Annotated in this window: 54 protein-coding genes (1 of these 54 running past the window's edge); 29 read left to right on the top strand and 25 right to left on the bottom strand. The window is 58.7% G+C overall.

Going from position 1 to position 57209, the window contains the following annotated elements; all coding sequences use genetic code 11:
- The 8 genes from M5G26_RS27630 to M5G26_RS27595 form a co-directional block, all read right to left on the bottom strand.
- Positions 1–1510 carry the 5' portion of a flagellar hook-associated protein 3 gene (locus M5G26_RS27630; RefSeq protein WP_038363782.1) on the bottom strand. Its footprint begins 59 nt before the window's first position, so only the first 1510 of its 1569 coding nucleotides appear in the window; it begins with the start codon at positions 1508–1510; its stop codon lies beyond the left edge, outside the window.
- 13 nt (positions 1511–1523) lie between these two features.
- Positions 1524–3569, bottom strand: coding sequence for a flagellar hook-associated protein FlgK (gene flgK / locus M5G26_RS27625; RefSeq protein ID WP_038363780.1), 2046 nt, complete (start codon positions 3567–3569; stop codon positions 1524–1526).
- Between the two features lie 24 nt (positions 3570–3593).
- Positions 3594–4886, bottom strand: a complete 1293-nt coding sequence (gene flgJ, locus M5G26_RS27620; RefSeq protein ID WP_134178360.1) for a flagellar assembly peptidoglycan hydrolase FlgJ — start codon at positions 4884–4886, stop codon at positions 3594–3596.
- 11 nt (positions 4887–4897) lie between these two features.
- Positions 4898–5986 (bottom strand): flagellar basal body P-ring protein FlgI, encoded by a 1089-nt coding sequence (locus tag M5G26_RS27615; RefSeq protein WP_163013628.1) that lies wholly within the window; start codon positions 5984–5986, stop codon positions 4898–4900.
- Between the two features lie 27 nt (positions 5987–6013).
- Positions 6014–6709 (bottom strand): flagellar basal body L-ring protein FlgH, encoded by a 696-nt coding sequence (gene flgH, locus M5G26_RS27610; RefSeq protein ID WP_038363773.1) that lies wholly within the window; start codon positions 6707–6709, stop codon positions 6014–6016.
- Positions 6710–6761: 52 nt separating this feature from the next.
- Positions 6762–7547, bottom strand: a complete 786-nt coding sequence (gene flgG, locus M5G26_RS27605) for a flagellar basal-body rod protein FlgG (protein ID WP_007920118.1) — start codon at positions 7545–7547, stop codon at positions 6762–6764.
- 45 nt (positions 7548–7592) lie between these two features.
- The gene (locus M5G26_RS27600) at positions 7593–8333 is read right to left on the bottom strand and encodes a flagellar basal body rod protein FlgF (protein WP_038363771.1); all 741 of its coding nucleotides are present in this window, start codon (positions 8331–8333) and stop codon (positions 7593–7595) included.
- Positions 8334–8632: 299 nt separating this feature from the next.
- On the bottom strand, positions 8633–10198 hold the full coding sequence (locus tag M5G26_RS27595; RefSeq protein ID WP_095050155.1) for a sigma-54-dependent transcriptional regulator: 1566 nt from the start codon (positions 10196–10198) through the stop codon (positions 8633–8635).
- Between the two features lie 374 nt (positions 10199–10572).
- Here M5G26_RS27595 and phhA point away from each other — a divergent pair, with 374 nt between their 5' ends.
- The 6 genes from phhA (at position 10573) to M5G26_RS27565 (ending at position 14983) form a co-directional block, all read left to right on the top strand.
- Positions 10573–11364 carry a phenylalanine 4-monooxygenase gene (gene phhA, locus M5G26_RS27590; protein WP_150692169.1) on the top strand — a complete coding sequence of 264 codons (792 nt, stop codon included), beginning with the start codon at positions 10573–10575 and terminating at the stop codon, positions 11362–11364.
- 117 nt (positions 11365–11481) lie between these two features.
- On the top strand, positions 11482–11838 hold the full coding sequence (locus M5G26_RS27585; RefSeq protein ID WP_003222798.1) for a 4a-hydroxytetrahydrobiopterin dehydratase: 357 nt from the start codon (positions 11482–11484) through the stop codon (positions 11836–11838).
- A complete protein-coding gene (locus M5G26_RS27580) occupies positions 11838–13031 on the top strand; it encodes an amino acid aminotransferase (protein ID WP_273917012.1) in 1194 nt (397 codons plus the stop codon). The genes M5G26_RS27585 and M5G26_RS27580 overlap by 1 nt, the downstream gene beginning before the upstream one ends.
- A 265-nt stretch (positions 13032–13296) precedes the next feature.
- A complete protein-coding gene (locus M5G26_RS27575; RefSeq protein ID WP_016987951.1) occupies positions 13297–13428 on the top strand; it encodes a hypothetical protein in 132 nt (43 codons plus the stop codon).
- Positions 13429–13462: 34 nt separating this feature from the next.
- Entirely contained in the window at positions 13463–13681 is a 219-nt protein-coding gene (locus M5G26_RS27570; RefSeq protein ID WP_273917011.1) for a hypothetical protein, read from the top strand.
- A 114-nt stretch (positions 13682–13795) separates the two neighbouring features.
- Positions 13796–14983, top strand: coding sequence for an MFS transporter (locus M5G26_RS27565; RefSeq protein WP_273917035.1), 1188 nt, complete (start codon positions 13796–13798; stop codon positions 14981–14983).
- Here M5G26_RS27565 and arfB read toward each other — a convergent pair.
- Positions 14980–15393 (bottom strand): alternative ribosome rescue aminoacyl-tRNA hydrolase ArfB, encoded by a 414-nt coding sequence (gene arfB / locus M5G26_RS27560; protein WP_007920134.1) that lies wholly within the window; start codon positions 15391–15393, stop codon positions 14980–14982. The genes M5G26_RS27565 and arfB overlap by 4 nt on opposite strands.
- A gap of 456 nt (positions 15394–15849) precedes the next feature.
- Here arfB and M5G26_RS27555 point away from each other — a divergent pair, with 456 nt between their 5' ends.
- From M5G26_RS27555 to queC, 6 genes are all read left to right on the top strand, one after another.
- Positions 15850–16113 (top strand): PAAR domain-containing protein, encoded by a 264-nt coding sequence (locus M5G26_RS27555; RefSeq protein WP_150730758.1) that lies wholly within the window; start codon positions 15850–15852, stop codon positions 16111–16113.
- Between the two features lie 116 nt (positions 16114–16229).
- The gene (locus M5G26_RS27550) at positions 16230–20882 is read left to right on the top strand and encodes an RHS repeat-associated core domain-containing protein (RefSeq protein ID WP_273917010.1); all 4653 of its coding nucleotides are present in this window, start codon (positions 16230–16232) and stop codon (positions 20880–20882) included.
- A 1-nt stretch (position 20883) separates the two neighbouring features.
- The gene (locus M5G26_RS27545; protein ID WP_273917009.1) at positions 20884–21510 is read left to right on the top strand and encodes a hypothetical protein; all 627 of its coding nucleotides are present in this window, start codon (positions 20884–20886) and stop codon (positions 21508–21510) included.
- 226 nt (positions 21511–21736) lie between these two features.
- Positions 21737–22468 (top strand): hypothetical protein, encoded by a 732-nt coding sequence (locus M5G26_RS27540; protein ID WP_273917008.1) that lies wholly within the window; start codon positions 21737–21739, stop codon positions 22466–22468.
- 259 nt (positions 22469–22727) lie between these two features.
- A complete protein-coding gene (locus M5G26_RS27535; RefSeq protein WP_273917007.1) occupies positions 22728–23114 on the top strand; it encodes a hypothetical protein in 387 nt (128 codons plus the stop codon).
- A gap of 297 nt (positions 23115–23411) precedes the next feature.
- A complete protein-coding gene (gene queC, locus M5G26_RS27530; protein WP_007919656.1) occupies positions 23412–24110 on the top strand; it encodes a 7-cyano-7-deazaguanine synthase QueC in 699 nt (232 codons plus the stop codon).
- Between the two features lie 53 nt (positions 24111–24163).
- On the opposite strand, the gene M5G26_RS27525 is transcribed toward queC, so the two are convergent.
- Both M5G26_RS27525 and M5G26_RS27520 read right to left on the bottom strand, forming a co-directional pair.
- The gene (locus M5G26_RS27525; protein WP_007919658.1) at positions 24164–25042 is read right to left on the bottom strand and encodes a queuosine precursor transporter; all 879 of its coding nucleotides are present in this window, start codon (positions 25040–25042) and stop codon (positions 24164–24166) included.
- The gene (locus tag M5G26_RS27520) at positions 25026–25631 is read right to left on the bottom strand and encodes a helix-turn-helix transcriptional regulator (protein ID WP_134177749.1); all 606 of its coding nucleotides are present in this window, start codon (positions 25629–25631) and stop codon (positions 25026–25028) included. The genes M5G26_RS27525 and M5G26_RS27520 overlap by 17 nt, the downstream gene beginning before the upstream one ends.
- Before the next feature lie 532 nt (positions 25632–26163).
- On the opposite strand from M5G26_RS27520, the gene glyA reads away from it, so the two are divergent.
- Positions 26164–27513, top strand: coding sequence for a serine hydroxymethyltransferase (gene glyA, locus M5G26_RS27515; protein ID WP_273917006.1), 1350 nt, complete (start codon positions 26164–26166; stop codon positions 27511–27513).
- Positions 27514–27581: 68 nt separating this feature from the next.
- Here the strand turns inward: glyA and M5G26_RS27510 are convergent, their stop codons facing one another.
- Positions 27582–29000: an amino acid permease gene (locus M5G26_RS27510; protein ID WP_273917005.1), complete on the bottom strand. Its 1419-nt coding sequence runs from the start codon at positions 28998–29000 to the stop codon at positions 27582–27584.
- Positions 29001–29893: 893 nt separating this feature from the next.
- On the opposite strand from M5G26_RS27510, the gene M5G26_RS27505 reads away from it, so the two are divergent.
- Positions 29894–30031 carry a hypothetical protein gene (locus tag M5G26_RS27505; protein ID WP_003222780.1) on the top strand — a complete coding sequence of 46 codons (138 nt, stop codon included), beginning with the start codon at positions 29894–29896 and terminating at the stop codon, positions 30029–30031.
- A 71-nt stretch (positions 30032–30102) separates the two neighbouring features.
- Positions 30103–31068, top strand: a complete 966-nt coding sequence (locus M5G26_RS27500; RefSeq protein ID WP_273917004.1) for a leucyl aminopeptidase — start codon at positions 30103–30105, stop codon at positions 31066–31068.
- Positions 31069–31265: 197 nt separating this feature from the next.
- Here M5G26_RS27500 and rluB read toward each other — a convergent pair whose 3' ends face one another.
- The 6 genes from rluB to M5G26_RS27470 all read right to left on the bottom strand — a co-directional run bounded on the left by rluB (position 31266) and on the right by M5G26_RS27470 (position 36272).
- Positions 31266–32486: a 23S rRNA pseudouridine(2605) synthase RluB gene (rluB, locus tag M5G26_RS27495; RefSeq protein WP_273917003.1), complete on the bottom strand. Its 1221-nt coding sequence runs from the start codon at positions 32484–32486 to the stop codon at positions 31266–31268.
- 154 nt (positions 32487–32640) lie between these two features.
- A complete protein-coding gene (locus M5G26_RS27490) occupies positions 32641–32832 on the bottom strand; it encodes a DUF1289 domain-containing protein (protein WP_150795330.1) in 192 nt (63 codons plus the stop codon).
- 104 nt (positions 32833–32936) lie between these two features.
- Positions 32937–33932, bottom strand: a complete 996-nt coding sequence (gene scpB / locus M5G26_RS27485) for an SMC-Scp complex subunit ScpB (RefSeq protein ID WP_273917002.1) — start codon at positions 33930–33932, stop codon at positions 32937–32939.
- A gap of 11 nt (positions 33933–33943) precedes the next feature.
- Entirely contained in the window at positions 33944–34642 is a 699-nt protein-coding gene (locus tag M5G26_RS27480; protein ID WP_172828192.1) for a segregation and condensation protein A, read from the bottom strand.
- A 123-nt stretch (positions 34643–34765) separates the two neighbouring features.
- Positions 34766–35395, bottom strand: a complete 630-nt coding sequence (locus tag M5G26_RS27475) for an L-threonylcarbamoyladenylate synthase (RefSeq protein ID WP_038363745.1) — start codon at positions 35393–35395, stop codon at positions 34766–34768.
- 13 nt (positions 35396–35408) lie between these two features.
- Positions 35409–36272, bottom strand: a complete 864-nt coding sequence (locus tag M5G26_RS27470; RefSeq protein ID WP_134177735.1) for a PHP domain-containing protein — start codon at positions 36270–36272, stop codon at positions 35409–35411.
- An 87-nt stretch (positions 36273–36359) separates the two neighbouring features.
- On the opposite strand from M5G26_RS27470, the gene M5G26_RS27465 reads away from it, so the two are divergent.
- The 6 genes from M5G26_RS27465 (at position 36360) to M5G26_RS27440 (ending at position 40657) form a co-directional block, all read left to right on the top strand.
- Entirely contained in the window at positions 36360–36959 is a 600-nt protein-coding gene (locus tag M5G26_RS27465) for a septation protein A (RefSeq protein ID WP_007919675.1), read from the top strand.
- Position 36960: 1 nt separating this feature from the next.
- A complete protein-coding gene (locus tag M5G26_RS27460) occupies positions 36961–37260 on the top strand; it encodes a YciI family protein (RefSeq protein ID WP_008021382.1) in 300 nt (99 codons plus the stop codon).
- Positions 37261–37370: 110 nt separating this feature from the next.
- Complete coding sequence (locus M5G26_RS27455) at positions 37371–37781, top strand: translation initiation factor 2 (protein ID WP_038363742.1); 411 nt, start codon at positions 37371–37373, stop codon at positions 37779–37781.
- 7 nt (positions 37782–37788) lie between these two features.
- Positions 37789–38466 carry a response regulator transcription factor gene (locus M5G26_RS27450; RefSeq protein ID WP_016987937.1) on the top strand — a complete coding sequence of 226 codons (678 nt, stop codon included), beginning with the start codon at positions 37789–37791 and terminating at the stop codon, positions 38464–38466.
- A gap of 231 nt (positions 38467–38697) precedes the next feature.
- On the top strand, positions 38698–39147 hold the full coding sequence (locus tag M5G26_RS27445) for a Spy/CpxP family protein refolding chaperone (RefSeq protein WP_007919681.1): 450 nt from the start codon (positions 38698–38700) through the stop codon (positions 39145–39147).
- A 169-nt stretch (positions 39148–39316) separates the two neighbouring features.
- Positions 39317–40657, top strand: a complete 1341-nt coding sequence (locus M5G26_RS27440; protein WP_134177734.1) for a sensor histidine kinase — start codon at positions 39317–39319, stop codon at positions 40655–40657.
- Positions 40658–41009: 352 nt separating this feature from the next.
- Here M5G26_RS27440 and M5G26_RS27435 read toward each other — a convergent pair whose 3' ends face one another.
- Positions 41010–41576: a nitroreductase family protein gene (locus M5G26_RS27435; protein ID WP_150692156.1), complete on the bottom strand. Its 567-nt coding sequence runs from the start codon at positions 41574–41576 to the stop codon at positions 41010–41012.
- A 121-nt stretch (positions 41577–41697) separates the two neighbouring features.
- Here M5G26_RS27435 and M5G26_RS27430 point away from each other — a divergent pair, with 121 nt between their 5' ends.
- The gene (locus M5G26_RS27430; RefSeq protein WP_038363735.1) at positions 41698–43152 is read left to right on the top strand and encodes a TrkH family potassium uptake protein; all 1455 of its coding nucleotides are present in this window, start codon (positions 41698–41700) and stop codon (positions 43150–43152) included.
- Here the strand turns inward: M5G26_RS27430 and M5G26_RS27425 are convergent.
- Positions 43109–44170, bottom strand: coding sequence for an AraC family transcriptional regulator (locus M5G26_RS27425; protein WP_208867537.1), 1062 nt, complete (start codon positions 44168–44170; stop codon positions 43109–43111). The genes M5G26_RS27430 and M5G26_RS27425 overlap by 44 nt on opposite strands.
- A 164-nt stretch (positions 44171–44334) precedes the next feature.
- Between M5G26_RS27425 and M5G26_RS27420 the strand changes: the two genes are divergently transcribed.
- Both M5G26_RS27420 and M5G26_RS27415 read left to right on the top strand, forming a co-directional pair.
- The gene (locus tag M5G26_RS27420) at positions 44335–44646 is read left to right on the top strand and encodes a DUF962 domain-containing protein (RefSeq protein ID WP_273917001.1); all 312 of its coding nucleotides are present in this window, start codon (positions 44335–44337) and stop codon (positions 44644–44646) included.
- 14 nt (positions 44647–44660) lie between these two features.
- Positions 44661–45251 carry an HD domain-containing protein gene (locus M5G26_RS27415; protein WP_150692154.1) on the top strand — a complete coding sequence of 197 codons (591 nt, stop codon included), beginning with the start codon at positions 44661–44663 and terminating at the stop codon, positions 45249–45251.
- 77 nt (positions 45252–45328) lie between these two features.
- Here M5G26_RS27415 and M5G26_RS27410 read toward each other — a convergent pair whose 3' ends face one another.
- Complete coding sequence (locus M5G26_RS27410) at positions 45329–46144, bottom strand: UDP-2,3-diacylglucosamine diphosphatase (protein ID WP_007919701.1); 816 nt, start codon at positions 46142–46144, stop codon at positions 45329–45331.
- Positions 46145–46279: 135 nt separating this feature from the next.
- Here M5G26_RS27410 and M5G26_RS27405 point away from each other — a divergent pair, with 135 nt between their 5' ends.
- Positions 46280–47044: an AraC family transcriptional regulator gene (locus M5G26_RS27405; protein WP_273917000.1), complete on the top strand. Its 765-nt coding sequence runs from the start codon at positions 46280–46282 to the stop codon at positions 47042–47044.
- Positions 47045–47226: 182 nt separating this feature from the next.
- Positions 47227–48120, top strand: coding sequence for a DMT family transporter (locus M5G26_RS27400; RefSeq protein ID WP_064119598.1), 894 nt, complete (start codon positions 47227–47229; stop codon positions 48118–48120).
- Here M5G26_RS27400 and M5G26_RS27395 read toward each other — a convergent pair.
- Positions 48114–48401 (bottom strand): SelT/SelW/SelH family protein, encoded by a 288-nt coding sequence (locus M5G26_RS27395; RefSeq protein WP_038363724.1) that lies wholly within the window; start codon positions 48399–48401, stop codon positions 48114–48116. The genes M5G26_RS27400 and M5G26_RS27395 overlap by 7 nt on opposite strands.
- 71 nt (positions 48402–48472) lie before the next feature.
- Here M5G26_RS27395 and M5G26_RS27390 point away from each other — a divergent pair, with 71 nt between their 5' ends.
- On the top strand, positions 48473–50662 hold the full coding sequence (locus M5G26_RS27390; protein ID WP_150692151.1) for a patatin-like phospholipase family protein: 2190 nt from the start codon (positions 48473–48475) through the stop codon (positions 50660–50662).
- Positions 50663–50786: 124 nt separating this feature from the next.
- On the opposite strand, the gene M5G26_RS27385 is transcribed toward M5G26_RS27390, so the two are convergent.
- The 3 genes from M5G26_RS27385 to recQ form a co-directional block, all read right to left on the bottom strand.
- Entirely contained in the window at positions 50787–52541 is a 1755-nt protein-coding gene (locus M5G26_RS27385; protein WP_273916999.1) for a FimV/HubP family polar landmark protein, read from the bottom strand.
- Positions 52542–52668: 127 nt separating this feature from the next.
- Entirely contained in the window at positions 52669–53103 is a 435-nt protein-coding gene (locus tag M5G26_RS27380) for a MarR family transcriptional regulator (RefSeq protein WP_134177725.1), read from the bottom strand.
- 528 nt (positions 53104–53631) lie between these two features.
- A complete protein-coding gene (gene recQ / locus M5G26_RS27375) occupies positions 53632–55761 on the bottom strand; it encodes a DNA helicase RecQ (protein WP_273916998.1) in 2130 nt (709 codons plus the stop codon).
- A 376-nt stretch (positions 55762–56137) separates the two neighbouring features.
- On the opposite strand from recQ, the gene M5G26_RS27370 reads away from it, so the two are divergent.
- Positions 56138–56725 carry a UPF0149 family protein gene (locus M5G26_RS27370; protein WP_016984205.1) on the top strand — a complete coding sequence of 196 codons (588 nt, stop codon included), beginning with the start codon at positions 56138–56140 and terminating at the stop codon, positions 56723–56725.
- 10 nt (positions 56726–56735) lie between these two features.
- A complete protein-coding gene (locus tag M5G26_RS27365) occupies positions 56736–57131 on the top strand; it encodes a YbaN family protein (protein ID WP_262194040.1) in 396 nt (131 codons plus the stop codon).
- The last annotated feature ends 78 nt before the right edge of the window (positions 57132–57209 follow it).

The raw sequence follows: 57209 nt of genomic DNA, 5'->3' as shown, positions 1-57209 counted from the left end.
GCAACATAGTCTGCTGCAGGGTCAGGCGGGTCATGACTTCGGCGGGATCCGAATCACGGATCGAGCCCTGGGTCGTGGTGTTCGCCGTGCTCAGGCTCAGGTTCGTCGCGGTTTGCATCTCCAGCGCCTGGCCACGGGCACCAATGGTGGTGACAGAAGCGCCAATCTGGTTGGTGGCGGCGTCGATGTTGCCGAGACCCGACTCCATGACACCCTGAAACTTCTGCTTGGCAACATCATCACCGTCGATCGGCATATTCAATGCCGTAATCATCTGGCCCAGCGTGTCGAGCACGTTCTGGGTCTGGTGATTGTTCGGCTGGATCGAGAACTGATCGCCAGCGGCCGGCGTGTTGCCCAGCGCGAAAGTCACGCCCGCAGCGGTCGCGTTGCCGCCAGCCACGGTGCCGGACGACACGGGTTTGCTGTCCGCAGTGACTGGCGCCGCATACAGATCGAACGCCGTGGCGCTGGTGAACTTGAGCACCGCGCCGCCTTGCGGGAAGGCGTTTGTATAGGCCGACTGGTCGGTGATGGTCGAACCGGTAATCACCGCAGTAGACGGGTTGCCCGGGCTGCGCGCGGTGGTGAACGAGTCAGGCTGGGTCGACAACTGGAAGCTGTGCCCGGCAATGACCGCGTCCGGGTTGGTGTCACCCGTTTTCAGGTTGATGTTCAGCTTCAGGTCGACGCCACGGAAACTGACCGTCTGGTTGGTGCCGGTGGTGTTGACGATCGCCCCGTTCTGGCTGGCTTCGGCCGTCACGTCGTTACCCAGCGCATCGGTGATTTGCAGTTGGGTGCTGCTGACGAAACTGACGGTGTACGGCTGACCACCGGAGAACTTGGAGTTGTAGGTGGCCACATTGCCGACGGTACCGCTGGACAGCACGACACGGCCGTCATCCACTGCCGGAGCCGTCATGTTGGTGCTGGTGCGGCCGGTGTTGATGGTCTGCTGAAAGGCATCCCAACCGGTGGTGTTGGTGCCGACCGTCATACCGTCGCCGATGCCCAGGTTGATCGTGGTCTGGTCACCGTTGTAGGTGTAAGTGCCGTCGGCATTCTGCGAGTACGGCGCGGTATCGGTCTTCGAACCGGAGAACATGTAGTTGCCGTTGGCATCCTTGGAGTTCATCAGGCCCAGCACTTGTTGCTGGATCTGACTCAGTTCCGAAGCGTAAGCCTGGCGATCCTTGTCGGTGCGCGTGCCGGTGTTGGCGGCCAGGGCGAGTTCCTTGGCACGCGCCAGTGCGGTGGTGATGGAATCCAGCGTGGACTCCTGCACATTCAACGAATTTGTGGTGGTGTCGACGTTGGTCTTGTACTGATCCAGCATCGCGGCCTGCTGGCCCAGTTGCAGCAACCGACCGGCGCCGATCGGATCATCGGAGGCGTTGGTGATGCGCTGCAGGCTGCTCGCCTCGCTGGCGGTAGCGACAGCCTTGTTGAAGTTACGCTGATAGTCCGAAGCTTGCGTTCCGTAATACTGGGCGGTGGAAATGCGCATGAATTACGACTCCTTAAAGGCTGTTGATCAGCGTGGCGAAAGTTTCCTGCGCAGCTTTGATGATCTGCGAAGACGCTGTGTAGTACTGCTGGTATTTGACCAGGTTGCCGGTTTCTTCATCCAGGTTGACCCCGGACAGAGAGTCGCGCGCGTCTTTGGCGTTATCCAGAATCGCCGTGGTCGCGGTGATATCGGACTTGCCCTGAGCGGTCTTGGTACCGACGTTGGTCACCAGCTTGTTGTAGGCGTCGGTCAGGCTGATGCCTTTGCTCGCCGAGCCGGTATCGACCGTCTGCTTGGTCTGCAGGCCAACCAGCGCTTGCGCGTTACGGTTGTCCGACGACGCCGCACCGGTCAGGTTCATGGTGAAGGTTTCGCCAGGCTTCGGCGTGCCGCCAACGGTGGTCTGCACCGAGAAGGTTTTCTGCACGTTCGGCGTGACGCTGGTGTCCAGTACCGGGTTGCCGCTGGCATCGACGATGCCGACTTTCAGGTCCAGCGTGTTCGATTGACCGGGCACGATGGTGCCGCTGCTGATGAGGCCGCCCTTTGCATCGACAAAGGTGTAAGACTGGCTGCCACCGGTGACGTCACCGAACACCAGTTTGACCGGCGTCGAGTTCTTCAGCGCCGCCTGCATGTCAGCCTGGGCAGTCGGGTTGTAGATATCGATTTTGGAGCTGAGCGTCGGCTGGGTGTAATTGCCCAGACCGTTGGCGCTGGCCACACCGGTCAACGGACCGGCCGCAGCAATTTTCTTCGGATCGGTGAGCACCGTCTGGATGCTCGCGGCCGCATTGCGGGTCGGCGTCACTTTGAAGCTGTCACCGGCGCTCAACGCACCACCCTTCAGCGCGAGGGTGAAACCATCGATCACTGGCGGTGGATTGGTGGTGGTGCTGAAGGTGCCCAGATCGGTGCCGTCGGAACGTTTGACCGAGTAGTCGGTAGCGCTGGTGAACGTGACCTGATAATCGCTGGTGGTCAGCTTGCCGCTGTCCTTGATGGTCACATCGAGGTTGCCCGAACCTGCGCTGTTGCCGTCCTTCGCGATGCTGCGCTGGCTGATCAGCGCGGCACTGTTGATGTTGTTGAACAGCGCTGCGCCGAAGTCACCGTTTTTGTCGATGCCCTGGGCTTGCTGGCTGTTGACCTGATCAGCGATCACCAGCGCCACTCGGCCCAGCTCATTGAGCGATGGATCGAGAACCTCTTTGCGATAAGTCAGCAGACCACCGATTTCGCCACCGCTGATCACCGAGGTGATGTCGATGGTGCTCGAACCGCGATCCATCTGGATGCCCATGCGCGATGGGTCATCCTTGAGCGGCACGGTGCTCAGGGAGTTGGCGGAGTTGCCAATGACCAGGGGCTGGCCGCTACCGACGTAGATGTCGAAGCTGGTGCCGCGCTCAACGACCTGCGCGCCGGTCAGCTCGGACAACTGGCGTACGGCTTCATTACGGCTGTCGAGCAGATCGTTCGGCGCACCACCGCTGGTGGAGATCTCGCCGATTTTCTGGTTCAGGTTGGCAATCGAGGTGGCCAGTTTGTTCACCTGGGCCGCCATGTCGCCGAGGCTGCCGTTGATGGTGGTGTTCTGGTCGTTGAGCTGTTTGGCGATGGAGTTGAAGCGGCTGGTCAGCGCCTGCGCACCGGTCAGCACCGATTGGCGCGAGGTGTCATCGGTCGCAGACGTCGATACGCCCTGCATCGTCGTGAAGAACTTTTGCAGCACACCGGTCAGGCCGGTGTTGGTGTCGGACAACGTGGAATCCAGCGGCGTGGCCTGCGCCAGGTACGACGCCGCTTCGCTGTTGAGCGAGGTCGCCGTGTGCAGTTGGGATTCCAGGTAGGAGTTGTAGACCCGGCGTACGTCAGCCAGGGTCGTGCCCGTGCCGATGAAAACGCTGCCGTACTGCTGCGAGGATTTGGTGCCCTGCACGGTTTGCTGGCGTGAATAACCGGCGGTGTCGACGTTGGCAATGTTGTTGCCTGTCGTAGCCAAAGAGGACTGGCTGGCCGACAGTCCCGACATCCCGATATTGAGCAAACTCATGGTTCAGACCTTATACCTTGTGCCTTATAAAGGCGTGGTGGATACACCCGCCGCAGCGTAGTTTTGGAAACTGTTCATCTGCTTGGCAATCTGCGAAATCTTGCTTGCGTAGTTCGGGTCGGTGGCGTAACCGGCCTTTTGCAACTCGCGTACAAACTGTTCTGGGTTATCGGCAGACTTCACGACATCTTGATAGCGATTATTGGACTGCAGCAAAGTCACCAGATCGTGGAAGCTGTCCTTGTACGAGGCATAGGAACGGAACTCAGCCGTCTCCTTGACCATCTCGCCATTGCGGAACTCGCTGGTGATCGCCCGGGCCGAATCGCCCTTCCAGTTGCTGCTCGCCTTGATGCCGAACAGGTTGTGGCTGCTGCTGCCATCCTGAGCGCGCATGACCGACTTGCCCCAACCGGTTTCCAGGGCCGCTTGTGCCACCAGATAACGCGGATCGACGCCGATGCGGTCGGCCGCTTCCTTGGCCATCGGCAGCATGGTGTTGACGAATTCGTCGGCGGAACTGAAGGCCTTTTTCGCCGGCGCCAGCGGAATCTGCGCCATGGCGCGACCGTAGACCTGCATCTGTGCGCCAGAGGCTTTTTCGCCCTCGGCGCGCGCCAGCCAGTCGCCGTTGTACAGCGGCCCGGCCCCGGTCGTGGCAGCGGTCGCGGCGCGTTGCGGCAACTGGGTCGCTGCCGTCGGTGTGGCCGACGGCACCAGCCCGGCGAGCAAACGATCGGCCAGTTTCGGCGGCAAGGCCAGACGACGCTGGTTGATCATTTCCATGTCATTGCGATGGGCGAGTTGCGTGTTCGGCGCATTCACCGAACGCGACGCCCACAACGGACGCTCGCCATTGAGGCGCGACAACGGGCCGTTGGTGGCAACGGTGCCAGCGGCAACCGGTGTGACCACGGCCGCGGCTTTTGCCTTGGCTTCTTCCTGCTTGGCGGCGGACGCAGCAGCGGCTTCGCCCGGTGCCAGCGGTTTGTTCTTCGACATCTGCCGCATCAGCACGTCGGCCAGACCAATGCCACCGCCCTCGCGGGACATGGAAACGGCCAGTTGCTGGTCGTACATTTCCTGATACTGCTTGGCCGCCGGCGTGTTGAGCGGGTTGTCTTCACCCAGGGCGTTGGTCGCCGAGCGCATCGACTTGAGCATTTCGCCGAGGAACAGCGACTCGAATTCCTGCGCGACTTTGCGCAGGTTCGCATCGCTGTTCTTGTCGCCGACCTTGAGTTGGTTCAGACGATTGAGGTCCGAGTAGGAACCCGAATCGCTGCTGCTGACCAGACCGCTTTTGCGCATATCCATAACGGTCGGCCTCAGATCACGATCAGGTCGGCTTGCAACGCGCCGGCCTGCTTCAAGGCTTCGAGGATCGCCATCAAGTCACCCGGTGCCGCGCCGACCTGGTTCACCGCCCGCACGATCTCGTCGAGGGTAGTACCCGGGCCGAACTTGAACATCGGTTTGGCTTCCTGCTCGGCATTCACCCGCGAGCGCGGCACGACAGCGGTCTGGCCATTGGACAGAGGGCCCGGCTGGCTGACGATCGGGTCTTCGGTGATGGTCACGGTCAGGCTGCCGTGGGTCACGGCGGCTGGCGACACTTTCACGTTCTGGCCGATGACGATGGTACCGGTACGCGAGTTGATGATGACTTTCGCCACCGCCTGACCCGGATCGACTTCGAGGTTTTCCAGAATCGACAAGTAGTCGACGCGTTGGCTTGGATCGAGCGGCGCAGTGACGCGGATCGATCCACCGTCGATGGCTTGCGCAACGCCAGGGCCGAGCATGTCGTTGATCTTGTCGACGATACGTTTGGCGGTGGTGAAGTCGGAACGGTTGAGGTTCAGCGTCAGGCTGTTGCCCTGGTTGAAACCGCTCGGCACCGAACGCTCCACCGAGGCACCGCCGGGAATGCGACCGGCCGACGGAACGTTGACGGTGATCTTCGAACCGTCACGCCCTTCGGCATCGAAACCGCCGACCACCAGGTTGCCCTGAGCGACCGCGTAGACGTTGCCGTCGATACCCTTGAGCGGGGTCAGCAACAGCGTGCCGCCACGCAGGCTCTTGGAGTTACCGATCGAGGACACCGTAATGTCGACCTGCTGACCTGGCTTGGCGAACGCCGGCAAGTCGGCACTGATCGACACTGCCGCGACGTTCTTCAACTGCACGTTGCCCGATCCCGGCGGCACTTTGATGCCGAACTGCGAGAGCATGTTGTTGAAGGTCTGCAGGGTGAACGGGGTTTGCGTCGTCTGGTCGCCGGTGCCATTAAGCCCGACCACCAGGCCGTAACCGATCAACTGGTTGGAACGCACGCCGGAAATGCTGGCGATATCTTTCAGCCGCTCAGCGTGGGCAGCAAAAGCGGCGGACATCAGGGTCGCCGCCAGCATGAAGCTTTTCAGATTCAACGTAGCCACCTAGAAAGGGAACAGCGGGCTGAGGAAGAAACGGTCGAACCAGCCTGGCTGACTCGTATCGGCAAATGCGCCGGTACCCGAGTAGGTGATGCGTGCATCGGCGACCCGAGTCGACGACACGGTGTTGTCCGTGGCGATGTCATCGGCGCGTACCAGGCCGGCGATGCGCACCAGTTCGTCACCAGTGTTCAGCGTCAGCCACTTCTCGCCACGCACGGCGATGATGCCGTTGGGCAGCACGTCAGCGACGGTCACGGTGATCGAACCGGTCAGGCTGTTGCTCTGCCCGGACTTGGCGTCGCCCTTGGTCGAGCGGTCGGCGCTGTAGCCGGCGTTCAGACTCAGGTCGTTGCCGCCGATCGGGTTGTTGGTGGTCAGGCTGGAGCCGAACAACGAGGTCAGACCGACCTTGTTGTCGCTGTTCTTGTCCATCTGCGAGTTGGCATTCTTGCTCGCCTGCGTGCGCTCGTTCAGGGTGATGGTGATGATGTCACCGACCCGGAAAGCCTTGCGGTCGCTGTACAGGTTCTGCTCGAAGCCAGCCTGATAAATCGAGCCGTTGTTGGCCGCAGCCGGCAACGGCGTGCGCGGCAACACCGGGGCGTAGTAAGGGTCATTGGGCTTGGGCGTCGGAGCGACGCAGCCCGCGAGCGAGACGACCCCACTCAATGCCAGAACAGATACAAAGCGATTCATGACCCTACCTCACGGTGTTGCAGGCGACCTCATGGCCGCCTCATAGACTTGATTACAGATTCTGCGTTACGAACGAGAGCATCTGGTCAGCGGTGGAGATCACCTTGGAGTTCATCTCGTAAGCGCGCTGAGTAGTGATCATGTTGACCATCTCTTCAACCGTGCTGACGTTGGAGGTTTCCAGGGTGTTCTGCAGGGTGGTACCGAAACCGGCCAGACCCGGGGTGCCGACTTGCGGCGCGCCGGAAGCGGCAGTTTCCAGGAACAGGTTGTTGCCCACGGCTTGCAGACCGGCCGGGTTGATGAAGTCGGCGGTTTGCAGGTTGCCGATCACCTGCGACGCAGCGTTGCCAGCAACCGTGATGGACACGGTGCCGTCACGGCCGACGGTGAAGGTCTGGGCATCGTTCGGAATGACGATGGCCGGTTCCAGTGCGAAACCGCTGGCGTTAACGATCTGGCCATTGGAATCGAGGTGGAACGTACCGTCGCGGGTGTAGGACGTGGTGCCGTCCGGCTGCAGAATCTGGAAGAAACCGCGACCGTCGATGGCCATGTCCAGCGGCTGTTCGGTGGTTTGCAGGCTACCGGCGGTGAAGTTTTTCTGGGTGCCGACGATGCGCACACCGGTACCCAGTTGCAGACCCGACGGCAGTTCACTGTCCTGAGTCGACTGGGCGCCTGGCTGACGCTTGATCTGATAGAGCAAGTCCTGGAACTCGGCGCGATCACGTTTGAAACCCGTGGTCGACACGTTTGCCAGGTTGTTGGAAATGGTGGTCAGGTTGGTGTCCTGGGCGGACAGACCGGTTTTGGCAACCCATAGAGCCGGAAGCATTCGATTCTCCTCGTGCGCCTGTTTTACGGCGCGACGTTCTGATAATTAGCTGATCTGCAAGACCCGAGCCATGGCCTGGTCGTCGTCTTTGGCGGTGTTCATCATCTTGACGTGCAACTCGAACTGCTTGGCCAGGGCCAGCACCGAGGTCATCTCTTCGACGGCGTTGACGTTGCTCGACTCAAGGAAACCCGACACCAGTTTGACGTTGGCATCGGCCTGCGCCGGCTGGCCGTCCTTGGTGTAGATCGAGCCGTCGAGGCCCTTGTTCATGTTCTTGATGTCCGGGTTGACCAGTTTGATCCGGTCGACTTCCGCCATGACGCGCGGGCCTTCGCCCATCGCACGAATACTGATGGTGCCGTCTTCACCGACTTCGATCTGCTGCTCGGGCGGCACGGCGATCGGACCGCCGTTGCCGATCACCGGCATGCCGTTGCCGGCGCGCAGAACACCGAGGGCGTCGACGTTGAGGCTGCCGGTGCGCACGTAGCTTTCGCCGCCGTTAGGGTTCTGCACGGCAATGAAACCGTTGCCGGTCACCGCGACGTCGAGGTCACGACCGGTCTGCACCAGCGAGCCCGGGGTGAAATCGGTGGCGGGCCGTTCGCTCATGGCAAACGCACGCGCCGGAAAGCTGTCACCGAACACCGGCATCGAACGCGCCTGTTCCAGGTCGCGCTGAAAACCGTTGGTGGAGATGTTCGCCAGGTTGTTGGCATGCGCCTTTTGCGCCAGCGCATTCTGGCTGGCGCCGGTCATTGCCACATAAAGGTACTTGTCCACACTCTTTCCTCTGCATGCCGGACGTTTGCCGCCCACCGCTGTACTGCTGAGCCATAAGCAATTTGCAGACCAACTTTTTTCTGGCGCACAAAGGCCCGGTAAACAAAGGACTTGGGGGATGATGAGGGGAAATTTGAAATGTATCGAAGTCGAAAAACCGGCGGTGTTATGCCGCTTGGCGGCAATCCCTCGAATGATCGTTCCCACGCTCCGCGTGGGAATACCTCAATGGACGCTCTGCGTCCGCTTTGGGACGCGGAGCGTCCCGGGCTGCATTCCCACGCAGAGCGTGGGAACGATCACGTGCTGCCCGACTCTTTGCCGACTTCATACTCACGCAGTTTGTTGGCAATGGTGGTGTGCGAAACCCCCAGCCGCTTACCCAACTGCCGACTGCTCGGATGCTCGGAATACAACCGCTCCAGCACCGCTTTCTCGAAGCGCCCGACAATCTCGTCCAGCCCACCCTCCAGCGAGAAATCGCCAAGCGGCTGACGCACGCCGTAATCCGGCAGACGAATATGCTCGGCCTTCACCGTGCCGCCGTCGCACAGCGAAACCGCCTGGAACAGCACGTTCTCCAGTTGCCGCACGTTGCCCGGCCAGTGGTAATGACTGAGCCGATCCATCGCCGCCGGCGCCAGTTTCGGCAGCGAGCAACCGATCTGCCGACTGGCCTGGTCGAGAAAGTGTTCGACCAGCGGCGTCAGTCCGTCGAGGCATTCACGCAGCGGCGGGATGTGTAACGAGAGCACGTTCAAGCGGTGGTACAAATCCTGGCGAAACTCGCCGCGCGCGCACAGCTCCGACAAGTCCACCTGGGTGGCGCAGATCACCCGCACATCCAGATAAACCTCTTCATCACTGCCGACCCGTCGGAAGCAACCGTCCTGTAGAAAGCGCAGCAACTTCACCTGCAAGCGCGGGCTCATTTCACCGACGCCGTCGAGAAACAATGTGCCGCCCGCGGTCAACTCCAGCAGGCCGAGTTTGCCTTCAGCCCGCGCCCCTTCAAAAGCGCCAGGGCCGTAGCCGAACAGTTCGGTCTCGGCCATCGACTCGGGCAGGCCGGCGCAGTTGAGCGCCATCAGAGGCGACTGCCCGCGCGGACTGGCGAGGTGGCAGGCACGCGCCAGTAACTCCTTACCGGTGCCGGTTTCGCCCTCAATCAACAGCGGCGCATCCAGCGGGGCCATACGCCGCGCTTCACGCACCACGGCGGCCATCACTTTCGAACTCTGGAAGATGCTGTCGAAGCCACGTAGTTCCTGCTTGCGCACGTTATAGATGCGCTCGCCCACTCTGTCGGCGCGATGCAAGGTCAACACTGCGCCGGCCATGGCTTCACTGTCGTCGTGTTCCGATTGCAGCGGCGCGATGTCGGCAAGAAAGATGTCGCCCTTGACCTTGACCCGCATGCCGTTGATTCGCGATTTGTTGGCGCGCACCAGCTCTGGCAAGTCGAAATCTTCGGCATAACGCGACAGCGGAATCCCCGGCACTTCATCGACCCGCACACCGAGCAACTGCGCCGCCGCACGGTTGGCCGCCACGATCGAGCCACCCATGTCGATCGACAGCACCGGAAACTCCAGCGCGCCGAGCAGCGCATTCAACTCCATGTGCCGACGCTCGCTGGGCATCAGCCCTACCCGTTTGACGCCGAACACCCCGGCAATCGCCTCGAACTTCGGCCGCAGCGCCTGGAACTGGATATTGATCAGGTTCGGGCAGTGCAGATAGATCGCATTGCCATGCTCGCCACCGACCTCACCGCGCGCGACGTTGATCCCGTACGCCACCAGCAGGTTGAGGATGTCGCGCAGGATGCCGATGCGGTTCTGGCAGTGGACTTTGATGCGCATATAAATCGCCCGAATAAACGATGAGAAACCTGTAGGAGTGAGCCTGCTCGCGATGGCTTTGGGTCAGTTGATATTGATGCTGACTGAAACACCGCTATCGCGAGCAGGCTCACTCCTACAGGGGGACCGCGCCAGACTTTTCTGTGGTGGCACGCAGATAGTTGTCAAGATTATGTGACAGCCAAGCGCCTTTTCAAACCCGCCAATCACCACAAACGCGAGATATCCGCCAAACCGTAACGATAACTTTACGAATTAAAGAGAAATTTCCCACGCGCAGGCCATTCAACCTGCTGCACATCAACCCGCTCTCAGGTAATTCTGAGTCCATCGCTGGACATAACAAGAACGAATTCCCCTAGCAGGAGAGCAGTATGAAGCAGACGCAATACGTGGCCCGCGAGCCCGATGCGCAAGGTTTTATCGACTACCCCGCCGAAGAACACGCGGTGTGGAACACGCTGATCACTCGCCAGTTGAAAGTGATCGAAGGGCGTGCCTGCCAGGAGTATCTGGACGGTATCGAAAAACTCGGTCTGCCCCACGACCGCATCCCGCAACTCGGCGAGATCAACAAGGTGCTCGGCGCGACCACCGGTTGGCAGGTCGCCCGTGTTCCGGCGCTGATTCCCTTCCAGACCTTCTTTGAATTGCTCGCCAGCAAGCAGTTTCCCGTCGCGACATTTATCCGTACCCGCGAAGAGCTGGATTACCTGCAAGAGCCGGATATTTTCCACGAGATCTTTGGTCACTGCCCGCTGCTGACCAACCCGTACTTCGCCGAATTCACCCACACCTACGGCAAGCTCGGCCTGCAAGCGACCAAAGAAGAACGCGTGTACCTGGCGCGCCTGTACTGGATGACCATCGAGTTCGGCCTGGTCGACACCCCGCAAGGCAAGCGCATCTACGGCGGCGGCATTCTGTCCTCACCGAAAGAAACCGTTTACTCGCTGTCGGACGAGCCTGAGCATCAAGCCTTCGATCCGCTCGAAGCCATGCGCACGCCGTATCGCATCGACATCCTGCAACCGCTGTACTTTGTCCTGCCGAACCTCAAGCGTCTGTTCGACGTGGCCCATGAAGACATCATGGCCATGGTTCGCCAAGGCATGCAGTTGGGTCTGCACGCACCGAAGTTTCCGCCGAAACCGAAAGCCGCGTGACCCGCGACTTTTGCTGACAATTGAGCCTGTCAGTCGCCGCCACTTTGGTTTAGCGTGACGGCATTGACGGCTCCAACGCTTTAATAAAAAAAACACACTCGATTTCAGGAATACGCCATGTCCACTTTGAACCAAGCCCACTGCGAAGCCTGCCGCGCCGATGCGCCACAAGTCAGCGACGAAGAACTGCCGATCCTGATCAAGCAGATCCCTGACTGGAACATCGAAGTACGCGACAGCATCATGCAGCTGGAGAAAGTCTTCCTGTTCAAGAACTTCAAACACGCGCTGGCCTTCACCAATGCGGTCGGCGAGATCTCCGAGGCCGAAGGTCATCATCCGGGCCTGCTGACCGAGTGGGGCAAAGTCACCGTGACCTGGTGGAGCCACTCGATCAAAGGCCTGCATCGCAACGACTTCATCATGGCCGCGCGCACTGACGAAGTGGCCAAGACTGCAGAAGGACGCAAGTAATGCACTTCGACGCCATTGGCCGGGTACCCGGCGACCCGATCCTCGGCTTGATGGAGGCGTATGCGCAGGACGCCAACCCGCGCAAATTCGACTTGGGCGTTGGCGTCTACAAGGATGCCCAAGGCCTGACGCCGATCCCGGAAGCGGTGAAAATCGCCGAAGCGCGACTGGTCGAAAGCCAGGACACCAAGACCTACATCGGTGGCCACGGCAACCCGCTGTTCGGCAAAGTCATCAACGAGCTGGTGCTCGGCGCCGACTCCAAGCTGATCGCCGAGCAGCGTGCCGGCGCCACCCAGACCCCGGGCGGCACCGGTGCCCTGCGTCTGGCCGCTGACTTCATCGCCCAGTGCCTGCCGGGCAAAGGCGTGTGGCTGAGCAACCCGACCTGGCCGATCCACGAAACCATTTTCGCCACGGCCGGGGTCAAGGTCAGTCACTACCCATACGTGGGCAGTGACAACCGCCTCGACGTCGAAGCCATGCTCGCTGTGCTCAACGAAGTGCCGAAAGGTGATGTGGTGCTGCTGCACGCGTGCTGCCACAACCCGACCGGTTTCGATTTGAATCATGACGACTGGCAGCGTGTACTGGACGTGGTGCGCAGCCGTAATCTGCTGCCGCTGATCGACTTTGCCTACCAGGGCTTTGGCGATGGCTTGGAGCAGGATGCATGGTCGACCCGGCTGTTCGCGGCTGAAGTGCCCGAGTTGCTGATCACCAGTTCCTGCTCGAAGAACTTCGGTTTGTACCGCGACCGTACCGGTGCGCTGATCGTCTGCGCGAAAACCGCCGACAAGCTCATCGACATCCGCAGCCAACTGGCCAACATCGCTCGCAACCTGTGGTCGACGCCGCCGGATCACGGCGCGGCAGTGGTCGCGACCATCCTCGCCGATCCAGAACTGAAAGCCCGCTGGGCCGATGAAGTGGAAGCCATGCGCCTGCGGATTGCGCAACTGCGCAGCGGCCTGGTCGAAGCGCTGGAGCCACACGGCTTGCGCGAGCGCTTTGCGCACATTGGCGTGCAACGCGGCATGTTCTCTTACACCGGCCTGTCACCGGAGCAAGTGAAACAACTGCGTGAGCATCACAGCGTGTACATGGTCAGCTCGGGCCGGGCGAACGTCGCCGGTATCGACGCAACGCGCCTCGCGCTGCTGGCCGAAGCCATCGCTAACGTCTGCAAATAGTCAAAGCACCGCAGTACCCCTGTAGGAGCTGCCGAAGGCTGCGATCTTTTGATCTTGTTTCTAAAGCAGGATCAAAAGATCGCAGCCTTCGGCAGCTCCCACATTTGTTTGTGGTGACCTTTGGGTTTTGCCCTCCCCTGCGGCCATCTGTCGCATTAATTTGAATTAAAAGTCTGATTGTCATTTTTCCTGCTGTATCCTGCGCAGGCTTTCAAGAAGCGCGGATCTACCAGATCTATCAACAGACTTAGCGAGGAGCGCAACCATGCACGAGATTCCTAATCTCCCCTTCCCAAGCCTGCACGTACCTGAGCAGACGACCACGCAACAAGCCGGCGCGGGGCAACCCGAGCCGAAAGAAGCCGTTGAGAGCCGCCCGGCCGACAACGAAGAGTAAGACCCGTCGTACAGACCGTGTGGAAAGCGCTAACATGCGCTTTCCACACTGCCTGAACCCCGAGCCCGCCATGACCGACGAATTCTCCGAAAGCCAAGCTGCCGTACTGATCGGCGCCACCGAGAAAATGATCGAGATCTGGAATCGTCTCTCGCCCGAGAAACAAGCCGCCCTGCTCGCCCGTTTCGGCAGCGAAGAAAATGCCCTGGCGGCGCTGGTCACCACACAACTGGTTACCCCGGCCAAGTCCTGAAGCGCCCACCCGGCAAATAGTTTTACTTTTCCCGCCCCAGATCCGTCCACGTCGGTATCATAAGCAGCCTATCTAATCTGCCGCTCCCGTGGATCGTTACCCATGTCGTCCTCTATGCCAGAACCCCAGCGCCCCCTGGCGGTCACGCTGCAAGTCGTTTCCATCGTCCTCTTCACCTTTATCGGTTACCTGAACATCGGCATTCCGCTCGCGGTGTTGCCGGGTTATGTCCACAGTGACCTGGGCTTTGGCGCGGTGATTGCCGGTCTGGTGATCAGCGTGCAATACCTCGCCACCCTGCTCAGCCGCCCGTACGCCGGCAAGATCATCGACAACCAGGGCAGCAAACGCGCGGTGATGATTGGCCTCGCCGGGTGCGGCTTGAGCGGTGTGTTCATGCTGATTTCGGCATGGACACCGAGCATGCCGATGTTCAGTTTGATCAGTCTGTTAATTGGCCGTCTGGTGCTGGGCAGCGCCGAAAGCCTCGTCGGTTCCGGCTCGATTGGCTGGGGCATCGGCCGCGTTGGCGCGGCGAACACGGCCAAAGTGATTTCCTGGAATGGCATCGCCAGTTACGGCGCACTGGCGATCGGCGCACCGTTCGGCGTGTGGCTGGTCGGCCAGTTGGGTTTGTGGAGCATGGGCGTCAGCATCATCCTGCTCGCCGCGCTGGGCCTGTTGCTGGCCTGGCCGAAAACGCCGGCACCGATTGTCGCCGGCGAGCGTCTGCCGTTCATGCATGTGCTCGGCAAAGTGTTTCCCCACGGTTGCGGTCTGGCACTGGGCTCGATCGGCTTCGGCACCATCGCCACCTTCATCACCCTGTATTACGCGACCCAGCATTGGGACAACGCGGTGTTGTGCCTGAGCCTGTTCGGCGCCAGCTTCATCGGTGCGCGGCTGCTGTTCGGCAACCTGATCAACCGCCTCGGCGGCTTTCGCGTGGCGATTGCCTGTCTGTCGGTGGAAACCCTCGGCTTGTTGCTGTTGTGGCTGGCGCCGGACGCACATTGGGCGTTGGCCGGTGCGGCGTTGAGCGGGTTTGGTTTCTCGCTGGTGTTCCCGGCGTTGGGTGTGGAAGCGGTGAATCTGGTGCCGGCCTCCAGTCGCGGCGCAGCCGTTGGCGCTTACTCGCTGTTCATCGACTTGTCGCTGGGGATCACCGGGCCATTGGCCGGGGCGATTGCGGCAGGATTCGGTTTTGCCTCGATCTTCCTGTTTGCTGCCCTCGCCTCGCTAAGCGGCTTGGCACTGAGCGTGTATCTGTACAAGCACACCGCCAAGTATCGCGTAGACTAGAAGTCCACTTTGCCGCGCCCGGCCTTGATGCTGCCACGCTTGGTTTTCGATTCGAGCCGACGCTTCTTTGAGCCGAGGGTCGGCTTGGTCGGACGGCGTTTCTTTTCGACTTTGGTCGCGCTGAGGATCAGCTCGACCAGACGCTCCAGCGCATCGGCGCGGTTGGCTTCCTGCGTGCGGTATTGCTGCGCCTTGATGATCAACACGCCGTCGCTGGTGATGCGACTGTCACGCAGCGCCAGCAGCCGCTCCTTGTAGAACTCGGGCAACGACGAGGCCGGTATGTCGAAGCGCAAGTGCATGGCGCTGGAGACCTTGTTGACGTTCTGCCCACCGGCGCCTTGCGCGCGGATGGCGGTCAGTTCGATCTCGGCATCCGGCAGATGCACGTTGTTGGAAATCACCAGCATGGAAAAGCGTCCGTAATCAGAACGCGCAGGATACCGCGAAACAGACCTCGAACCTGCTGAAGATCCACTGCCGGCCTTCGCCTGTTCACGCTGAGATCAGTGCAATCGCCCTCGATTTGTCAGAAATCGATCAGCCGCCCAACTGCGCAACTTCTTGCGCACCGGCCTTCGAAAAAACGCCCGCCAATCTCCTGCAGCCCATGTCACACGGGCCCTGTAGCCGAGTGCGCAAGAAGTTGCACAGCACTGCGCAACTTCTTGCGCACTTTGAGACGGTTTCCCACAACAAAAATCGATTTATCTCTAAGGCACACGACGCAAACCCTTGCTGCGTAATGGCCATATAGTGGCTGGCACGGATTTTGATATCAAATCGGCACTAACGCGTGCTGAATGCAGGCAGGAAAGACAGGGTTGCTCGCCGAGCCAGCAACTCTCGGTCAAAGGAATGACGCAATGAAAGACGCAATTCGCTTGGGCGACTCCACCACTCACGGTGGCAAAGTCCTCGAAGCCTTCTCCCAGACCGACCTCAACGGCAAGCCGATTGCCGGGGTCGGGCACAAGGTCAGCTGCCCGCTGTGCAAAGGGGTTTTCCCGATTGCCGAGGGCAGCAGCACCTACACCGTCGATGGCACCCCCATCGCACTGAACGGCATGAAAACCGCTTGCGGCGCCGCACTGATCGCCAGTGGCCCGAAAGGCGCTGTCGTCAGCTAATCCCGTTTTTTCACTTTGATGCGTACCTCTGAGAGGCGGCTTGTTGTCGCCCGCTCGTTGAGGTCTTCAACTTTTGCCCGCAAAGCCCGGCCCTTGTTGGCGGGTGAGATGCCGTGATGACCACTGAAACTGCTGTCGCAAAACGTGAGCCCCAAGCTGCCATCGTTCCACTCAATGCCATCGACGTTCAGGACGTCGCCAGCAGTGCGGCGGCTTTCGATGCCTGGCTGCAATCCGCCACTGATGGTGTGGTTACGCTTGACCGGATCAAGAACTACGCCGGTTTCTTGCCGGTGGTCGGCAACATCATGGCGCTGGTCGATGCGCTGAGTGACATCGTCACCCTGTCGGACGCCAAGCAACGCGACTTGCTCACGTGGGCCAGCCTCGGCATCAACCTGATCGGCGTCTTGCCGTTGCCGCCGTCGATGGCGGCGGCGCGCATGACCCTGCGGCCGACGCTGTTTCTGGTGCGACAGGAGATGAGGGCCAGCAGCAAGTTGTTGCTCAGCACCTCGGTGATCGAGGTGCTGGTCGGTCACCTGAACGCCTCGATCATCGGCACACTCGATGACTTTGTTGAGCAAGCCAAAGGCAAGTTACCGGGGATTCTGGCGGACGCTGGCAAGCTCGGCGAAGAAATCATCAACGAGATTGCCACCGGTATCGAAACAACGGCCCTTGGCCGGTTTGATGCCAAGGGTGATCTGGAGGAAGCCAGCGCAAGAGCCAGCGTCGGGCGCGGCCAACTCCTCAACGACCCCCTCGCGACGGCCGACAACTTTTTAGCGGCCGCCAACAGCGCCTTGAAAGCGGCAGGCAAGGGCCTGGCCAACAGCGTCGCGCAGAATCTGGTGTCGACCAAGCTCCAGACACAGATCACCACCGAGACCGGCAAACTGCGCGCGATGGGCCCGGAGCTGCGCACGCAGTTGAGCAAGCTCGACGATAAAAACGTGCAGAACTCCATCGGCTGGCTGTTGCAGATCCTTTCCAGCGCTGTGACCCTGTGGCGCAAGCGCAATGCCCATGGCCAGAACGCCGCGGTCCATACCGAGAAGACCGGTAAGGCCACCCACACGGCTGCGGAGGGCGAATTGGGCGCTAACAACAAGCAAGTCCCAGCGAAAAGCGCGCCCAATCCAGAGAAAGGTCCCTGTAAATGCGCCACTGAATTCAGCATCAACTTTGCCTTGGGTTCGGAAAGCCTCAGCCATACCGATTTCAGCCTGCCCGGCCCCTTCCCGATCGAATGGACGCGCACCTACAACTCACGCCTCGACGCTTACGATCAGAGCGACCTCGGCGCTCGCTGGATCAGTGAATTCACCACACGCTTTGACTGCGTGGACGATGGCCTGACGTTCTACGGCGCTGATGGCCGCGACCATAGCTATCCACTGCCAAAGGTCGGCCTGTTCCACTACGACGCCATCGAAAACATCACCCTGGTCCGCAACAGCGAAGATCAGTTGCTGCTGTGCCGTGGTTTCGAACGCAAGGAAACCTACGTCCGCCGTGGCCAGCGCTTTGTGCTGAGCAATATCTCGCTGCGCAACGGCGCCGGGATCATGCTGCATTACGAACATCGTCACGGCGAACACTCGCTGCTCTCGGATCTGATCACCTATCAGGAAAACGACTTCACCAAAGTGCACCTGCACCTCGGCACGATGATCGACGATCACGGCCGGCTGATCGGCCTCTGGCAAATCGTTGACGGCGAACCGCTGCGCCAGCTCTGCGCCTACCAGTACGACGCCTATGGCGACCTGATTCAGGCGCAGGACGAGAACGGTGCCGTCTGGTCGTATCAGTTCGAGCATCACCTGATTACCCGCTATACCGACCGCACCGGGCGCGGCATGAACCTGCAATGGGACGGTTCAAGCGCCAAGGCCAAAGCCGTGCGCGAGTGGGCCGACGACGGCAGCTTCGACACGCGTCTGGAATGGGACGAAAACATTCGTCTGACCTATGTCACCGATGCCCTCGGCAACGAGACCTGGCACTACTACGACATCCTTGGCTACACCTATCGCATTCGCTACGCGGACGAGCGTTCGGAGTGGTTCTTCCGCGACGAGGCCAAAAACATCGTGCGCCGCGTCAATGCTGACGGCAGCACCGATCGCTACAGCTACGATGAACGCAGCAACCTGCTCGAACACATCCGCGCCGATCACACCGTGATGCATTACGCCTACGATGATCAGGATCTGCTGATTAAGATCAGCGATGCCGAGGGCGGGCAATGGCAACGCGCCTATGACGACCAAGGCAACTTGGTCGAAGCGCTGGATCCACTGGGCAACAAAACCGAATACGCCTACAACAAATCCGGCCAGCCCACCGCGATCAAGGACGCCAACGGCAACGAAAAAAACCTCGACTACAACGACGCCGGGCAACTGGTCGAGTACGTCGATTGCTCGGGCAAAACCAGCGCGTGGGAATACAACGAACTGGGGCAGATGATCTGCTTCACCGACGCTGCCGGACACACCACCGAGTACGAATACAAGGCCGGCCAACTGGTGCTGATCAAGCACCCGGACAAGACCGAAGAGCGTTTCGAGCGAGACGCCGAAGGTCGGCTGTTGGCGCATGTCGACGCTCTCGATCGTTGCACCACCTGGAGCTACAGCGCTGCCGGTTTGATCGCCGAACGCATCGACGCTGCCGAGCAAACCCTGCGCTACCGCTGGGACCGTCTCGGACGGTTAACAGCGCTGGAAAACGAAAGCGAACAACGCGCGCACTTCCACTACGACCCGGTCGGACGCCTACTCGAAGAGCGCGGTTTCGATGGGCGCAGCACGCGTTATCAGTACGACCCGCTCACCGGTCGCCTCGCGCAATCGATCAATGGCCAACGCGTCATCTCGTTGAGCTTCGACCCGATGGGCCGCTTGACCGAGCGTCGCGCCACTCTGGGCGATCAGTCGCAAAGCGAAACCTTTGCCTATGACGGCAACGGCAACCTGGTGCTGGCCGACAACGCCGACAGCCGCCTGCAATGGTTCCATGACCCGGCCGGTAATCTGCTGCGCGAACACCAACATTACCTCGGTCTGGAAAAACCCACCGTCGCGATCTGGCAGCACGAGTACGACGTGCTCAACCAACGAGTCGCCAGCGTGCGCCCCGACGGCCACCGCGTCAGCTGGCTGACGTACGGCAGCGGTCACCTGCTCGGCCTGCGCCTCGATGAGCACGAACTGATCGGCTACGAACGCGACGACCTGCACCGCGAAGTCGCCCGCCATCAAGGCAACCACCTGCTGCAAACCCAAAGCTGGGACCCGGCCGGCCGTTTGCAAGAGCAACTGCTGGGACGCAGCGACGACAAATCCACCCTGCTCAAACGCGAATACAGCTACGACGCCGCCGGCCAACTGACCGACATCAACGACAGCCGTCGCGGCCCGCTCGCCTATCGCTACGATCCGGTCGGCCGACTGCTCAGCGCCACCACACGTCAAGGCGTGGAAACCTTCGCCTTCGACCCGGCCGGCAACCTGCTCGACGACAAAGCGACAGAAATTCGCCGCCCACTGGACCTGACCCCACCACGCAGCAAACTGGTCGACAACCTGCTGCGCGAATACGCCGGCACCCACTACGAATACGACGAACGCGGCAACCAGATTCAGCGCTGGCACAACGGCCAACGCAGCGACCTGCGCTGGGATCTGTTTGATCGGCTGGTGCATTTTGAAGACCCGCGCCTGAGCGTGGATTTCGCCTACGACGCACTGGGACGCCGCCTGCACAAAAAATCCCGCGCGCACTACAAACAGCGTCCCGAAGCCGGCTCTCTCTGGAACAGAAACGAACACGCCCGCAAACAGCGCGAACTCGGCTGCGGTTTCACCTTGTACGGTTGGGATGGTGACAACCTCGCCTGGGAAAGCAGTCCGGCACAAAGCGATGGCGAGCCCGGCCGCACGGTGCACTACGTCTTCGAACCGGGCACTTTTGTCCCTGTGGCACAGGCTGTACGGCACGCGCCAATCGATCTGATTGGGCTGCCGGATTACAGCGGTGAATACAGCCTTGATGAAGATCCAGTGTGGAATCACAAGGCGACGGCATTACCGTTTGATGCGTTGGCCTGGTATCAGTGTGATCACCTCGGCACGCCGCAGGAATTGACGGACTCGCAAGGCAACATGGCGTGGACCGCGCAGTACAAGGCGTGGGGACAGGTGACGGAACAGCGCTCGGAGTGGGCGCGGCAGCATGGCGTTGTGAACCCGATACGGTTCCAGGGGCAGTATCACGATCATGAGACGGGGCTGCATTACAACCGGTATCGGTACTATGATCCGGGGGTTGGGCGGTTTATCTCGCAGGATCCGATACGTTATGAAGGTGGACTTAACCTTTACCGGTATGCACCTAACCCAATGGAGTGGATTGACCCATTGGGATTGGAGACTGTTGTTGCTACCAAAAGTCGCGCAAGCGCAATGAGGAAGGCACAACAACACGCTCAAGTTCCAAGGGTAGGAAGAGGCGGACAGGATATTTCTACTCAAGAACTGAACGGTGACAGTGACGGACGATTCTGTGCTTGCTTGAAAAAGCGTGGAGTTAAAACGCTGGGACGCCGTGGTTACGACAACTCTGAAGTTTTCGATCACCCAGATGGTCATCCTCACATGGTCGGAGAAGGACACCCCGATCACCACAGCACTCCACATGTTCACGCAAAGAACAAAAAAGGGGAGTCAAAAATATTCACTTATCCGGGGGGAATGTAGTGTGAAAAACTACAAAATTATTTGTTATCGGGCGAGATTCGATGATTTCAAAAAAACCTCTAGCAGTCGCATTAGGAGTATCCCTGCGGAAATTAATGATGATTTCGCACTGCTAGCCTCTGTTGATCAAAACGGCTTAATCGGTTTCGATAGATCTAAGGAGGGCGCTGCTGCGATTAAATCCCTAGTTGACAATTGCTACTACATCGATATCAATGGAAAACTTCAGCCACCATCAAGCAAGAAACTTCACTACATGCCATTTTTTTTGTTTAGAGATAAAGATGGGGAGTTCGAGCGCGCAGTGAGCGAACATAGGCGATACGAAATAGACTTCAAAAAGTATGAAATACTTTCAAGGCATCGAAGGGTGGAAAAACCTACTCCTCCCACCCTAACTATTTTTTTGCAGAGCGATGACTTTTCTATAAGCCAAGAGGCATACAATCTTCTCAAAAATGCCTGCCGATATGTCGCGATCACGAAGATTTCTGGCGAATATGGGCATGGCGCATTTGACGTTTTTTCCAGCGACTTAAATTGCTTTTTTGACGAATTTTACAGTGTTGCAGGGGAGTCCGCGGAGTGGATCATGATTGATAATCCATCTCAACTCCCAATACACTAGCTTACAAAAAGCCTTGGCCTACATATGATTTCAACTGATTTTCATAAGCTGATTGAGTTGATTATAGATGGCGTGGTTAATCTCCACGCAGTCTGGCCTGGCTTATTGAATTTCTTGAATATAGTCCACCCTTGAAAAAATTAAGATAATCTCACCCCTCCTTTTCTAACGGTTTAAATGAAGAACATTAGTCATATGAGAACCAAGAATTAAAAGGGTAGCCACAATGAAAACCATCGTTGATATTGCGTCTGTTCTTGCTACCAAATCTGGTGGATTTCGCTTTGATACCTCATGCGACTCATTATGGTATCTGGCTACAGGCTACGATTACGGGTCGATTTTTGACTATTTGGGACCCATTTTCTTTCGATATAACATATATACTGTGCTTGCTGCCGAACTCGATTCAAGTAGCAGTATTGCGAAGAAACTAGACTTACATAAAAGAGCATTTGGAAAGATCGGTTTAGACGCGACAAACAAAAGAAGACACCTCGAATTAAACTTAGACATTGAGGGGAGGCATAATTTCTGCGACCTCTCAACTGCCTCCAGTAGCGAAGAAATAAAAATACTTTTGACAGCCATATACAAAGGATGGAATGCATTAATATTTTTGTCAGAGATGGAATTGGATGAAAGTGATAAAAAAGAGATCCTCAGTGTAATTAGTGAAATTTATAGAGCTTCAGGCACAGACTACTCTCAAGCCTCCTCATTAAAGTTATTTCATAAAGTGATAGCAGTACTATGTTCGAAAAAATGCATTGTCGTCATGCTAGGTGAAGATCACTCTGACACTCGAGCAATATTAATCTCTGGCCCTCCCGAACAGATAGTAGAATTTTCAGAGCTTGCGAATAACTTGGTTGAAGCCGACTCCGACCCTACTCCAACACCGTTTACTCGTGAATTTATACTTAAAACTCCTTTCGTAAGACGGCGTATGCTTTAGATATAAAGAAAATCCTAAAGCTGCATTACTCTCTTCGCGCTCCAATGGTTAATTTGTTTCGTGCACAAGCACAAAGAATCTCTCGTAAAAAGACCAAGCTATTGAAGATCAAACAAACGAAGTCTGTCCCTGGTAGAATCGACAACTTCTCATCTAGTCATGATCCGGGGTGCCGTCAACCTCAAACCAAGTACGGCCCATCAGAGATGAGGAGTAACCCAATCAGGTATGCAATCCTCACCACCTATAGGTAGTGTCTATGGAACAAGTAAGCAAGGTTTCGGAGGCCTTTCATCGTTTTGAAGATGGGTTAATTCTTTCTTTCGATTTTTTTTACCTTCCCAACGAACCCCTTGCCGCGCAAGTAATATTCCATGCCAGAGATCATAGAGTTAAAGGCAACGTATGGAAGAAAGTAAAGGTGATAGTTGGGGCGGTCGAGGAATTAAGTGCAAAAGTTAAAGGCAATCAGTTTAACTCGATATGCTCTGGGGTTAGGATCTTGAAATTTGACGACGTCTGGTGCGTGGAAATTGATGGAAATTACGACATGGATGCCGATCCCACTTCACTAGCCCAGATACGCGAGGATGGAGAGCTTTACATAATTGGTCGACAGATAACAATCCTCGAGATTGCAGACTGATTTTTATAGACTTGACTTTCAATCATATCATTGGACCAGCGAGCAGCCCGTCTGCTCGTGATTACTTTTCATTATGAAACTCTTTGCGGACAAATCATGTCCTTGAGAATTAATAAAGTATAGCTTTCCTCTAACAACCACCTACTGCCCGAAAGAGGGCAGCAAAAAAAAGGCTCTAAAGTGGATCAGGCCGCTCGCGGACTCACGCGCGCATCTGGACTCTGCACCGAACTCCATCCCTATTTCGAGTATCATCTCCACCTTTGCCCTCAAGACCTCAATGCAGGAAGCATAACCATGACCAACAAAGCAGTTATCGTATTCAGCGGCGGGCAGGACTCCACCACGTGCTTGATCCACGCCCTGACCCACTACGATGAAGTCCACTGCATCACGTTTGACTATGGTCAGCGTCATCACGCGGAAATTGAAGTGGCGCAGCAGCTGTCGAAAAAGCTCGGTGTGACCGTGCATAAAACGCTGGATGTGTCCTTGCTCAATGAGCTGGCCATCAGCAGCCTGACCCGCGATAACATTCCGGTCCCGACCGTTAACAGTTCCGGCGAGAGCCTGCCAAGCACCTTTGTTCCGGGGCGGAACATTCTGTTTCTGACGCTGGCTTCTATCTATGCCTATCAAGTCCAGGCCAAAACGGTCATTACCGGTGTTTGTGAAACCGACTTCTCGGGCTATCCCGATTGCCGGGATGAGTTCGTCAAGGCCTTGAATAAAGCCCTTGAGTTAGGCATGGATTACAAGCTGCAACTGGATACACCATTGATGTGGCTGAACAAGGCAGAAACCTGGGCCTTGGCTGATTACCACCATCAACTGGATCTGGTTCGCGAAGAAACACTGACTTGCTATAACGGCATCAAAGGCACTGGATGTTCCGATTGCGATGCCTGCAATCTTCGCGCAAAAGGCTTGAATGAGTTCCTGAACAATAAAGTGCAGGTGACTCAACGCTTGAAAGAGAAACTTGGCTTAAAGTAATACCGCAACAAGAAGCGCTCACTCAAGCATGCCGAGTGAGCGCTCTCCTCTCTTTATTGCGTCTGCGCACCCGTCAGGTATTTCTTGAACAATGATCTTGCGCCGTAGGCCGGCAAGATATTAAAGAAGGCAAAACCTACCTTGATTGCGATCTGAACGTAGATCATGCCCAGTATCGCGCTATTTTCCATCGTTCCGTAAAACGCGATATAGCAGAACAGAAAACTGTCGATGATCACGGCAAACAATGTGCTTAAAAACACTCGCAAGAACAGAAACCTGGAATTTGTCAGCTCTTTAATCTTGCACAACAGATACGAATTTATGTTCTCGGAAACCAGAAACGATATAGAAGACGCTACCAGAACTGCGGACAACTGACTGATAACATCATTGTAAGCGCCATCGAGTTTCCAGCCCGGCAATCCCGGAAGATGAGTCGTGATGGCCAGCAGAATGATAATCGCGGCGTTGCTGATGAACGCGAACAGAATCGCTTTTCGCGCGAGCCTCAGGCCAAACGTTTCGTTGAGCAAGTCGACGATCAGAAACGTCAGCGGATAGAGGAAGGTGCCCGGCGTTACGACAATATCGAAATATTCGAGGTAGATCGGTTTTGTCGCAGCAATACTGGTGAAAATGTAAAGCGTGAACAGCATCAGGTTCAGGATGATATAGATCATCCAGGAACTCTCATGGCGGTCATTTATTTCGTAAGCGGTGAGTGCTCCGCCCTGGGAGTAAAACTTCTTGTAGAGGTTTTTCACTTCGATTTTATTCAGATTATCCATAATCTCACTATTCAACACTTCACTTAGCTTTATTTTAATTATTTTGCCTGTCGCAATGACCATGATGACGGCCAGGCTTTTTCCATTTTCGAATCCCAGCAACTTGTACTTGCTGTTTTCCAACTCAACACTGCAATCCATTAAATCGTTCCTCGATTACATCTCCGATTACGCATACACGATCCGTATCAAAGTTGCCTTCATGGCTTATAGATAACTTCGCTGTGATTTTGTCATACACCAGCTTTTCCCTGTCGCTGGTCGATGCTCCTTTCTGCACGATCAACAGATCGCCAGGTTCATTCATGCCGCTGATTTCATTTTCCAGCAAAACGCCAATCATGTTAAAGGACGCGCCAAAATAGTAAGTCAGTGGATAAATCGTGGCCAACTCACCAATTCTCTTATCCAGACTTTGCAGCAGCAGACTTTCTTTAATCACCGGAACCGCCGCCGGATTCATATTCCCCTGTGGCGAAATACTGCTTTCGATGATTTCCTTTTCTTCAAAATCAATCGTCTCTATTTCCTCGTAAGACACCCCGAAGAAATCAGAAATCTTGCGCACAGTGGACTGTTGTACATTGACCACTTTACCTTCAAGAATGTTATAGATGGTCGTGCGGGTCAAACCACTGGAGTGACACAAGGACAACTGCGTCTCCCCGCGACTCTTTATCAGGTATTTGATGTTGTTCTTCAGATTCTCCGATCTTTCTCTTCTGTGCATCACATGCTTATCATCCATTTTTAACTGCAATCAATGTCACGTCCCGAATGATCATTCCGGACATACACAAGTGAGGTAGGAAATTGCAGTTATATCCCTGTCAGTGCCGCGCAGGATCATAGCATTCTCCCTCCCTGGGTTCGGTATAAAAAGTCAGCTTTCACAAGCTGCTTCCGCCAACGTGCGGGGGCATTTCAGCCTCCGTACGGACTCGTCAGTTCCTTTCGACTTCCACCCGAAGCCTGAAAATCGTCCCCGGGCAATGCCTGTTTTACACCCGACGCGACCACAAAAAGAATCATTTTCTTTGAAGAATGTTCATTTTTTTGATTAATTCTGTGGCGTTCCTCACTGAAAAATTTATGATGCGTCAATCCGGCGTCGCATTCTCGATAGTGAAAGGACGAAAAAACGGGGGGCCTGTACAGGGTTTAGTTTTGCGCGCACAGCGGTCAAAACACGGATTCGCCTGTACAGATCTGGCAAGCAAGGACATGCGCAAATCACGCAAAACCAGGGAAGGAATCAAGCAATGGCAGTCATTACTGAACCGCTCAAGAACCAGGCTGACTTGCTGCGACGCGGCCTGGCAGATCTCCGCGCAGAAGACGCCGAACTGGCGGCAATTCTCGACGCTGAAGTCACGCGTCAACAGCACACGCTTTCACTGGTCTCGTCCTCCTGCGCAGTCCAGCCGCGAACCTTGGCGGCCTCCGCTTCCGTGCTGGTCAACGTGACCGCAGAAGGCATGTCCGGCAAGCGTCACAGCGCTGGGTGCGAGAATGTCGAGCTGGTCGAATCGCTGGCCATCCGCCGGGCGCGGCAACTGTTCGGCGCGCAATACGCCAACGTGCAGCCACACTCAGCGTCGAACGCCGTTTACCAAGTGCTCACAGCTTTGCTAGAGCCGGGCGATACCTTGCTGGGCATGGCGGTGGAACACGGCGGTCATCTCACGCATGGCAGCCTCGCCGCGTTTTCCGGCGCCTACTACAAGGCGATCCAGTACGGCACGACAGCAGACGGCCTGATCGATTACGACAAGGTTCGCCTGCTCGCACTCGCCCATCGCCCACGCGTCATCCTCTGCGGCGCCACCGCCTATTCGCGCGTCGTGGACTTCCAGCGGTTTCGCGAAATTGCCGATGAAGCCGGGGCCATCCTGCTCGCCGACATTTCGCATATCGCCGGGCTCGTCGCCACCGGGCGACACCCAAGTCCGATCGACGCCGCCCACGTCACCGTCACCTGCACGCACAAGCAACTCGCCGGGCCTCGCGGTGGCGTGATTCTCAGCGGTGCTGATGCGAACACCAAGATTCCCGGTTTGCGGACCACCTTCAGTCGCCTGCTTGATCAAGCCGTTTACCCGCGAATGCAGGGCGCGCCCGCCGCCAACATGATCGCCGCGAAGGCTGCCGCGCTAGGCTATGCAATGTCCGCAGCATTCGACGCCTGCATGGCGCAGATCCGCCGTACGGCGGATGAAATGGCCAAAGCGTTTCAGGGCAAGGATTATGAAGTGGTCGGCGGCTGCAGTGAAAACCATACGGTGCTGGTTCGCTTGCGGGGTGGCATCACGGGGGCTATCGCCGAGGCGGCGCTGGGGCACTGCGGGATCATCGTCCACAAACATCGCGTACCCGACGATCCCCGTTCGGCACTTGTCACCAGCGGGCTGCGTATCGGCACCGCTGCGCTGGCGCAACGTCGGGTCGATGTCCACGGCAGCCGCCAGATCGTCGATTTGATCGTGCGGATTCTGAACACGGTGGCGCCGCTCGGCGAACAGGATTACACCCTGGAACCGCTGCTCCTCGCGCAGTTTCGTTCAGAGGTCGAAACCCTGTGCAGGGACTATCCTTTCGCCGACTATCAATAGCGTTCCAACATTTGTAGCCATAAAAAAACCCGGCACTCAGGCCGGGTTTTGTGTTTCTGCGTCAGCGCTTACTCGGCAGCACCTGCCGCGTGCACGGCCTGCTGCGCGCCGCGCTTGTTCTTGATCACGTAGCAGACCCACATGAACACGACCCACACCGGAATCGCATACACCGAGATCTGAATGCCCGGGATCAGCAGCATCACGCCAAGGATGAACGCGACGAACGCCAGGCAGATGTAGTTGCCGTACGGATACCACAGGGCCTTGAACAGCGGCGTCTGCTGGGTCTTGTTCATGTGCTGGCGGAACTTGAAGTGCGAGAAGCTGATCATCGCCCAGTTGATCACCAGCGTTGCAACCACCAGCGACATCAGCAGTTCCAGCGCGTGTTGCGGGATCAGGTAGTTGAGCAGCACAGCCACCAGCGTCACTGCCGCCGAAGCCAGAATCGAACGCACCGGCACCCCGCGCTTATCGATTTTCGCCAACACTTTCGGAGCATCGCCCTGCTCGGCCATGCCCAGCAGCATGCGGCTGTTGCAGTAGGTGCCGCTGTTGTACACCGACAACGCTGCGGTCAGGACCACAAAGTTGAGGATGTGCGCGGCGGTGTTGCTGCCGAGCATCGAGAACACTTGCACGAACGGGCTGCCGCTGTACGAATCGCCGGACGCGTTGAGGGTTTCCAGCAGGCTGTCCCATGGGGTCAGCGACAGCAGGATCACCAGTGCACCGATGTAGAAAATCAGGATCCGGTAGATCACTTGGTTGATTGCTTTCGGGATCACGGTTTTCGGCTTGTCGGCTTCAGCGGCGGTGAAACCGAGCATTTCCAGACCGCCGAAGGAGAACATGATGATCGCCATGGCCATCACCAGACCGCTCACCCCGTTCGGGAAGAAACCACCGTGCGACCACAGGTTGCTTACCGAGGCTTGCGGGCCGCCGTTGCCGCTGACCAGCAGGTAGCTGCCGAGCGCAATCATGCCGACGATCGCCACGACCTTGATGATCGCGAACCAGAATTCGGCTTCACCGAAGACTTTGACGTTGGCTAGGTTGATCGCGTTGATCAGCACGAAGAAGGCTGCCGCAGAGACCCAGGTCGGGATGTCCGGGGCCCAGTAGTGGATGTATTTGCCGACCGCAGTCAGCTCCGACATGCCCACCAGAATGTACAGAATCCAGCAGTTCCAGCCCGACAGGAAACCGGCAAAGCCGCCCCAGTACTTGTGCGCGAAATGGCTGAAGGAACCGGCCACCGGCTCTTCGACGATCATTTCGCCGAGCTGGCGCATGATCATGAAGGCGATGAAGCCGCAGATGGCGTAGCCGAGGATCATCGACGGGCCGGCGGATTTCAGCACCCCGGCCGAGCCGAGGAACAATCCGGTACCGATCGCGCCACCGAGGGCGATCAGTTGAATATGGCGATTTTTCAGGCCGCGTTTCAGCTCGCCTGATTGCGAGGGTTGTCCACTCATGAAAAAGGTCTCACGCAAGGTTTGATGATGTTCAGTAGACGTTGCTGCCAGGTTGCGATTTCAAGCAGCCCCGATCAAACCCCAGCGCAGGCACCAGGAGTTCAGCTTATTTACAACGGTCATGCGTCACCTGTTTGTTTTTATCTGTGACGAAATCGAACCCGAAACGCTTGTGGCGCCACGGAGTGAACAAGGCGGATAGCCTTGAGATTTGCGCGATTACGCAGAGGGTCACAGTTAAAACGCGGCGCATTGTACACCGCTAACCCCCTGCTGCCAGACCCCGCTGGATCAGCGTGATGGTTGCCGGGATTGCGTGTGTCCGCTTCGAGATGCTCGAGCGGCTGCAAAAAATGAGTCAGGCCTTTGCAGGCCATCGGCGTGGACGAGGAAAAAACCGTCCCACGGAGAGAGGTGGAGATCAGTCACGGCGTTCATTGCGCCTCCTTCTTGTTATGCACCTGCACGACAGGCATGGGGCGCATCTCACCTTGCAAACGCCGCTGAAACAACCGCGCCAGAGCCCCTCGCAGCCCACGGCCGTGCAGGCTTCGGCAGCTTTTCCTTACAGCGCTCATGGCGGGTTGGTTTCATTCGGTTTCAGCGGCTTTTTCGTAAACATTTCTTTACGAGGCGTAACGCAGAGTTTCCATTTCAGAAAATTCTGTCAGACGTCTGCAAATTGACGGTAGCTAGCTTGCTAAGCAAAACGCCGACTTAGTTTTTTGTTTTTAAATGAGAAAAACCCGACGAAAAAACAGAATAAAAAGTCTATTTAAAAATTAAATGAATAATTTTTTGCATTACAAAAATCCGTGAACTAGGTTCTTCACGTCTTGCCGGCCACCTCGACCGGCCAGTCACAACCGTGAAAGTCATCTAGGAGATCGACCATGCAAGCACTGGAAAAAGACTTGGATACCGAACTGCAACTGGACGAATGGTTTGAAGCACCGACCCACGAGGCGGCAGTGGAAATGATGCAAGCCGACGCGGTGGTTCCGTTCGGCACGGCGATGTGGCCTCTGTAAGACATCCCCGGGCAGGCACGATCCGGCCGGTCGTGCCTGCCGCTTTCTTCACGGTCAGTCAGGGAGGACTCATGGATAAGCCCCGCGCGATCTCGCATTTCCTTTACTACCTCGAACACCACCCTGCCCTTGCCGGCCTCGACTCGGCGAAGGTACTGCTCGGCCACACGGCTGATTACGAAGCGCTGACCGGCGCCATCGCCGAACAGGCAGGCGATCATCCTCGTTTCCAGTTCAGCGCCCGACGTCTGGACCTGGAAAGCACCGCAACGCTGACTTCGGCGATTACCGACAGCGATCTGTACATTTTCTTCTACGACTCTTCCACCCTGCCCAACCCGCGTCCCGACGGCCCGGAATTCGTCCGCGCGCTGCAAGCGGTGATGGCAGAAAACTGGAAGAAGTCGCTGCTGTTCAAGGATTACGGCGATTATTTCTACGACACCTTCAGCGTCACCCCGCAACGCATCGCCGGGCTGAACAGCCACCTGATTCAGCGTATGTCCCAAGCGACCACGCTGAGTTTCAAGGACGACGACGGTTCATGGTTTGAAACGCCGCTGAGCAGCATCAAGAAGTGGACCGACATCAACGGTGTCGGCAACTTTGACTTGGCGCCCGGTGAAATCGCTACTCACAGTGAAGAAATCAACGGCCATGTGAAGTTCAAGGGCACGTTCCTCAGCACCATTCCGTTTGCGCGCAAGTACGGCGTGCTGGAATCGCCGCTGGAACTGTGGATCGAGAACTCGACCATCAGCCGCATCGCCACGGACGTGCCGGGGCTGGAGCATGATTTCAACAAGTACCTGGACGCCAATCCGTCGAACCGGCGGATTGAAGAGTTGGGGATTGGCACCAATGAAGGTGTGAAGGATTTGTATGCGCGTAATGCCGGGTTTGAGGAACGGCATTGTGGCTTGCACCTTGGGTTGGGCGGTGGCGCAAAAGGCAGTCATCACCTCGATCTGATCTTTTCGGGTGGAGTGTTGGCGTTGGATGACAAGCCGGTGTTTGATGGGCGTTTTGTGTTCTAGGCGACTGACGCCTTCGCGAGCAGGCTCGCTCCCACAGGAGATTTATGTTCCACGCAATTCCAATGTGGGAGCGAGCCTCCTCGCGAAGAGGCCGAATCAGTCGCTATATAACTTCTGCCAGACGAAAAAAAACGCCAACCCTGAGGTTGGCGTTTCTGCTTCAGCTTGAAGCTTGCCGCTAGAAGCTCACAGCTGCCTTATTCCGGTTTCTTGCGACCAAACCCCGGACGCTGACCGGAACCTGCCGGTGCACCACGACGCTTGCCCGACGGCTTATCACCGTCAACCAGCTTGATCCCCGGACGCTTCGGCGCAGGCTTGGCCGGGCGCTTGTTGGTGGTGTCCGCTGGACGATCCGCCACTGGCGTACCACGACCGCTCGGAGCACCGCGCTCGCCACGCTCAGTACGACCGTTGGCCGGACGCGGAGTGCGCTCGCCGTCACGGGCGACTGGCTTGCGACCTGGACGCTCACCTTCGATCTGCGGCTCGCGGCTTGGACGTGGGCCGGTCGGCGCGCCAGCGGCTGGACGCAAGGTGCGCACGCGCTCGGTCTTGGCCATTGGTCGCGACGATTTGCGCTGCATACGCTCAAGTTTGTCTTTGCTCTTGGCGTTCAGTTGCGGCATCGCTACCGGCGTCAGGCCGACTTCAGCACTGAGGATGTCGACTTCGTACTGGCTCATTTCGCGCCAGCGACCCATCGGCAGGTCGGAGTTGAGGAACACCGGGCCGAAACGCACGCGCTTCAGACGGCTGACCACCAGACCTTGCGATTCCCACAGACGACGAACCTCACGGTTACGGCCTTCCATCACCACGCAGTGGTACCAGTGGTTGAAGCCTTCGCCGCCCGGTGCCTGTTTGATGTCGGTGAACTTGGCCGGGCCGTCTTCCAGCACCACGCCAGCCTTCAGACGCTCGATCATCTCGTCGTCGACTTCACCGCGTACACGCACGGCGTACTCACGGTCCATCTCGTAGGACGGGTGCATCAGGCGGTTGGCCAGTTCGCCGTCGGTGGTGAACATCAGCAGACCGGTGGTGTTGATGTCGAGACGACCGATGTTGATCCAGCGCCCTTCTTTCGGACGCGGCAGCTTGTCGAACACGGTCGGACGGCCTTCCGGGTCGTCACGGGTGCAGATCTCGCCATCGGGTTTGTTGTACATGATCACGCGGCGTACCGATTCGGCCGCCTCTTCGCGCTTGATCACCTTGCCATCAATGGTGATGGCGTCGTGCATGTCGACGCGCAGACCGAGGGTGGCGTCTTTGCCATTGACCTTGATCCGGCCCTGGCTGATCCAGGATTCCACGTCACGGCGCGAGCCGACGCCGATACGGGCGAGGACTTTCTGCAGTTTTTCGCCTGCTGGGCCGATTTCCTGGTCGTCTTTCTGAATAATGTCACTCATCTGGGCACCTCCCGGTGTGGTCTGTTCAAGCGCTCTGAATTGGACGCCTGAAGCATTGAAATCTGGGTTCCAAGCCGAAGGGATCGGCGAAGGGTCGCGAATCATACGCGGATGTGCGCCGTCGCGCATCAGAGACTAGCTGATCGATCGACAGTTATTTCTTTTTCCGCCGACCGGCGCCACCGAGTTTGATCAGGCGCAGCGCGGCTTCGGCCAGTACGGTGCGCTTGTCGTCCTTGTCGAGTTTCTTCCAGGCCTTGATTTCACGCTTGCTGCGGCCGCAGCCTAGGCAGATGTCTTCGGTGAATTTGCAGAGGCTGATGCACGGGTCTTTTGTTGAACTCATTTGGGTACCTTTGGGAGATCAAAAGATCGCAGCCTTCGGCAGCTCCTACAGGGGACGTATTTCAATGTAGGAGCTGCCGAAGGCTGCGATCTTTTCGGCGCCCCTCAGTCTTCGAACTCGCGGCGTTCGGCCTCGATAGCTTCGGCCAGGGCGCGGGCTTCGGCTTCTTCTTCGCTTAGCTCCGGTTCGGGTTCTGGCGCCGGTAGTTCGAGGGCGGCGACGGCAGCCAACAGCTTCTCGCGGGCTTCGGCGACGCCAAGAATGTCCTCTTCCGGTTCGGCTTCTGGCTCAGCTTCAAGTTCAACTTCGATGGTTGGCTCGGCGATCTGCGGCGCAGGCTCAGTCTCGGTTTCTGCATCAACCGTCGGCGCCTCACCATCCGCCGCATCCCGCAGCAAATCATCGAAGTCGGTCTTGATCCCCTCCTCCATGCTGTCCAGCTCCAGCAACAACGTATGGAAACTGGTTTCCTCCTTCTCTTCCTCCGGCTCGGCGCTGGCGTCGGCCAGTTCCTGCAAACCTTGCGGCACCGGCGCGTCGTCGAAATCGAGCACCGGGTCGGTTTCCATTTCGCGCAGTTCAGCCAGCGGCGGCAGGTCTTCGAGGTTCTTCAGGTTGAAGTGATCGAGAAAACCTTTGGTGGTGGCAAACATCGCCGGTTTTCCCGGCACATCGCGATAACCGACGACGCGGATCCACTCACGCTCAAGCAAGGTTTTGACGATGTTGCTGTTCACCGCCACACCGCGCACGTCTTCAATCTCGCCCCGAGTAATCGGCTGGCGATAGGCGATCAGCGCGATGGTTTCCAGCAACGCACGGGAATAACGCTGCGGGCGCTCTTCCCACAAGCGACCGACCCACGGCGAAAACTTCTCGCGGATCTGCAAGCGATAGCCCGACGAGACTTCCTTGAGCTCGAACGCGCGGCCCTCGCAAGACTTGCCCAACAGGGTCAGGGCTTTCTTGAAGACCGCAGGCTCAGGCCGCTCGCCCTCTTCAAACAGTTCAAACAGCCGTTCAAGGGATTGCGGCTTTCCCGAGGCCAACAGAAAGGCTTCAAGCAGGGGTGCCAGCTCGCGGGGTTCAGTCAGGTTCATGTTTCGACTCGTTATTCGGCTCGGGCTCGCACGTGGATCGCGGCGAACGGCTCATTCTGCACCAGCTCGACCAAGGATTCCTTGACCAGTTCAAGGATCGCCATAAAGGTCACCACCACACCCAACCTGCCCTCTTCGGCGGTGAACAGCTCGACGAACGGCACAAATCCGCCGCCCTTGAGCCGTTCCAGCACATCACTCATGCGCTCACGGGTGGACAATGCCTCGCGGCTGACTTGGTGGCTTTCAAACATATCGCCACGGCGTAGCACTTCAGCCATGCACATCAAAATCTCTTCCAGCGCGACATCCGGCAACAGCTTGCGCGCGCGGGCTTCCGGGGCATCGAGCTTGGGCACGATCACATCACGGCCAACGCGGCTCAAGCCGTCGATGCCTTCGGCGGCAGCCTTGAAGCGCTCGTATTCCTGCAAGCGACGGATCAGTTCGGCGCGCGGATCGTCTTCTTCGTCTTCGACGGTTTCGGCGCGCGGCAGGAGCATGCGCGACTTGATCTCGGCGAGCATCGCGGCCATCACCAGATACTCGGCGGCCAGCTCCAGGCGCACCGACTGCATCAACTCGACATAGCCCATGTACTGGCGGGTGATTTCCGCCACCGGGATGTCGAGGATGTTGATGTTCTGTTTGCGGATCAGGTACAGCAGCAGGTCGAGCGGGCCTTCAAAGGCTTCGAGAAAGACTTCCAGCGCATCCGGCGGAATGTACAGGTCCAGCGGCATTTCCATGACCGCCTGGCCATAGACCATGGCAAACGGCAGTTCCTGCTGAGCGCCGGCCTGGGGATCGACAACGGTTTCCACTGCGGACATTCAGGCCTCGACCATGAACGGCGTCGGATCGCCGCAACCGACGCGGACCACTTCAGGGTCATCGCCGGTGAGGTCGATCACCGTCGAAGCTTTAATACCACCGAAGCCGCCGTCGACGATCAAGTCCACTTGGTGCTCGAGCAACTGGCGCATTTCGTACGGATCGCTGAGCGGGTCTTCATCGCCGGGCATGATCAGGGTCACGCTCATCAGCGGCTCGCCGAGTTCGGCCAGCAGCGCCAGCGCAATCGGATGGCTTGGCACACGCAGACCGATGGTGCGTTTTTTCGGGTGCAGCAGCAGGCGTGGCACTTCGCGAGTGGCGTTGAGAATAAAGGTGTATGGCCCCGGCAGGTGCGCTTTGAGAATACGGAAGGTGCCGGTGTCGATCTTGGCGTAGTTGCCCAGTTGCGACAGGTCGCTGCAGATCAGCGCAAAGTTGTGCTTTTCATCGAGCTGACGCAGGCGACGAACACGCTCGATCGCGGTTTTATCGCCGATTTGGCAACCGATCGCGTAGGAAGAGTCCGTGGGATAAACCACCACCCCGCCCTTGCGGATGATCTCGACTGCCTGTTTTATCAGGCGCGCTTGCGGGTTTTCCGGATGAATCTGGAAAAATTGACTCACATTCTCTACCTGTTCAGACGGCGGCAATATCTGTGTCATGTTTGAACCGACACCACAGGGGTGGAAGGTCCTCGGGAACCGGCCGGTACTGGCCGATCTCGGACCAGCCGCCAGGGCCATGGAAGTCACTGCCGGCGCTGACCAGCAGACCGAACTCACGGGCAAGGATTGCCAGGCTGCCGACCTGTTCCGCAGGCTGATGGCCATTGACCACCTCGATTGCATGCCCGCCTGCTTGAATATAGTCGGCAATCAGCTTTCGGCGCTTGCTGCGGGTGAAATCGTAATGCCAAGGATGCGCCAGACTGACCCAGGCCCCGGCGGCGCGCAGTGTGCCAACGGTGTCTTCCAGCGTCGGCCAGTGCAACTTGACGTCACCCAGCTTGCCGGCGCCGAGCCATTTGCGGAATGCCTCAGCGCGATCCTTTACAAAACCTTCACGCACCATCCAGTCAGCGAAATGCGGACGGGCCGGGGCGTTGCCGCTGTCGCCCAGTTCCTGCTGCACCTGCCGGGCGCCTTCGAGGGCACCGGGCATGCCCTTGAGGGCGAGCTTGCGGCTTATTTCTTCGGACCGCAGCCAGCGGCCATCGTGCAATTTGGCGATCGCCTCGACCAACGGTGCGGCGTTGACGTCGAAACCGTAGCCCAAGACATGAATGGTCGCGCCGCCCCAAGTGCAGGACAACTCAACGCCGTTGACCAGTTGCATACCCAATTCATTGGCGGCCGTACGCGCTTCGGCCAGCCCTTCGAGGGTGTCGTGGTCGGTCAACGCAAGGACTCGCACGCCGTTCTCGAACGCACGCGCAACCAGAACCGCAGGCGCCAGGGCGCCATCGGAGGCCGTGCTATGGCAGTGCAAATCAACATTCACGGGGAGTTGTAACCTCAAATCAGCTGGCGCTATCGCGCGCCCATATGTTTGTTATTATGCCGCCACATCCAGCTTCTGGCTCTTACTGTGAAACAATTCATCGATTTCATCCCGCTTCTGCTGTTCTTCATCGTTTACAAACTTGATCCACGGGTCGTCGACATCGCTGGCCATGAAGTGACTGTAGGCGGTATTTACAGCGCCACGGCGATGCTGATCATCAGTTCCCTGGTGGTGTACGGCGCGTTGTTCATCAAACAGCGCAAGCTGGAAAAGAGCCAATGGCTGACCCTGATCGCCTGCCTGGTGTTCGGCAGCCTGACGCTGGCCTTCCACAGCGAAACCTTCCTCAAGTGGAAAGCGCCGGTGGTCAACTGGCTGTTCGCCGTCGCCTTCATCGGCAGCCACTTCATCGGTGATCGCCTGCTGATCAAACGCATCATGGGCCACGCGCTGACCCTGCCGGATCCGGTCTGGACCCGCCTGAACATCGCCTGGATCGCTTTTTTCCTGTTCTGCGGCGCTGCCAACCTGTTCGTCGCCTTCACCTTCCAGAGCTACTGGGTAGACTTCAAGGTGTTCGGCAGCCTGGGCATGACCCTGGTGTTCCTGGTCGCACAGGGCATTTACCTGTCGCGTCACCTGCACGATGCCGATACCACAACAACACCAAAAACCGAGGACTGACATGCTCTACGCCATCATTGCCACCGACGTCGCCAACTCGCTGGAAGCACGCCTGGCCGCGCGCCCTGCGCATCTGGAACGCCTGCAAGCGCTCAAGGGCGAGGGCCGCATCGTACTGGCCGGCCCGCACCCGGCCGTCGACAGCAATGATCCGGGCGCAGCGGGTTTCACCGGCAGCCTGATCGTCGCCGAATTCGATTCCCTGAGCGCTGCGCAAGCGTGGGCTGACGCCGATCCGTACATCGCCGCTGGCGTCTACGCCAATGTGCTCGTCAAGCCGTTCAAGCAAGTCCTGCCGTAACGCTTTCCCCACGCGATGAACCTTCTCGGTTCATCGCGTTCTCAATCGCTCATTATTCTCGTTTGCCTGCCGACAACCTGCCCAATATCCATTTGGAAACAGGTGTCGCGATGCGCAAGGGTCCGTTGTGTCTGATGTTGGTCACGTTGTCGATCATGGCGCCCGCCCATGGTGAGGAAACCACCGAAGGCGGCAGCTCCACGCCATTGTCGTTAAGCGCCGGCAGCCAGATCACCGAGTTGCAGCAGCGCCTCAAGGCCAGCGAGCAGCAGCGGGAAGAACTGAGCAAACAACTGCAAAATGCCGACAATACCCGCGAAAGCGCCCAGCTTGCCCGGTTGCGCCAAGAGAACCAGCGTTTGAAGCTGCAACTCAAGGAAGCCCAGGCCAGTCCACTGCCGCGTCTGCTGACCGATCAGCAGCAGTGGTTCGTCACGGGCGCCGGAGTAGCGCTATTGGCGCTGCTCTGCGGTATCTTTGCCAGTGGAGCAAGCCGAAAACGTCGGCAATGGCTAAATTGAGTGAGTCATGAGCGAGCTGTTACTGATTGATGATGACCAGGAGTTGTGCGAACTCCTGAGTAGCTGGCTGAGCCAGGAAGGCTTCCACGTACGTGCCTGCCACGATGGCCAGAGCGCGCGCAAGGCACTGGCTGAAACTGCGCCGGCGGCCGTGGTGCTGGACGTGATGCTGCCCGACGGCAGCGGTCTGGAACTGCTCAAGCAACTGCGCAACGACCACGCCGATCTGCCGGTGCTTATGCTTTCGGCCCGGGGTGAGCCGCTGGATCGCATCCTCGGTCTGGAACTGGGCGCCGACGATTATCTGGCCAAACCCTGCGACCCACGAGAACTGACCGCTCGCCTGCGCGCCGTACTGCGCCGCAGCCACCCGGCGGCAGTCTCGACGCAGCTTGAGCTGGGCGATCTGAGTTTCAGCCCGGTGCGCGGCGTCGTCAGCATCGATGAGAAAGAACTGACCCTCACCGTCTCCGAAAGTCGCCTACTGGAAGCCCTGCTCAAGCAGCCCGGCGAGCCGCTGGATAAACAGGAACTGGCGCAGCTCGCCCTCGGCCGCAAGCTGACCCTGTACGACCGCAGCCTCGACATGCACGTCAGCAACCTGCGCAAGAAGATCGGCCCGCACCCCGACGGACGTCCGCGCATCGTCGCTCTGCGCAGCCGCGGTTACTTCTACAGCCTCTGAACCGCGCCCATTCCCACTGTAGGAGCTGCCGAAGGCTGCGATCTTTTGATCTTGTTTTTAAAAGACAGATCAAAAGATCGCAGCCTTCGGCAGCTCCTACACAGGGCATGTGTAAGGCTGGGCGCGAAGCGTCTTTACCCAAGCTTTACGCAGTGCTGACCGCCGCTGACCTTGATCTCCGTAATCTGTACTCATCCGGAACGTACCGGGAACGAGACAAGGAGATACACCATGCGCAAGACTCTTATCGCTCTGATGTTCGCTGCCGCTCTGCCAACCGTCGCCATGGCCATGCCGCAAGACGGCGGCCCGATGGGGGGCCCGCTTGACGGCCCACGCCACGGCGGTCAGATGCACGGCATGCACGGCAAAGGCCCGTACAGCCAACTCGACCTGTCCCGCGAACAGCGTGAGCAGATCCGCAAGATCATGGGCGAGCAGATGCACGAGCGTAAGCAAGTGGTCGACAAGTACCTGGAAAAACTCTCGCCGGCTGACCAGAAAGCCATGAAGGACGAGATGGCCGCCAACCACAAGAAAGCCGAGTCCGATGTTCGGGCGCTGCTGAAACCGGATCAACAGAAGAAATTCGACGAGATCCAGAAAAAACAGGCCGAGCGTCGCGCCGAATGGGCCGAATTCAAGGCGTGGAAAGCGCAACAGGCGCAAAAGGCGCAATAATGTTCTGACCCGGACCCGACGGCTAAATACCGTCGGGTCTTTTGCACCCCGGAACCTGTAGGAGCTGCCGAAGGCTGCGATCTATTGATCTTGATCTTAAAAAACAAAGTCAAAAGATCGCAGCCTTCGGCAGCTCCTACAGGGATTTGTGTTTGATTGAGGATTTTCTGTGCGTTCATTGTTCTGGCGTATTCTCGCGAGCTTCTGGCTGGCCATCGCTCTGGTGGCCGGGTTGTCCATTCTGCTCGGGCATATGCTCAACCAGGACGCGTGGATCCTCAGCCGCCATCCGGGCCTCAACACCCTCGCCGGCGAATGGACACAAACCTACGAAGCTCAGGGCGAAGAAGCCGCCCAGGACATTCTAGAACAGCGCAAACGCCAATATCACATCGACGTTCAGGTACTCAACGAAAGCGGCGATCCGGTGGTGCGCGGCACCTTCCCGCGTCGCGCCGCCGCCTTCGAAGCGCGACAGAACAACGATGACCGACGTCTGCCATGGCGGCGCCTGACCGATGAGTTCACCAGTGAAAAAACCGGTGACACTTATCTGTTCATCTACCGCATCCCGCACCCGGAACTCGACTCCTGGCACCGCGAAAGTCTGCTTTGGCCACTGAGCGCGCTGGGCATCGCGCTGGTGGTGCTGACCCTGTTCAGTTTGCTGGTGACCTTCTCCATCACCCGCCCGCTCAGCCGTTTGCGAGGCGCGGTGCATGACCTCGGACAAACCACCTATCAACAGAACAGCCTGGCGAAACTGGCCAACCGTCGCGACGAGTTCGGCGTATTGGCCACCGACTTCAACCGCATGGGCGCACGCCTGCAAAGCCTGATTGGCAGCCAGCGTCAGTTGCTGCGCGACGTCTCCCATGAATTGCGCTCACCATTGGCACGGTTGCGCATTGCCTTGGCACTGGCAGAGCGGGCCAACCCCGAAGAACGCGAGAAACTCTGGCCACGGCTGACCCGCGAGTGTGATCGGCTGGAAGCGTTGATCAGTGAAATTCTGGTGTTGGCACGGGTTGATGCGGACAATGCCAGTGCTGAAGACGTGGATTTGAATGCGCTGCTCGGCACGTTGCAGAAGGATGCAAAACTCGGTTCACCCGAGCAGATTGTTCGTCTCGATGCCGAACCGCAGTTGAACCTGAAAGGTTGGCCAACCATGATCGAGCGTGCCGTCGATAATCTGCTGCGCAATGCCCAGCGCTTCAACCCTGAAGGTCAGGCGATTGAAATGCAGGCTTCGCGTCAGGGTGAAAAAATCATCGTCAGCGTGCGCGACCATGGGCCGGGGGTGCAGGCCGAACATTTGAGTCAGCTGGGCGAACCGTTTTACCGGGCGCCGGGGCAGACGGCGGCCGGACATGGCTTGGGCCTGGCGATTGCAAGAAGGGCGGCGGAGCGCCATGGTGGGAGTTTGACGTTGGCCAATCATCCGCAGGGTGGGTTTATTGCCAGTCTGGAATTGCCGCTTGTACCCGGCGCCGTCGTCCAACCCTAAAAGCCACCCTCACCCCAGAAAAGCCCCTCACCCCAGCCCTCTCCCGGAGGGAGAGGGAGCCGACCGAGGTGTCTTGCGTCATACATCGACCTGAAGAACCGAGTCGATTATGGATTCGGAAGCCGAATCAACTTTGAATTCGACTTAAACCGAAGCCGGTTCTGGATTCCACGAAATCAACTCAAACCGAATTCGATTCTGGATTCCGCGAAATCAACTTAAACCGAAGCCGGTTCTGGATTCAGCGAAGAGCGTTCAGGTCGGCGTACCTCTACAGCATCCCCCAATCAGTCCCCTCTCCCTACGGGCGGTCCGACGTTTCGGGAGGGTTAGGGTGAGGGGCTTTTGATCTTCAGGCTTTACCAGGCCAAGCGCTGACGAACTCGGTCAGGTCGACCTTCTCAGCTACGCGAGGCTCTTTCTGCGGCGTGCCAAGGTAAAGAAACGCGATCACTTCTTCACCCTCAACCAAGCCCAAACCTTTGGCCACATGCTGCGAATAAGCCAAATCCCCCGTACGCCAAACCGCACCAATCCCCTGCGCATACGCCGCCAGCAAAATCCCGTGCGCCGCACACCCGGCCGCCAGCAACTGTTCGGCCTTCGGATATTTAACGTGCTCCTGCAATTTAGCGATCACCACAACCACCAGCGGCGCCCGCAGCGGGCCGTTGCGTGCCTTGTCGATCATCGCTTCGGTGACTTCGCCTTCCTGCTGCTGCGCAGCCTCGGCCAGCAACTCGCCCATTTGCTCGCGTGCCGCACCTTCGACAGTCAGAAAGCGATACGGCTGCAAATGTCCGTGATCCGGCGCCCGCAACGCTGCGCCAAACAGGGCTTCGCGCTGCTCGGCAGTGGGGGCCGGTTCGACCAGTCGTGGAACGGAAACACGGTTGAGCAACGCGTCGAGAGCCTGCATCGGCCACCTCCTGAGAAAAATGTGCGGCTATTCTAGCTTCTTCTGCCTACAGGATGCCGGTTTACATGCCCTGTCCCACGGGTAGAATGGCGCCCTTCCCACATCAGCCCGAGCGGACTTCATGGCGTTGCCGACCTTACGGATCATTGGTTTCATCATCGGCATCTTCCTGATCACCCTGGCCGTGGCCATGGTTGTGCCCATGGCCACGCTGGTGATTTTCGAGCGCACCAGCGACCTGCCGTCGTTCCTCTGGGCGAGCATGATCACTTTCGTCGCCGGCCTTGCGCTGGTGATTCCCGGTCGACCGGAACACATTCACCTGCGCCCACGTGACATGTATCTGCTGACGGTCAGCAGTTGGCTGGTGGTGTGCATCTTTGCCGCGCTGCCGTTTCTGCTGACCCAGCACATCAGCTACACCGACTCGTTTTTCGAAAGCATGTCGGGCATTACCGCGACCGGCTCGACCGTGCTCAATGGCCTCGACAACATGTCCCCCGGGATCCTGATGTGGCGCTCGTTACTGCACTGGATCGGCGGCATCGGCTTTATCGGTATGGCGGTAGCGATTCTGCCGCTGCTGCGCATCGGTGGCATGCGCCTGTTCCAGACCGAATCCTCCGACCGTTCGGAAAAGGTCATGCCGCGCTCGCACATGGTGGCGCGACTGATCGTGGCGGCTTACGTCGGCATCACCATCCTCGGCAGCCTGGCGTTCTGGTGGGCCGGGATGAGCCCGTTCGACGCGATCAACCACGCGATGTCGGCGATTTCCACTGGCGGGTTCTCGACCTCCGACCAGTCGCTGGCCAAGTGGACACAACCGGCGGTGCACTGGGTCGCGATCGTGATCATGATCCTCGGCAGCCTGCCGTTCACCCTGTACGTGGCGACGCTGCGCGGCAATCGCAGGGCGTTGATCAAGGATCAGCAGGTGCAGGGATTGCTGGCGATGTTGCTGGTGACCTGGCTGGTGCTCGGCACCTGGTATTGGTGGACGACCAAACTGCATTGGCTGGAGGCGCTACGCCACGTGGCGCTGAACGTGACGTCGGTGGTCACAACGACCGGTTTTGCCCTCGGCGACTACAGCCTGTGGGGCAACTTCTCGCTGATGCTGTTTTTCTATCTGGGCTTTGTCGGTGGCTGTTCCGGGTCGACGGCGGGCGGGATCAAGATTTTCCGTTTTCAGGTCGCCTACATCCTGCTCAAGGCCAACCTTAATCAGCTGATTCACCCGCGCGCAGTGATCAAGCAGAAGTACAACGGTCACCGCCTCGACGAAGAGATCGTCCGTTCGATTCTGACCTTTTCGTTCTTCTTCGCCATCACCATCTGCGTGATCGCCCTGCTCCTGTCGCTGCTCGGCGTCGACTGGATGACCGCACTGACCGGCGCCGCCAGCACCGTGTCCGGCGTTGGCCCGGGCCTGGGCGAAACCATTGGCCCGGCGGGTAACTTCGCCACTCTGCCGGACGCGGCCAAATGGATTCTGTCGTTCGGTATGCTGCTCGGCCGACTGGAGATCATTACGGTGTTTGTACTGTGTATTCCGGCCTTTTGGCGTCACTGACCGCGCTCGGCGCCTGCAACAACCGCGTCCGGTAATCGCCGGGCGTGGTGTCGAACCAGCGGCGGAACGCGCGGAAGAAATTGCTCGGATCGGCAAAGCCCAACAGATAGGCAATCTCCAGCAAGGTCATGCTCGGTTGCGCCAGATACTGCTCGGCCAGTTCGCGGCGGGTGTCGTCGAGCAACTGTTGAAAACTGGTGCCCTCCTCCTGCAAGCGCCGCTGCAAGGTACGCTGCGATAAATGCAGGGTTTGCGCCACGGTATCGCGCTTCGGTTCACCTTGCGGCAGCAAACGGCACAACACCTGCCGCGCCTTGTGGGTCACGCGACTTTCGGAAAACCGCGCCAGGTATTCCCCGGCAAAGCGGTCATGCAGCAGCGCCATCGCTTCGTTGGCGGTGGGCAGCGGCGCTTCCATGTCGGCACGCTCGAAGATCAGCGCATCGTACGGCGCGTTGAACACCAATGGCGCGTGGAAGGCTTGTTTGTAGGGTTCCAGATTTTCCGGCTGATCACCCTGCACCAGCACTTTGACCGGATGCAGGGTGCGCCCGGTCAACCAGCCGCACAGGCCCAGCGCACAGGCCAGCGAGGCTTCGGCGCTTTGCCGGGTCGGCGGCAGATGATCACCGTGCACGGTCAGAATCAGCGCATAACCTTCATCGAGCAGACGGAAACTCAGGTCGGCGCTCTCGGCGATGATGCGCTGATAACGCACCAGCCGCTGGAAGCCTTCGGCCAGCGTATTGCTCGACATCAGTGCATAGCCGGCGACATGAAACGACGCCGGGCGCACCACTTTACCCATGTTCAGGCCGATCGCCGGATTGCCGGACAGCTCGACCGCCCGTTGCCACAGGCGGGTCATGGAATCTTGCGGGAAGCGTGCATCCGGATCATCCAGAGCCGTGTAATCGAGCCCCAGTTGCTTGAACAGAACCCGGCAATCCAGGCCGTCCATCTCCAATGCTTTGACAATCCCCATCGCCCAGCTTGCAGAAGTCGTTCGTTCGCTCATGGCGTTTTTCTTTTACATGAGGGGCCGCATGCTACGGCCTGATTTGCCAAGGATACTAAAGTGGCGCCGATTGTCACTGGCCCACGCCAATGATCACTCTAGACTCAAATAAGCTACCCGCAGAACAACTCGTCGCCAGAACAATAACCACAGAGAACGCGGTCGTGGAAAACATCAAGCATTTCAACAGCTTCGCTGAGTTCTATCCGTACTACCTCAGCGAACACAGCAACAGCACCTGCCGGCGCCTGCATTTCATCGGCACCACGCTGGTGATTTTCATTCTGGCGATGACCCTCGCCAAGGGTGCCTGGCTGCTGTTATTGGCCTTGCCGCTGGCCGGTTACAGCTTCGCCTGGATCGGGCACTTCTTCTTTGAAAAGAACCGACCGGCGACTTTCCAGCATCCGCTGTACAGCCTGCTCGGCGACTTCGTCATGTACCGCGACATGATTCTGGGTCGCGTGGCGTTCTGAATGAGGGTCAGCCAATGAATGCCAATGCCCGCTTCACCCATATGAAGGACGGCACGCAGGAAGACTGGGCGATCATCGCCGCTGACTTCAGTGCCTACGCCAAACAATTGCCCTCACGGATCCTGACGCACCTGAAATTGCTCGAAGGCGACTTCGGCGGCTTTCCGGTGGATCGCCTGACCCACTCGCTGCAAACCGCCACCCGTGCGTTTCGTGATGGTCGCGACGAGGAATACGTGGTCTGCGCCTTGCTGCATGACATTGGCGACACCTTGGGTTCGTACAACCATCCGGACATTGCTGCGGCAATTCTCAAGCCGTTCGTCAGTGCCGAAAATTTGTGGATGGTCGAGAAGCATGGGGTATTTCAGGGTTACTACTTCTTTCATCATCTGGGTATGGATCGGCATCTGCGCGAGCAGTTCGCCGGTCATCCGCAGTATCAAGCGACTGCCGAGTTCTGTGCCAAATACGATGCGGCGGCGTTTGATCCTGACTATGACACGCTGCCGTTGAGCTTCTTTGAGCCGATGATGGAGCGGTTGTTTGCGCAGCCGAAGAACTCGATTTACAAGGCGGCGATGGAGGAACACAGCCCGGCCTAAGATCAAAAGATCGCAGCCTTCGGCAGCTCCTACACAGGTCACATGCAGGAGCTGCCGAAGGCTGCGATCTTTGCTTTTCAGGCGAGTTCTGCGACTTTGGCAGCCTTGAGTTCTGCCTCACGCGCCTGCGCATCCGCCAGCCGATACAGCTCGATCGTGCCGTCCCAATGCTCGATCAGCGCCGTGCACGACTCCACCCAATCGCCGCAATTGAGGTAATCCACCTCCCCCACCTTGCGGATCTCGGCGTGGTGAATGTGCCCGCACACCACGCCATGCAACTCGCGCTTCACGCATTCATGGGCGATGGCTTCTTCAAAGTCGCTGATGAAACTCACCGCGGTTTTCACCTTGTGCTTCAGGTACGCCGACAACGACCAATAGCCGTAGCCATAGCGCGCACGCCAATGGTTGAGCCAGCGATTGAGGGTCAGGGTGAATTCGTAAGCGGAATCGCCGAGGAAGGCCAGCCAGCGGTGATAACGGGTGATCACATCGAACTGATCGCCGTGAATCACCAGCAGATGCCGCCCGTCTGCGGTGACATGCACCGCCTCGTCGACCAGTTGGATATTGCCCAGAATCAGCTTCGAATACCGCCGCAGGAATTCGTCGTGGTTACCGGTGACGTAAATCACCTCGGTGCCGCGCTTGCTCATGGTCAGCAAACGCCGGATCACGTTGGTATGCGCCTGCGGCCAGTACATGCCGCCGCGCAGTTTCCAGCCGTCAATGATGTCGCCGACCAAATAAATCTTGTCGGCATGGTAGCCCTTGAGAAATTGCGACAAGTGCTCGGCCTGGCAATCGCGCGTGCCCAGATGCACGTCGGAGATCCACAGGGTTCGCACCCGTTGTTTGCGACTGGGTCTGGCGAGCTCGGCGCTGGTCATGGGCAACCCTCTGCGATGTTTTCGCCAGAGTGCGCTTGTCTGGTTAATCGACCATGACAAGCGTGAGTCAGTCGTGTGACAACGCATTCCGCGTGCGCCGGTGTAGACTGGCGATCACTTCGGAGACAACCTGCCATGCGACCGATCCTCACCCTGCGTCAGTACACCCACGACCTGATCGTCCACAGCCACGACCACGCGCAATTGGTGTTCGGGTTGTCCGGTGCGCTGGATTTCGAGGTCGAGGGTTGTGGCAGTCAGGTGCGCCAGCAAAGTTTTGTGGTGGTCCCGTCCGGTGCTCATCATGCCTGCGGCAGCCCCGATGGTAGCCGCTGTCTGGTCCTCGACATCCCTGAGGGGCAATGGGTGAAGGACTCGCTGGGCGAGCACGCCGAGGCCAGCCAACGCTTGCTCGACCTGCCGGCGCGACTGTCACTCGATGCGGGGCAAAGCCAGTTGGTCAACTGGCTGGCGAACAGTCCGGTCAGCGATCCGTTGATCGCGCAACAAGGCGCGGTGTTGCTGCTGGCCAGTCTCAATCACGCGCAACCTGGCGAACTCGTTGCGCGTCGCCTGCCCTACGCCGCGCTGGATGCGCACATCGAGCAAAACGCCGCTTATCCGCTGCAAGTCGCCGATCTGGCGCGCGTGGCCGGGTTGTCCAGTGCGCGCCTGCATGCGCGGTTCATGGCCGAATGCGGGCAGACGCCGATGGATTACATCCGCAGTCGGCGCCTGCATCTGGCAGTACAACTGCTACGCGACACAGCCCTGCCGATCGGCGAAGTTGCCAGTCGCGTCGGCTACAGCTCGCAGAGTGCCTTCTCGGCTGCCGTCCTACGTGAGTTCGGTGCATCACCCGGCCAGCTTCGGCGCGATTCCTGCGACAAAAGACGATAGTCTGCCGACAGACTTGTAGGCCGAGACGCGGTTCAATGGACTAATTGATCGTTCCCGCGCTCCGCGTGGGAATGTAGCCCGTGACGCTCCGCGTCACTGGACGCAGAGCGTCCCTAGAGGCATTCCCACGCAGAGCATGGGGACGATCATCACAAGAAACCGTGTCTGGATTAAGGATTGCAATGACTCCGCGTACCGCCCTTGGCGCTCTGCATATAGGCGCTTTGATGTTTGGCCTGACCGGTGTGTTCGGCAAACTCGCTGCCGCGTCCCCCGCCGTGATCGTCTTCGGTCGCGCAGCTTTCGCCGTGCTCGCCCTGGCGTTCTTCGCTCGTTTCGCCAGCCAGCACGGCTGGCAGAAACTGCAGGCCGTAGACTGGCGCCGCCTCGCCCTCAGTGGCGTGCTGCTGGCCGGGCATTGGGTGAGCTTCTTTGTTTCGGTGAAAGTTGCTGGCGTCGCCATCGCAACATTGGGCTTTGCCAGTTTCCCGGCCTTCACGGTGATTCTTGAAGGGCTGATTTTCCGCGAACGCATCCGCGCCAATGAAATCATCCTCGTCGTCTTGGTGACGGTTGGTCTGGTGCTGGTCACCCCGGCGTTCGATCTGGCCAGCGGCGCAACCACCGGCCTGCTCTGGGCAGTGTTGTCGGGCCTGCTGTTCTCGCTGCTGTCACTGACCAACCGCGCCAGCTCCGGGCGCATCCCGGCGGTGCAGGCGGCGTTGTGTCAAAACGTCGTGGTGGCGCTGTGTCTGCTGCCGGTTGCGGCGCCGCAACTCAGTGAAGTGCGGGCACTGGACTGGTTGTGGATCGGCTTGCTCGGGGTGTTCTGCACCGGCGTCGCTCATAGCCTGTTCGTCGCCAGTCTGGCGGTGATCAAAGCACGCACGGCGGCGGTGGTGTTTGCCATGGAGCCGGTTTACGGCATTACCATCGCCTGGCTGCTGTTCAACGAAAACCCGACCCTACGGATGTTGATGGGCGGCGCACTGATCATCATCGCCATCGTCGTTTCCGCGCGGATGTCCGGCAGCGCCGACAAGAAAACCGTCGCCGCCGAGGCCGCGTCTCACTGAGTGCGGTCGTTATGGCCGAGGTCGCGCTCAGGATCAATCTGATCGCGAACCCGCTGTTTCAACACCTTGGCCTCGGGAAAACCACCGTCGGCCTTGCGTTCCCAGATCTGCACGCCGGCGCAGGTGATGTGAAATACCCCGCCGGTGCCCGGCACCAACGAGACTTTGCCGAGGTCATCGCCGAAGGTGCTGAGCAGTTCCTGCGCCAGCCATGCGGCGCGCAGCAGCCATTGGCATTGGGTGCAATAGGTGATGACAACTTCTGCTTTTGCGACAGTCATGTTCGCTGAAACTCCTGAGACAGAGGGCGCCGCTATAATAGCCGGCTTTAACGCTTGCCCCGAGACTCACAATGCGCCGTCTGCTGTTCTGCCTGCTGCTTGGTTTCCTTCCTCTGCTTGTCCATGCCAGTGAGGCGTCACGACCGAAAGTCGGCCTGGTGCTGTCCGGCGGTGCCGCGCGCGGGCTGGCGCATATCGGCGTGCTCAAGGCGCTGGAAGAGCAAGGCATCAAGATCGATGCGATCGCCGGCACCAGCATGGGCGCGGTGGTCGGTGGCCTGTACGCCTCGGGTTACAAGATCGATGAGCTGGAAAAACTCGCGCTGAACATCGACTGGCAAGCCGCGCTGTCCGACGCCCCACCGCGTGAAGACGTGCCGTTTCGGCGCAAGCAGGATGACCGCGACTTCCTGGTCAAACAGAAACTCAGCTTCCGCGACGACGGCAGTCTCGGCCTGCCACTGGGCGTGATTCAGGGCCAGAACCTCGCCCTACTGCTGGAAAGTCTGTTGGCGCATACCAGCGACACCCGGGATTTCGACAAACTGCCAATCCCGTTCCGCGCCGTTGCCACTGATATTTCCAATGGCGAAAAAGTGGTGTTCCGCAAAGGTCATTTGCCTCAGGTGATCCGCGCCAGCATGTCGATCCCGGCGGTGTTCGCCCCGGTCGAACTCGACGGCCGGCTGTTGGTGGACGGCGGCATGACCGACAACATCCCCCTCGATGTCGCGCGGGAAATGGGCGTCGACGTGGCCATCGTCGTCGATATCGGCACACCGCTGCGCAATCGCAAACAACTGACCACCGTAGTCGATGTGCTGAACCAGTCGATCACCCTGATGACCCGCAGTAACTCCGAAGAACAACTGGCTGCGCTGAAACCCTCCGATGTGCTGATTCAGCCCGCGCTGGCGGCGTTCGGTGTCACTGATTTCGGCAAGGCTCAGGAGATGATCGACGCCGGTTACCGGGCGACCCGAATCCTCGACGCGCGCCTCGCGCAGCTCAAACCCGACGAGTCTCAGGACGCCGAACTGAACGCCGCGCGCTCACCGGGGCAGCGTACGCCGATCATCACCGCGATCCGCGTCGAGAACGACTCGAAGGTCGACGACGATGTCATTCGCTATTACATCCGCCAGCACATCGGCGAGCCACTGGATCTGGGGCGCCTGCATTCGGACATGGGCACCTTGTATGGCCTCGACTACTTCGAGCAGGTGCAATACCGCGTGGTGCACAAGGGCGAGGATCACACCTTGGTGATCAGTGCTCGGGGCAAGCGCAGCGGCACCGATTACTTGCGGGTCGGCCTCAACCTGTCCGACGACATGCGTGGCGACAGCGCCTTCAACCTCGGTGCCAGCTATCGCATCAACGGCATCAACCGCCTCGGCGCGGAATGGCTGACCCGTGCGCAGATTGGCGATAAACAAGAGCTGTACACCGAGTTCTATCAACCGCTGGACGTCGGCTCGCGTTACTTCGTCGCACCGTACGCCTCGTTCGAGGCGCAGAACGTTGAAGCGGTGCTCGACAACGATCCGATCGCGCAGTACCGCGTCGAGCGCTACGGTTTCGGCCTCAACTTCGGCCGCCAGATCGGCAACAACGGCGAGGTGCGTTTCGGTGTCGGCGAGGCCTGGGGCAAGGCCGATGTGCGGATTGGCGATCAGGATCTGCCGAGTGAGAATTTCAACGAAGGTTTCTACGCGCTGAAGTATTCGTACGACTCGCTGGACAATGTGTACTTCCCTCACGAAGGCAAGGACGTCAGCCTGACGCTGATGCAGTTCGAACCGGGGCTGGGGTCGGACACGCGTTATCGACAGTGGGACCTGAAAATCGACAAAGCCATGAGCCGTGGCCCGGATACGCTGATTCTCGGCGGGCGCTACGGGCGCACGCTCAACGACGCCAACGTGGTGACATCGAGTTTCCTGCTCGGCGGTGCGCGGCAGCTCTCGGGTTTCCGTGAAGACGCGATTTCCGGACAGAACATCAGCCTGATGCGCGCGGTGTACTACCGCCGGTTGACGCCGCGTTCGTATCTGCCGCTGGATTTCCCGCTGTATGCCGGCGCCTCGCTGGAGCGTGGACGGGCTTGGAACAACGACAATGAGTTCGACAGTGGCTACATCAACGCCGCGAGCGTGTTTATCGGTTTTGACACGCCGCTGGGGCCGTTGAATTTCAGTTATGGCTTGAACGATGCGAATGAGCAGGCGGTTTATCTGAACCTTGGACAGACCTTCTGATCAGGTCGCCTGACAATCCGCCTTCGCGAGCAGGCTCGCTCCCACAGGGGAACGCATTCCAATTGTGGGAGCGAGGCTGCTCGCGAAGGCGGTATCAGCTCAACCGCAAATCGGATCGGAGGCTTCAGCGAATTCCCGCCAGCAACGTCCGCGCCGTTTGCTTCAAAGGTTCATCGCCCTCTTTGAGCAATTCATTGAGCAACGCAATCGCGCTGTCGATGTCACCGTCGTCAATGCACGTCTGAGCCTGTTCGAGCTTTCCGGAATTTTCGTCGTGTACTGGCTCTGGTGCCTGCAAATCCAGAGGTTGCAGCGCCAGTGACGGCTCGGGATCAGCAAACTCATTGAGAAAATCTTCATCCAGCGGCTCGGCGTCCGGCTCAGGAATCCACTCGAGTTCCGCGTCCTCACTGGCCGCCAGTGGCAACTCGAAATCCTGCGGCAGTACTTGCAGGCCGGAACCGAGGGCCGAGGTTTGCGCCGAAGGTTCAGCCGTGGCCGGGCGACTGTCCTCCAGATCCCAACTGGAATCCATCGACAACTCGCCAAGATTCAACTCGAAATCATCTTCCGGCGCCGGTGGCGCAGCAACAATGGGGGGCGCCGCAATAACCGGCGGCAGCGCGGCCCCCACCAGCTTCGGATGTCGGGCGCGAACATCCTGCAAAGTCTGGGTATCCACGCCCTGCTCACGCAAATGGCCTTCCTGTTGTTCATACGCAGCGCTGTCACCCTGGCGTCCCAGCACTTCAAGCAACTGCAAACCGATATCGCTGCGCTCCGGCTCCTTGTGCAAGGCATCGCGCAGCAAACCCGCCGCTTCGCCCAGTCGGCCATAGGCCAGATAGATCCCCACCGCCTCCAGCACATCGCCTGCCGCCGGTTCTTCGCGGTGTTGGTCTGAAGCATGAGATCTGACGGGTTCTGCGTTTGCGGCTTCAGCTACGTCCGGCTCATTATCCAGCGGCAACAGCGGCAACGGCTCGTCGGTGGGTATCTGTTGTTGCCGGCGACGGTGGACGAACAACCCGGCCAGTGCCCCCAGCAACAGCAACAAACCACCGAGCAATGGCCAGTTCATAGCGTCATCGCTGGATTCAACCGGCGGCACAATCGGTGCCGGAGCAGGTGCCACCACAGTCGGTGGCGCTTGCTGAAGTTCGACCAGGCGCGTTTGCAGGTCAGTGATCTGCTGCTTGCCATCGGCAATCTGCACATTCTGTGTCTGCAGTTTTGCGTTCAGTTCATCGATGGTCTTCTGCTGTTGCTGACTGAGCAGAACGCTCGCCGCCAATTGTTCGGCTAGCGCATCGTTGGCGGCCGAATTTGCCGGCGTGGGTGCTGGCGCGGTATCGCGCTTGGCTTGAGGCGCCTGTGGCAACGCCACAGCAGGCTCGACAGTGGGAAACGCGGAGGATTGCGCGCGCGGATCCGGTTCATCGGTGGCCGGCACGATACCCGGCGAACCCGGTGGATCGATCAACACCGTGTATTCACGCAGCAAACGGCCGTTGGGCTGATTGAGCTGTACGAGGAAATTCAGAAAGGGTTCGTTGACCGGTTTGCTGGACGTCACCCGGATCATCTGACGATTGCCATGCAGGATCGGAATGAACTTGAGGTCGTTGAGGAAGAACACCCGCTCGACCCTGGCCTCGGCGAACTCATCCGCCGTGGCCAGGCGTACCGACAGATCGTTTTGCGTCAGCCCGCCGACATCGACCAACGCGATGTCAGCCTTGAGCGGCTGATTGAGGCCTGAATGAACGGTGATCTCTCCCAGCCCCAAAGCCATCGACCAGGCCGAATAGCTGAAAACACCGGCGACCAGCAACCATTTGGCGCCACCGCGCAGTACCACGTGCCGACTTGCGAGCATGAGCATCCCTTAAATAAGCAAAACCGACTTCTATGCGTTCGCACATCCGGTACGAACACGATATTGCCCAGTAGTTCTTATAGTCGGCTCAGCGCGATCTCTCAAAGATACGGCACGTGGATGTGCCTCAAGATTTTTCCAGGTTGCCCAGAATGTGCCCGTGAACTCGCATGCACACCTTTAAATCCGCTTCGTCGACGCCTGCGAACAATTCGTGACGCAGTTGCGTGGCAATGGTTTCGATTTGTTCGATCAGCGGCAGCGCCGGCGCGCAGAGGACGATCTTTTTCGCCCGGCGGTCTTCCATCACGGACTGGCGTTGCACCAGGCCCTGGCTTTCCAGACTATCGAGCAAGCGTGCGAGGGTCGGGCCCTCGACGCCAACGCTCTGCGCCAATTCACGTTGGGTCGGCGCTTCTTCGAAACGCGCCAGATGCAGCAGCACCAGCCAGCGCGCCTGGGACAGACCCAGCCCGGCCAGCCGGCGGTCCAGTTCGGCACGCCAGCCACGGGACATCTGGGCCAGTTGCATGCCAAAGCGGTGTTGATCGGTTAACGGCATAAAACACTCACGGTTAGACTGAAAATAAAGAAAATCTAATTATTAGCCAGCTAAGCATGAGCTGCAGTTATAGGCAAGTGGTGGTCTGTACTGAATCGTTACATCTTGAAGCCCCTCACCCTAACCCTCCCGAAACGTCGGACCGCCCGGAGGGAGAGGGGAATGAATGGGGATGCTTTAGATATTCGGCGACTTGGGAGTGCTTTGCTGAATCCAGAATTGGCAGGCCCTCACCCTAGCCCTCTCCCAGAGGGAGAGGGGACTGAATGGGGATGCTTTAGATATTCAGCGACTTGGGACTGCTTTGCTGAATCCAGAATTGGCAGGCCCTCACCCTAGCCCTCTCCCAGAGGGAGAGGGGACTGAATGGGGGATGCTTCAGGATTACGCCGACTTGATCCTGCTTTACCGAATCCATAATCGACTGGTTCTTTCAGGTCGATGTCAAACCTCAGACGCCTCGGTCGGCCCCCTCTCCCTTTGGGAGAGGGCTGGGCGGGCGGCGTTCCGATGAGGGGTACGGCCAAATTACATCTCGAATTCCGATTGCAACGCAGCCCGCACGCAATAAAGCACGCCCTCCGGTACACGTCCGGCAAACAGCTCCGCCACTTCGGCGACCGACGGCAACTCGCCTTCGCCATCGAGGAACGCGTCCTGCACTTCGCCCATCAATTCTTCAGGCAAATCCAGCGCCTGTTCCAGCGACAGTTGCTGCTTGCCGATCGCCTCGGCGAGCATGGTGTAGACGTTCTTCTCCGAGCACTGCAACTGACCAGCGATCTGCAACGGGGTCATGCCTGCACGTGCCAGGGTAATCAGTTCGTGGCGCACATCGGCCACCGCTTTCGGCGCCTCGACCTCGCCGCCGAGCACTTCGAGGAAGGCATCGCCATAGCGTTCCAGCTTGCGCGCACCGACGCCGCTGACCCGGGCCATTTCCGCCAGCGAGGTCGGCTGGCTACGGAGCATTTCCAGCAACGTCGAATCGGGGAAGATGACGTACGGCGGCACGCCATGTTCTTCAGCCAATTTGCGGCGCAGCGCGCGCAGGGCTTCCCACTGTTCGCGCTCTTCGCCGCGCACCAGTTGGCTGGCCGGGCTCTTGCTGGCGGTTTTGGCGGTAACCTGCGGTTTGAGATCGCGGCGCAACTCCAGCGTGACTTCACCCTTGAGCAACGGCCGGCAGCTGTCATTCAGACGCAGGCCGCCATAGCCTTCGTGGTCGACATCCGCCAGACCGCGCGCGACCAGTTGACGGAACAGCGAGCGCCACTCGCTCTCGCTCAGTGCCTTGCCAACGCCGTACACCGACAGATGCTGATGGCCAAAACTGCGGACTTTTTCGTTGTCCTTGCCCAGCAGCACGTCGACCAGATGACCGACGCCATAACGCTGGCCGGTACGGAAAATCGCCGACAACGCCTGACGTGCAGGCTCGGTGGCGTCCCAAGTCTGCACGCCATCGACACAGTTGTCGCAATGACCGCACGGCTCGGGCATGTCTTCATCGAAGTACGCCAGCAGGGTCTGGCGACGGCAGCGGGTTTCTTCGCAGAGCGACAGCATGGCGTCGAGCTTGTGTTGCTCCAGACGCTTGTGCCGCTCGTCGCCTTCAGAGTTCTGCAACATTTGCTTGAGCATCACCACGTCTTGCAGACCGTAGGCCATCCACGCATCCGCTGGCAGGCCGTCACGGCCGCCGCGCCCGGTTTCCTGGTAGTACGCCTCAAGGGATTTCGGCAGATCAAGGTGCGCGACGAAGCGCACGTTGGGCTTGTCGATGCCCATGCCGAACGCCACGGTGGCGACCATGATCAGGCCTTCCTCGTTGAGGAAGCGCTTCTGGTTGAAGGCACGTAGCTCATTGGGCAAACCGGCGTGATACGGCAGCGCCGGGAAGCCCTGCTCGCTCAAAAACGTTGCGACTTCTTCGACTTTCTTGCGCGACAGGCAATAAACGATGCCGGCATCGCTGCGCCGCTCGGCGAGGAACGCCAGCAACTGCTTGCGTGGCTGCTCTTTGGGCACGATGCGGTAAAAGATGTTCGGGCGATCGAAGCTCGACAGGAAGCGCTCGGCATTCTGCAGATGCAGGCGGGTGACGATTTCTTCGCGAGTACGCTTGTCGGCGGTGGCGGTGAGCGCGATGCGCGGTACGTCGGGGAATAGCTCGGCCAACTGGCCCAGTTGCAGGTATTCCGGCCGGAAGTCGTGGCCCCACTGCGACACGCAGTGCGCTTCGTCGATGGCGAACAACGCAATGTTCAGGCCTTGCAGGAACGACAGCATGCGCGGCTGCACCAGACGCTCGGGCGCCAGATACAACATCTTCACTTCACCACGCTTGATTCGCGCTGCGAGGTCACGCTGCTGCTCGGCGCTCAAGGTGGAGTTCAGCGCGGCGGCGGCCACACCGAGCTCTTCGAGGGTGGCGACCTGATCGTCCATCAGCGCGATCAGCGGCGATACCACCACCGCCAGGCCATCGCGCAACAGCGCCGGCACCTGAAAGCACAGGGACTTGCCGCCACCGGTAGGCATCAGCACCAGCGCATCACCGCCACTGGCCACGCGCTCAATGATTGCACCCTGACGGCCACGGAAACTGTCGTAGCCGAAGATGTCCTTGAGGACGCGTTGAGCCTGTTCGAGCATAAAAACTCCAAAAATCTACCGATACATCCCTGCGCAGGCTGGTTCAGAACAGCCGGGGCTGCTTAAACAAAACGTAAGAACGCATTACGTGACACGCGCAATGCGGGCAGGGATCGCAAAACGCGGCAGTATACCCGAGGCCTAACCTGCACAGGGCGACACCCGTCGATACAATCTCTGATACCTCTGTAGGAGCTGCCGAAGGCTGCGATCTTTTGATCTTGCTTTAACGGATCAACAGCAAAAGATCGCAGCCTTCGGCAGCTCCTACAGGAGATATGCAAGGCACGGCGGGGCAAATCTGCCTTGCGGCTGGCTTGAGCGCGCAAGAAGGCCTAGAATTCCCGCATTGTTTATTCCCCAAGGTAGCCCCGTAATGTCCTTCGCTGAGCAACTGACCCGCCTGCAAGTTTTCCTCGACGCCGACGAGCTGCATGACGAGGCGCTGGATTACGTGGCCGCTCACGGCTACCTGACCGCGCTGTCGATCTGCGCTGAAGACGTACCGGAGCGTGAGTGGATCGACGCCCTGTTCGCCGAAGAGCCGCATTACAGCAGCGACGCCCAGCGCGAAGAGATCGAAGCCACCCTGATCGGCCTCAAGGCACACATCGCCCGTCAACTGGCTTCGGATGAAGAATTCGAACTGCCATGCGAACTGGATCTGGGCGACGAGCCGGACGATTCCGAACTGCGCGGCTGGTGCATCGGTTTCATGGAAGGCGTATTCCTGCGTGAAGCAGCCTGGTTCGAAACCGCCGAAGAAGAAGTCAGCGAAATGCTCCTGCCGATCATGGTCGGTTCGGGCCTGTTCGACGAACAGCCAGAATTCGAAGACATCGCCAAAGACGCCAACCTGATGGACGACATGATCGTACAGATCCCGGAAGCCCTGACCGCGCTGTACCTGCTGTGCCAGGCGCCCGACGAAAAACCGGCGATCCTCAAGCCACGTCACCACTAAGATCCGGCCTATGGACAACCCCATAGGCAACCGCCCCCTGATGTTGCGCTACATCCTGCTGGCCATCGGCTGGCTCAGCGTGGCATTGGGGGTGATCGGGATTTTCCTGCCCGTCCTGCCCACCACCCCTTTCCTTCTGCTCGCCGCAGCCTGCTTCGCGCGCAGCTCTCCGCGCTTCTATCAATGGCTGGTCGAGCATCCACGGCTCGGGCCATGGATCCGCGATTACCTCGATGGCAATGGCATACCGCTCAAGGGCAAGGTCTACGCGATCGGGCTGATGTGGGCGAGCATTCTGTTCTCGTGCTACCTGGTGCCACTGCCGTGGGCGCGGGGGTTCATGTTGACCAGTGCGGTGTTGGTGACGGTTTACATTTTGCGGCAAAAAACGCTGCACAAACCTTGAGTCGTCGGTAAATGCCTGGCTAAAAACAGCGTCCCGTTGATACCGTTGATCTGAAAGCGTTGCGCACCTGTCAGATCT

It is taken from the genome of Pseudomonas sp. TNT2022 ID642 (assembly GCF_028656995.1).
GTDB lineage: Bacteria > Pseudomonadota > Gammaproteobacteria > Pseudomonadales > Pseudomonadaceae > Aquipseudomonas.
Note: the sequence above shows the minus strand (reverse complement) of the source record. Positions and strands in the feature narration are given on the sequence as shown.

Excerpts from the sequence above, each read along its gene's own strand:
- flgK (WP_038363780.1), bottom strand. The coding sequence starts at position 3,569 with ATGAGTTTGCTCAATATCGGGATGTCGGGACTGTCGGCCAGCCAGTCC.
- flgJ (WP_134178360.1), bottom strand. The coding sequence starts at position 4,886 with ATGGATATGCGCAAAAGCGGTCTGGTCAGCAGCAGCGATTCGGGTTCC.
- M5G26_RS27615 (WP_163013628.1), bottom strand. The coding sequence starts at position 5,986 with ATGCTGGCGGCGACCCTGATGTCCGCCGCTTTTGCTGCCCACGCTGAG.
- flgH (WP_038363773.1), bottom strand. The coding sequence starts at position 6,709 with ATGAATCGCTTTGTATCTGTTCTGGCATTGAGTGGGGTCGTCTCGCTC.
- flgG (WP_007920118.1), bottom strand. The coding sequence starts at position 7,547 with ATGCTTCCGGCTCTATGGGTTGCCAAAACCGGTCTGTCCGCCCAGGAC.
- M5G26_RS27595 (WP_095050155.1), bottom strand. The coding sequence starts at position 10,198 with ATGCGCATCAAAGTCCACTGCCAGAACCGCATCGGCATCCTGCGCGAC.
- phhA (WP_150692169.1), top strand. The coding sequence starts at position 10,573 with ATGAAGCAGACGCAATACGTGGCCCGCGAGCCCGATGCGCAAGGTTTT.
- M5G26_RS27585 (WP_003222798.1), top strand. The coding sequence starts at position 11,482 with ATGTCCACTTTGAACCAAGCCCACTGCGAAGCCTGCCGCGCCGATGCG.
- M5G26_RS27580 (WP_273917012.1), top strand. The coding sequence starts at position 11,838 with ATGCACTTCGACGCCATTGGCCGGGTACCCGGCGACCCGATCCTCGGC.
- M5G26_RS27575 (WP_016987951.1), top strand. The coding sequence starts at position 13,297 with ATGCACGAGATTCCTAATCTCCCCTTCCCAAGCCTGCACGTACCTGAG.
- M5G26_RS27570 (WP_273917011.1), top strand. The coding sequence starts at position 13,463 with ATGCGCTTTCCACACTGCCTGAACCCCGAGCCCGCCATGACCGACGAA.
- M5G26_RS27565 (WP_273917035.1), top strand. The coding sequence starts at position 13,796 with ATGCCAGAACCCCAGCGCCCCCTGGCGGTCACGCTGCAAGTCGTTTCC.
- arfB (WP_007920134.1), bottom strand. The coding sequence starts at position 15,393 with ATGCTGGTGATTTCCAACAACGTGCATCTGCCGGATGCCGAGATCGAA.
- M5G26_RS27555 (WP_150730758.1), top strand. The coding sequence starts at position 15,850 with ATGAAAGACGCAATTCGCTTGGGCGACTCCACCACTCACGGTGGCAAA.
- M5G26_RS27550 (WP_273917010.1), top strand. The coding sequence starts at position 16,230 with ATGACCACTGAAACTGCTGTCGCAAAACGTGAGCCCCAAGCTGCCATC.
- M5G26_RS27540 (WP_273917008.1), top strand. The coding sequence starts at position 21,737 with ATGAAAACCATCGTTGATATTGCGTCTGTTCTTGCTACCAAATCTGGT.
- M5G26_RS27535 (WP_273917007.1), top strand. The coding sequence starts at position 22,728 with ATGGAACAAGTAAGCAAGGTTTCGGAGGCCTTTCATCGTTTTGAAGAT.
- queC (WP_007919656.1), top strand. The coding sequence starts at position 23,412 with ATGACCAACAAAGCAGTTATCGTATTCAGCGGCGGGCAGGACTCCACC.
- M5G26_RS27525 (WP_007919658.1), bottom strand. The coding sequence starts at position 25,042 with ATGGATTGCAGTGTTGAGTTGGAAAACAGCAAGTACAAGTTGCTGGGA.
- M5G26_RS27520 (WP_134177749.1), bottom strand. The coding sequence starts at position 25,631 with ATGCACAGAAGAGAAAGATCGGAGAATCTGAAGAACAACATCAAATAC.
- glyA (WP_273917006.1), top strand. The coding sequence starts at position 26,164 with ATGGCAGTCATTACTGAACCGCTCAAGAACCAGGCTGACTTGCTGCGA.
- M5G26_RS27510 (WP_273917005.1), bottom strand. The coding sequence starts at position 29,000 with ATGAGTGGACAACCCTCGCAATCAGGCGAGCTGAAACGCGGCCTGAAA.
- M5G26_RS27505 (WP_003222780.1), top strand. The coding sequence starts at position 29,894 with ATGCAAGCACTGGAAAAAGACTTGGATACCGAACTGCAACTGGACGAA.
- M5G26_RS27500 (WP_273917004.1), top strand. The coding sequence starts at position 30,103 with ATGGATAAGCCCCGCGCGATCTCGCATTTCCTTTACTACCTCGAACAC.
- rluB (WP_273917003.1), bottom strand. The coding sequence starts at position 32,486 with ATGAGTGACATTATTCAGAAAGACGACCAGGAAATCGGCCCAGCAGGC.
- M5G26_RS27490 (WP_150795330.1), bottom strand. The coding sequence starts at position 32,832 with ATGAGTTCAACAAAAGACCCGTGCATCAGCCTCTGCAAATTCACCGAA.
- scpB (WP_273917002.1), bottom strand. The coding sequence starts at position 33,932 with ATGAACCTGACTGAACCCCGCGAGCTGGCACCCCTGCTTGAAGCCTTT.
- M5G26_RS27460 (WP_008021382.1), top strand. The coding sequence starts at position 36,961 with ATGCTCTACGCCATCATTGCCACCGACGTCGCCAACTCGCTGGAAGCA.
- M5G26_RS27455 (WP_038363742.1), top strand. The coding sequence starts at position 37,371 with ATGCGCAAGGGTCCGTTGTGTCTGATGTTGGTCACGTTGTCGATCATG.
- M5G26_RS27450 (WP_016987937.1), top strand. The coding sequence starts at position 37,789 with ATGAGCGAGCTGTTACTGATTGATGATGACCAGGAGTTGTGCGAACTC.
- M5G26_RS27445 (WP_007919681.1), top strand. The coding sequence starts at position 38,698 with ATGCGCAAGACTCTTATCGCTCTGATGTTCGCTGCCGCTCTGCCAACC.
- M5G26_RS27435 (WP_150692156.1), bottom strand. The coding sequence starts at position 41,576 with ATGCAGGCTCTCGACGCGTTGCTCAACCGTGTTTCCGTTCCACGACTG.
- M5G26_RS27430 (WP_038363735.1), top strand. The coding sequence starts at position 41,698 with ATGGCGTTGCCGACCTTACGGATCATTGGTTTCATCATCGGCATCTTC.
- M5G26_RS27425 (WP_208867537.1), bottom strand. The coding sequence starts at position 44,170 with ATGAGCGAACGAACGACTTCTGCAAGCTGGGCGATGGGGATTGTCAAA.
- M5G26_RS27415 (WP_150692154.1), top strand. The coding sequence starts at position 44,661 with ATGAATGCCAATGCCCGCTTCACCCATATGAAGGACGGCACGCAGGAA.
- M5G26_RS27410 (WP_007919701.1), bottom strand. The coding sequence starts at position 46,144 with ATGACCAGCGCCGAGCTCGCCAGACCCAGTCGCAAACAACGGGTGCGA.
- M5G26_RS27405 (WP_273917000.1), top strand. The coding sequence starts at position 46,280 with ATGCGACCGATCCTCACCCTGCGTCAGTACACCCACGACCTGATCGTC.
- M5G26_RS27400 (WP_064119598.1), top strand. The coding sequence starts at position 47,227 with ATGACTCCGCGTACCGCCCTTGGCGCTCTGCATATAGGCGCTTTGATG.
- M5G26_RS27395 (WP_038363724.1), bottom strand. The coding sequence starts at position 48,401 with ATGACTGTCGCAAAAGCAGAAGTTGTCATCACCTATTGCACCCAATGC.
- M5G26_RS27390 (WP_150692151.1), top strand. The coding sequence starts at position 48,473 with ATGCGCCGTCTGCTGTTCTGCCTGCTGCTTGGTTTCCTTCCTCTGCTT.
- M5G26_RS27385 (WP_273916999.1), bottom strand. The coding sequence starts at position 52,541 with ATGCTCGCAAGTCGGCACGTGGTACTGCGCGGTGGCGCCAAATGGTTG.
- M5G26_RS27380 (WP_134177725.1), bottom strand. The coding sequence starts at position 53,103 with ATGCCGTTAACCGATCAACACCGCTTTGGCATGCAACTGGCCCAGATG.
- recQ (WP_273916998.1), bottom strand. The coding sequence starts at position 55,761 with ATGCTCGAACAGGCTCAACGCGTCCTCAAGGACATCTTCGGCTACGAC.
- M5G26_RS27370 (WP_016984205.1), top strand. The coding sequence starts at position 56,138 with ATGTCCTTCGCTGAGCAACTGACCCGCCTGCAAGTTTTCCTCGACGCC.
- M5G26_RS27365 (WP_262194040.1), top strand. The coding sequence starts at position 56,736 with ATGGACAACCCCATAGGCAACCGCCCCCTGATGTTGCGCTACATCCTG.